The organism is Niallia sp. MER 6 (assembly GCF_023714395.1).
Lineage (GTDB): Bacteria > Bacillota > Bacilli > Bacillales > Cytobacillaceae > Niallia.
This window is the reverse complement of the sequence record NZ_JAMAUK010000004.1, coordinates 57672-115342: the sequence shown is the minus strand read 5'-3', so window position 1 is coordinate 115342 and position 57671 is coordinate 57672. Positions and strand designations below refer to the sequence as shown.

General features: G+C 38.8%; 60 protein-coding genes (2 of these 60 cut by a window edge). 30 read left to right on the top strand and 30 right to left on the bottom strand.

Annotated elements, in window-relative coordinates:
- The 6 genes from M3600_RS07385 to M3600_RS07360 form a co-directional block, all read left to right on the top strand.
- On the top strand, positions 1-387 hold the 3' portion of the coding sequence (locus tag M3600_RS07385) for an HIT family protein (protein ID WP_233317300.1). Its footprint begins 33 nt before the window's first position; 387 of the gene's 420 nt are visible here — the last part of the coding sequence; its start codon lies beyond the left edge, outside the window; the stop codon is at positions 385-387.
- 255 nt (positions 388-642) lie between these two features.
- Entirely contained in the window at positions 643-1722 is a 1080-nt protein-coding gene (gene serC / locus M3600_RS07380) for a 3-phosphoserine/phosphohydroxythreonine transaminase (protein ID WP_233317301.1), read from the top strand.
- A gap of 121 nt (positions 1723-1843) precedes the next feature.
- Positions 1844-2206, top strand: a complete 363-nt coding sequence (locus M3600_RS07375; protein WP_233317302.1) for a YtxH domain-containing protein — start codon at positions 1844-1846, stop codon at positions 2204-2206.
- Between the two features lie 526 nt (positions 2207-2732).
- A complete protein-coding gene (locus M3600_RS07370) occupies positions 2733-3302 on the top strand; it encodes an HTH-type transcriptional regulator Hpr (RefSeq protein WP_233317303.1) in 570 nt (189 codons plus the stop codon).
- A gap of 187 nt (positions 3303-3489) precedes the next feature.
- Positions 3490-4035, top strand: coding sequence for a DUF3267 domain-containing protein (locus M3600_RS07365; protein WP_233317304.1), 546 nt, complete (start codon positions 3490-3492; stop codon positions 4033-4035).
- A 157-nt stretch (positions 4036-4192) separates the two neighbouring features.
- Positions 4193-4372, top strand: a complete 180-nt coding sequence (locus tag M3600_RS07360) for a hypothetical protein (protein ID WP_233317392.1) — start codon at positions 4193-4195, stop codon at positions 4370-4372.
- Between the two features lie 101 nt (positions 4373-4473).
- Here M3600_RS07360 and M3600_RS07355 read toward each other — a convergent pair whose 3' ends face one another.
- Together M3600_RS07355 and M3600_RS07350 are read right to left on the bottom strand one after the other, a co-directional pair.
- Positions 4474-4566: a YjcZ family sporulation protein gene (locus M3600_RS07355; RefSeq protein WP_127736325.1), complete on the bottom strand. Its 93-nt coding sequence runs from the start codon at positions 4564-4566 to the stop codon at positions 4474-4476.
- Positions 4567-4618: 52 nt separating this feature from the next.
- Positions 4619-4702, bottom strand: a complete 84-nt coding sequence (locus M3600_RS07350; protein ID WP_060670486.1) for a YjcZ family sporulation protein — start codon at positions 4700-4702, stop codon at positions 4619-4621.
- Between the two features lie 358 nt (positions 4703-5060).
- Between M3600_RS07350 and M3600_RS07345 the strand changes: the two genes are divergently transcribed.
- Positions 5061-5945, top strand: coding sequence for a peptidylprolyl isomerase (locus M3600_RS07345; protein WP_233317305.1), 885 nt, complete (start codon positions 5061-5063; stop codon positions 5943-5945).
- A 39-nt stretch (positions 5946-5984) separates the two neighbouring features.
- On the opposite strand, the gene M3600_RS07340 is transcribed toward M3600_RS07345, so the two are convergent.
- From M3600_RS07340 to M3600_RS07295, 10 genes are all read right to left on the bottom strand, one after another.
- Positions 5985-6272, bottom strand: a complete 288-nt coding sequence (locus M3600_RS07340) for a sporulation YhaL family protein (RefSeq protein WP_311315889.1) — start codon at positions 6270-6272, stop codon at positions 5985-5987.
- A 44-nt stretch (positions 6273-6316) separates the two neighbouring features.
- Complete coding sequence (gene yhaM / locus M3600_RS07335) at positions 6317-7285, bottom strand: 3'-5' exoribonuclease YhaM (protein WP_237940779.1); 969 nt, start codon at positions 7283-7285, stop codon at positions 6317-6319.
- Positions 7286-7337: 52 nt separating this feature from the next.
- The gene (locus tag M3600_RS07330; protein WP_251645104.1) at positions 7338-10334 is read right to left on the bottom strand and encodes an AAA family ATPase; all 2997 of its coding nucleotides are present in this window, start codon (positions 10332-10334) and stop codon (positions 7338-7340) included.
- Positions 10335-10337: 3 nt separating this feature from the next.
- Positions 10338-11552: a metallophosphoesterase family protein gene (locus tag M3600_RS07325; protein ID WP_251645103.1), complete on the bottom strand. Its 1215-nt coding sequence runs from the start codon at positions 11550-11552 to the stop codon at positions 10338-10340.
- Positions 11553-11616: 64 nt separating this feature from the next.
- Positions 11617-12486 carry a S66 family peptidase gene (locus M3600_RS07320; RefSeq protein WP_251645102.1) on the bottom strand — a complete coding sequence of 290 codons (870 nt, stop codon included), beginning with the start codon at positions 12484-12486 and terminating at the stop codon, positions 11617-11619.
- A 120-nt stretch (positions 12487-12606) separates the two neighbouring features.
- The gene (locus M3600_RS07315) at positions 12607-13851 is read right to left on the bottom strand and encodes an ABC transporter permease (protein WP_233317310.1); all 1245 of its coding nucleotides are present in this window, start codon (positions 13849-13851) and stop codon (positions 12607-12609) included.
- On the bottom strand, positions 13844-14743 hold the full coding sequence (locus tag M3600_RS07310) for an ABC transporter ATP-binding protein (RefSeq protein ID WP_233317311.1): 900 nt from the start codon (positions 14741-14743) through the stop codon (positions 13844-13846). The genes M3600_RS07315 and M3600_RS07310 overlap by 8 nt, the downstream gene beginning before the upstream one ends.
- 124 nt (positions 14744-14867) lie before the next feature.
- Positions 14868-16166: an NCS2 family permease gene (locus M3600_RS07305; RefSeq protein ID WP_233317312.1), complete on the bottom strand. Its 1299-nt coding sequence runs from the start codon at positions 16164-16166 to the stop codon at positions 14868-14870.
- A 193-nt stretch (positions 16167-16359) separates the two neighbouring features.
- On the bottom strand, positions 16360-17856 hold the full coding sequence (locus M3600_RS07300; RefSeq protein ID WP_237940771.1) for a coproporphyrinogen III oxidase: 1497 nt from the start codon (positions 17854-17856) through the stop codon (positions 16360-16362).
- 162 nt (positions 17857-18018) lie between these two features.
- Positions 18019-18885 carry a Cof-type HAD-IIB family hydrolase gene (locus M3600_RS07295; protein WP_233317314.1) on the bottom strand — a complete coding sequence of 289 codons (867 nt, stop codon included), beginning with the start codon at positions 18883-18885 and terminating at the stop codon, positions 18019-18021.
- Between the two features lie 211 nt (positions 18886-19096).
- Between M3600_RS07295 and M3600_RS07290 the strand changes: the two genes are divergently transcribed.
- On the top strand, positions 19097-19294 hold the full coding sequence (locus M3600_RS07290) for an alpha/beta-type small acid-soluble spore protein (RefSeq protein ID WP_233317315.1): 198 nt from the start codon (positions 19097-19099) through the stop codon (positions 19292-19294).
- Positions 19295-19378: 84 nt separating this feature from the next.
- Here the strand turns inward: M3600_RS07290 and M3600_RS07285 are convergent, their stop codons facing one another.
- A complete protein-coding gene (locus M3600_RS07285) occupies positions 19379-19732 on the bottom strand; it encodes a YlbF/YmcA family competence regulator (RefSeq protein ID WP_233317316.1) in 354 nt (117 codons plus the stop codon).
- Between the two features lie 284 nt (positions 19733-20016).
- Here M3600_RS07285 and M3600_RS07280 point away from each other — a divergent pair, with 284 nt between their 5' ends.
- From M3600_RS07280 to M3600_RS07245, 8 genes are all read left to right on the top strand, one after another.
- Positions 20017-21417 (top strand): YheC/YheD family endospore coat-associated protein, encoded by a 1401-nt coding sequence (locus tag M3600_RS07280; RefSeq protein WP_233317317.1) that lies wholly within the window; start codon positions 20017-20019, stop codon positions 21415-21417.
- Complete coding sequence (locus M3600_RS07275) at positions 21410-22504, top strand: YheC/YheD family endospore coat-associated protein (protein ID WP_237940766.1); 1095 nt, start codon at positions 21410-21412, stop codon at positions 22502-22504. The genes M3600_RS07280 and M3600_RS07275 overlap by 8 nt, the downstream gene beginning before the upstream one ends.
- The gene (locus M3600_RS07270) at positions 22482-23846 is read left to right on the top strand and encodes a YheC/YheD family endospore coat-associated protein (protein ID WP_233317319.1); all 1365 of its coding nucleotides are present in this window, start codon (positions 22482-22484) and stop codon (positions 23844-23846) included. Before M3600_RS07275 ends, M3600_RS07270 begins: the two co-directional genes overlap by 23 nt.
- Positions 23843-25027 carry a YheC/YheD family endospore coat-associated protein gene (locus M3600_RS07265; RefSeq protein WP_233317320.1) on the top strand — a complete coding sequence of 395 codons (1185 nt, stop codon included), beginning with the start codon at positions 23843-23845 and terminating at the stop codon, positions 25025-25027. The genes M3600_RS07270 and M3600_RS07265 overlap by 4 nt, the downstream gene beginning before the upstream one ends.
- Positions 25028-25069: 42 nt before the next feature.
- Positions 25070-25240: a hypothetical protein gene (locus tag M3600_RS07260; RefSeq protein ID WP_233317321.1), complete on the top strand. Its 171-nt coding sequence runs from the start codon at positions 25070-25072 to the stop codon at positions 25238-25240.
- 175 nt (positions 25241-25415) lie between these two features.
- On the top strand, positions 25416-26315 hold the full coding sequence (locus M3600_RS07255; protein ID WP_251645101.1) for a PucR family transcriptional regulator: 900 nt from the start codon (positions 25416-25418) through the stop codon (positions 26313-26315).
- A gap of 122 nt (positions 26316-26437) precedes the next feature.
- On the top strand, positions 26438-27064 hold the full coding sequence (locus M3600_RS07250) for a metal-dependent hydrolase (RefSeq protein ID WP_233317323.1): 627 nt from the start codon (positions 26438-26440) through the stop codon (positions 27062-27064).
- Positions 27065-27225: 161 nt separating this feature from the next.
- Positions 27226-28323 carry an ABC transporter ATP-binding protein gene (locus tag M3600_RS07245; RefSeq protein WP_233317324.1) on the top strand — a complete coding sequence of 366 codons (1098 nt, stop codon included), beginning with the start codon at positions 27226-27228 and terminating at the stop codon, positions 28321-28323.
- Between the two features lie 38 nt (positions 28324-28361).
- Here M3600_RS07245 and M3600_RS07240 read toward each other — a convergent pair whose 3' ends face one another.
- A complete protein-coding gene (locus M3600_RS07240) occupies positions 28362-28601 on the bottom strand; it encodes a hypothetical protein (protein ID WP_233317325.1) in 240 nt (79 codons plus the stop codon).
- A 274-nt stretch (positions 28602-28875) separates the two neighbouring features.
- Between M3600_RS07240 and M3600_RS07235 the strand changes: the two genes are divergently transcribed.
- The gene (locus tag M3600_RS07235; RefSeq protein ID WP_233317326.1) at positions 28876-29079 is read left to right on the top strand and encodes an alpha/beta-type small acid-soluble spore protein; all 204 of its coding nucleotides are present in this window, start codon (positions 28876-28878) and stop codon (positions 29077-29079) included.
- 61 nt (positions 29080-29140) lie between these two features.
- On the opposite strand, the gene M3600_RS07230 is transcribed toward M3600_RS07235, so the two are convergent.
- From M3600_RS07230 to M3600_RS07220, 3 genes are all read right to left on the bottom strand, one after another.
- Positions 29141-31141 carry an ABC transporter ATP-binding protein gene (locus M3600_RS07230; RefSeq protein WP_251645100.1) on the bottom strand — a complete coding sequence of 667 codons (2001 nt, stop codon included), beginning with the start codon at positions 31139-31141 and terminating at the stop codon, positions 29141-29143.
- The gene (locus M3600_RS07225; RefSeq protein ID WP_251645099.1) at positions 31138-32904 is read right to left on the bottom strand and encodes an ABC transporter ATP-binding protein; all 1767 of its coding nucleotides are present in this window, start codon (positions 32902-32904) and stop codon (positions 31138-31140) included. Before M3600_RS07225 ends, M3600_RS07230 begins: the two co-directional genes overlap by 4 nt.
- A gap of 419 nt (positions 32905-33323) precedes the next feature.
- Positions 33324-34610 carry an MFS transporter gene (locus M3600_RS07220; RefSeq protein WP_251645098.1) on the bottom strand — a complete coding sequence of 429 codons (1287 nt, stop codon included), beginning with the start codon at positions 34608-34610 and terminating at the stop codon, positions 33324-33326.
- 235 nt (positions 34611-34845) lie between these two features.
- Here M3600_RS07220 and M3600_RS07215 point away from each other — a divergent pair, with 235 nt between their 5' ends.
- On the top strand, positions 34846-35148 hold the full coding sequence (locus tag M3600_RS07215) for a hypothetical protein (protein ID WP_233317330.1): 303 nt from the start codon (positions 34846-34848) through the stop codon (positions 35146-35148).
- 51 nt (positions 35149-35199) lie between these two features.
- Here M3600_RS07215 and M3600_RS07210 read toward each other — a convergent pair whose 3' ends face one another.
- Positions 35200-35655, bottom strand: coding sequence for a helix-turn-helix transcriptional regulator (locus M3600_RS07210; RefSeq protein WP_233317331.1), 456 nt, complete (start codon positions 35653-35655; stop codon positions 35200-35202).
- A 159-nt stretch (positions 35656-35814) separates the two neighbouring features.
- Positions 35815-37083 (bottom strand): methyl-accepting chemotaxis protein, encoded by a 1269-nt coding sequence (locus tag M3600_RS29175; protein WP_251645096.1) that lies wholly within the window; start codon positions 37081-37083, stop codon positions 35815-35817.
- A gap of 260 nt (positions 37084-37343) precedes the next feature.
- On the opposite strand from M3600_RS29175, the gene M3600_RS07200 reads away from it, so the two are divergent.
- From M3600_RS07200 to M3600_RS07190, 3 genes are all read left to right on the top strand, one after another.
- Positions 37344-37901 carry a GNAT family N-acetyltransferase gene (locus M3600_RS07200; RefSeq protein ID WP_233317394.1) on the top strand — a complete coding sequence of 186 codons (558 nt, stop codon included), beginning with the start codon at positions 37344-37346 and terminating at the stop codon, positions 37899-37901.
- 178 nt (positions 37902-38079) lie between these two features.
- On the top strand, positions 38080-39378 hold the full coding sequence (locus M3600_RS07195; RefSeq protein WP_237942237.1) for a hemolysin family protein: 1299 nt from the start codon (positions 38080-38082) through the stop codon (positions 39376-39378).
- Between the two features lie 441 nt (positions 39379-39819).
- Positions 39820-41196: a hemolysin family protein gene (locus M3600_RS07190; RefSeq protein WP_248574470.1), complete on the top strand. Its 1377-nt coding sequence runs from the start codon at positions 39820-39822 to the stop codon at positions 41194-41196.
- 38 nt (positions 41197-41234) lie between these two features.
- Here M3600_RS07190 and M3600_RS07185 read toward each other — a convergent pair whose 3' ends face one another.
- Positions 41235-41936, bottom strand: a complete 702-nt coding sequence (locus tag M3600_RS07185) for a response regulator transcription factor (RefSeq protein ID WP_233317335.1) — start codon at positions 41934-41936, stop codon at positions 41235-41237.
- Between the two features lie 159 nt (positions 41937-42095).
- Positions 42096-42722, bottom strand: a complete 627-nt coding sequence (locus M3600_RS07180) for a nitroreductase family protein (protein ID WP_251645093.1) — start codon at positions 42720-42722, stop codon at positions 42096-42098.
- A 146-nt stretch (positions 42723-42868) separates the two neighbouring features.
- On the opposite strand from M3600_RS07180, the gene corA reads away from it, so the two are divergent.
- The 5 genes from corA (at position 42869) to M3600_RS07155 (ending at position 47720) form a co-directional block, all read left to right on the top strand.
- Positions 42869-43819 carry a magnesium/cobalt transporter CorA gene (corA, locus tag M3600_RS07175; protein WP_233317337.1) on the top strand — a complete coding sequence of 317 codons (951 nt, stop codon included), beginning with the start codon at positions 42869-42871 and terminating at the stop codon, positions 43817-43819.
- Between the two features lie 191 nt (positions 43820-44010).
- Entirely contained in the window at positions 44011-44880 is an 870-nt protein-coding gene (locus tag M3600_RS07170; RefSeq protein WP_396953795.1) for a YitT family protein, read from the top strand.
- A 171-nt stretch (positions 44881-45051) separates the two neighbouring features.
- The gene (locus tag M3600_RS07165; protein WP_233317339.1) at positions 45052-45843 is read left to right on the top strand and encodes an SGNH/GDSL hydrolase family protein; all 792 of its coding nucleotides are present in this window, start codon (positions 45052-45054) and stop codon (positions 45841-45843) included.
- The gene (locus M3600_RS07160; protein ID WP_233317340.1) at positions 45836-46747 is read left to right on the top strand and encodes an ABC transporter ATP-binding protein; all 912 of its coding nucleotides are present in this window, start codon (positions 45836-45838) and stop codon (positions 46745-46747) included. The genes M3600_RS07165 and M3600_RS07160 overlap by 8 nt, the downstream gene beginning before the upstream one ends.
- Positions 46740-47720 carry an ABC transporter permease subunit gene (locus M3600_RS07155; RefSeq protein ID WP_233317341.1) on the top strand — a complete coding sequence of 327 codons (981 nt, stop codon included), beginning with the start codon at positions 46740-46742 and terminating at the stop codon, positions 47718-47720. Before M3600_RS07160 ends, M3600_RS07155 begins: the two co-directional genes overlap by 8 nt.
- Before the next feature lie 29 nt (positions 47721-47749).
- On the opposite strand, the gene M3600_RS07150 is transcribed toward M3600_RS07155, so the two are convergent.
- Together M3600_RS07150 and M3600_RS07145 are read right to left on the bottom strand one after the other, a co-directional pair.
- Positions 47750-48079, bottom strand: a complete 330-nt coding sequence (locus M3600_RS07150; protein WP_251645092.1) for a DUF3889 domain-containing protein — start codon at positions 48077-48079, stop codon at positions 47750-47752.
- A gap of 28 nt (positions 48080-48107) precedes the next feature.
- Entirely contained in the window at positions 48108-49100 is a 993-nt protein-coding gene (locus M3600_RS07145; RefSeq protein ID WP_233317343.1) for a M14 family zinc carboxypeptidase, read from the bottom strand.
- A gap of 175 nt (positions 49101-49275) precedes the next feature.
- Here M3600_RS07145 and M3600_RS07140 point away from each other — a divergent pair, with 175 nt between their 5' ends.
- A complete protein-coding gene (locus M3600_RS07140) occupies positions 49276-49521 on the top strand; it encodes a YhdB family protein (protein ID WP_233317344.1) in 246 nt (81 codons plus the stop codon).
- 53 nt (positions 49522-49574) lie between these two features.
- On the opposite strand, the gene M3600_RS07135 is transcribed toward M3600_RS07140, so the two are convergent.
- Together M3600_RS07135 and M3600_RS07130 are read right to left on the bottom strand one after the other, a co-directional pair.
- Positions 49575-51122, bottom strand: coding sequence for a bifunctional GNAT family N-acetyltransferase/carbon-nitrogen hydrolase family protein (locus tag M3600_RS07135; protein ID WP_233317345.1), 1548 nt, complete (start codon positions 51120-51122; stop codon positions 49575-49577).
- Positions 51123-51248: 126 nt separating this feature from the next.
- Complete coding sequence (locus M3600_RS07130; protein ID WP_251645091.1) at positions 51249-51635, bottom strand: DUF5365 family protein; 387 nt, start codon at positions 51633-51635, stop codon at positions 51249-51251.
- 155 nt (positions 51636-51790) lie between these two features.
- Between M3600_RS07130 and M3600_RS07125 the strand changes: the two genes are divergently transcribed.
- Positions 51791-52717: an RluA family pseudouridine synthase gene (locus tag M3600_RS07125; RefSeq protein WP_251645089.1), complete on the top strand. Its 927-nt coding sequence runs from the start codon at positions 51791-51793 to the stop codon at positions 52715-52717.
- Positions 52718-52764: 47 nt separating this feature from the next.
- Here the strand turns inward: M3600_RS07125 and M3600_RS07120 are convergent, their stop codons facing one another.
- From M3600_RS07120 to M3600_RS07105, 4 genes are all read right to left on the bottom strand, one after another.
- On the bottom strand, positions 52765-53019 hold the full coding sequence (locus M3600_RS07120; protein ID WP_233317348.1) for a GlsB/YeaQ/YmgE family stress response membrane protein: 255 nt from the start codon (positions 53017-53019) through the stop codon (positions 52765-52767).
- A gap of 198 nt (positions 53020-53217) precedes the next feature.
- Positions 53218-54042 carry an aldo/keto reductase gene (locus M3600_RS07115; protein ID WP_237940756.1) on the bottom strand — a complete coding sequence of 275 codons (825 nt, stop codon included), beginning with the start codon at positions 54040-54042 and terminating at the stop codon, positions 53218-53220.
- A gap of 82 nt (positions 54043-54124) precedes the next feature.
- Positions 54125-54967 carry an SDR family oxidoreductase gene (locus M3600_RS07110; protein ID WP_396953794.1) on the bottom strand — a complete coding sequence of 281 codons (843 nt, stop codon included), beginning with the start codon at positions 54965-54967 and terminating at the stop codon, positions 54125-54127.
- A gap of 7 nt (positions 54968-54974) precedes the next feature.
- Positions 54975-55481, bottom strand: coding sequence for a GNAT family N-acetyltransferase (locus M3600_RS07105; protein ID WP_251645087.1), 507 nt, complete (start codon positions 55479-55481; stop codon positions 54975-54977).
- Positions 55482-55762: 281 nt separating this feature from the next.
- Between M3600_RS07105 and M3600_RS07100 the strand changes: the two genes are divergently transcribed.
- Entirely contained in the window at positions 55763-56380 is a 618-nt protein-coding gene (locus M3600_RS07100) for a DUF47 domain-containing protein (protein ID WP_233317352.1), read from the top strand.
- Between the two features lie 15 nt (positions 56381-56395).
- A complete protein-coding gene (locus M3600_RS07095) occupies positions 56396-57394 on the top strand; it encodes an inorganic phosphate transporter (RefSeq protein WP_233317353.1) in 999 nt (332 codons plus the stop codon).
- Positions 57395-57422: 28 nt separating this feature from the next.
- Here the strand turns inward: M3600_RS07095 and M3600_RS07090 are convergent, their stop codons facing one another.
- A protein-coding gene (locus tag M3600_RS07090; RefSeq protein ID WP_233317354.1) for a LacI family DNA-binding transcriptional regulator crosses the window boundary here: on the bottom strand, positions 57423-57671 show its 3' end. The gene runs 723 nt beyond the window's last position; the window shows 249 of its 972 coding nt (coding positions 724-972); its start codon lies beyond the right edge, outside the window; its stop codon occupies positions 57423-57425.

Below are 57671 nucleotides of genomic sequence, written 5' to 3'. Positions count from 1 at the left end.
GGGGAAATTCCTGCCAAAAAAGTATTCGAAAACGAGCATGTTGTTGCATTTTTAGATATCAGCCAAGTAACAAAGGGCCATACTTTAGTTATTCCGAAAACGCATGTAAAAGATCTTTATGAATTAACGCCTGAAATTGCTAAAAACTTATTTGAAGTTGTCCCTTCTATCGCAAACGGATTAAAAGCAGCTTTTGAGCCGGTAGGGCTGAATACACTTAATAATAATGGTGAAAAAGCAGGTCAATCTGTATTCCATTATCATATGCACCTTATTCCCCGCTACGGAAAAGGCGATGGCTTTGGAGCCGTTTGGAAAACGAACTTCGACGCATATTCTGATGAACAGCTTTCCCAAATTGCAAATGACATTAAAGAAAAGCTGTAAACAGAAAATTTTTAAAAATTTCTACATAAAAAAGCTATTATCCAATAGCTTCATGAAATCGTTATCAATGATTTACACATTGGATTTTCGAGTATTCCAACACATATATTATTTTCGTAATGTAACAACAGCAGCTTTGAAGCAGTGAAATTCGCTTTAAGGCTGCTTTTTTTATCTGTACAAATCTTCACAATTTGATAGTATAAGGGTAAACTTCCAATCAAAATCGTAGTAAAAGCACAAGGAGGAAAAAACATGAAACGCGCGTATAACTTTAATGCTGGTCCTGCAGCATTGCCAGAATGGGTATTGCAGGAGGCACAAAAAAGCTGGATGGATTTCAACAACACAGGCATGTCCATAATGGAGCTCAGCCATCGCAGCAAAGACTATGAAGCAGTCCATAATGAAGCAAAATCTCTGCTTGCATCCCTGCTTTCTATACCGGATGATTATGAAATTCTCTTCCTCCAAGGTGGTGCAAGCCTGCAGTTTACTATGGTGCCAATGAATCTTCTGGCAGATGATAAAACAGGTTATTATGCACTTACTGGCGTCTGGGCGGAGAAAGCACTTAAAGAAGCTGCAAAAGTAGGAAAAACAGAGACTGCAGTTTCAAGCAAAGATGATAACTATACGTATATTCCTGATCCAGCAGAAATAGAAGTTCCTGAGAATGCGGCATATCTTCATATTACAACGAATAATACTATATACGGAACTCAATGGCATAAATTCCCGACTGGGTTGAAGGTTCCATTGATTGCTGATATGTCCAGCGATATTTTGAGTACACCACTTGATATCAAAAACTTCGATATCATTTATGCTGGTGCACAAAAAAATCTAGGACCATCAGGTGTTACAGTTGTTATCATAAAAAAGGAGCTCATTAAAAAGAACCCAGAGCTTCCTACGATGCTGAGCTATGAAACACATGCCAGCAGCAACTCCTTATTCAATACACCTCCAACTTTGGCTATTTATTTATTATCACTTGTGCTGAAGTGGGCGGAAAACCAAGGCGGTATTGAAGGAATCGCAGCAATTAATAACCAAAAAGCGGAAACACTTTATCATGTCATTGACAACAGCGAAGGTTTTTACAAAGGCCATGCCGTTAAAGACAGCCGCTCTAAGATGAATGTAACGTTCACGTTGCAATCTGATGAACTGACAAAAAAATTCCTGGATGAAGCTAAACTTGCTGGATTTGTGGGACTGAACGGCCATCGATCTGTTGGCGGCTGCAGAGCTTCCATTTATAACGCTGTTCCATTAGAGCATGTTGAGGCTTTAGCTCAATTTATGAAAGACTTCCAGCAAAACGCTTAAAACAAGGCTTTACACAGATAGGTTTCGCCTATCTGTTTTTTTTGCCTTTCTATGGGTAATGACATATATATGCAAACCTAACCTAAAATAGGCTATAATTAGAAAAAAAGACGAGGTGAACATGATGAGTGGAAAAACATTTCTATCAGGATTTATCATTGGCGGGCTTGCAGCTGCAGCAGCAACCTTATTCACTACCCCTGTTTCGGGTAAAGAGGCAAGAAAAGCATGTGTGGACAACAGCAAAGCATTTCTAAAGGAATTCAAAGATTTAAAAGAAGACCTTATAGAAATTAAAGACAGCATTGCTACTGCCAGCAAAGAAGGGAAAAATGTCATCGGCACCTTCGTGGAAGATATAAAAGAATCGCTCGAGCAATGGAAAACAGAAATTCAACCACATCAAGAACAGCTGAAAATCGAACTAAACCAAATTGAACAAACAGTAACTGAATTAGAAAACGACTTAAAAAAGCAACAATAACACACAAAGAGAGGAAAACTAACATAGTTTACCTCTCTTTGTGCTAAACCCCTTCATCTCCTCCTGAGTAATGTTAAATTTCCTTACATAAAAACATCTAAAATTTGGAAAAATAAATATACGCGTATAGTAAATATAAAAATTCATGTAAGAAAAGTATAACAAAGTACATATTCTGACTTTTTAAAAAACTTATTCTCTATTCATTCTTTCTCGATTTGTTTTTAGAGTATAGAAATATTTCAATATGAAACTATTTTTCAGATTTTAAAATCTGATGTTTAAAACCTTGATTTCAAGCAGTTCGGTCTTCTTAATATTTCTTTCACTCCAGAAAGTTACAGTGTATAATGCTGGTAGAAAAAGGGTGAATTTTTATTTAATTTTAGAAATAATTATACAATAAAACGTTTTCTTTCAAAAAATATGCTTATTTCTAAAAATTTCGCTTATTTTTTCTTTATTAATTTTTGTTTTATTGGCATAATGATTATAAATATAGAAAAGTAGGTGAATAGATTTGGGGATGAATGAAAAAGAATGCTCGATGAAGGAAGCTTTAATGTTTACTCAAAGAGTAGGACAACTCAGTAAAGCACTATGGAAATCAATTGAAAAGGATTGGCAAAATTGGATTAAGCCGTATGATCTTAATATCAATGAACATCATATTTTATGGATAGCTTATCAGTTAAATGGCGCTTCCATATCAGATGTGGCCAATTTTGGGGTAATGCATGTCTCAACAGCCTTTAACTTCTCTAAGAAATTAGAAGAACGAGGACTGCTGCAGTTCTCCAAAAAAGAAAATGATAAACGGAACACTTATGTTTGTCTCACAGAAAAAGGTGAGCAATTGTTCCTTAATATCATGGAGGAATACAATCCTGACAACAGCTCAGCATATTCAGCTGCATTGCCAATCAAAAACTTATATGGAAAATTTCCAGAATTGCTGGAAATGATGACAATCGTCAAGAATATTTATGGAGACAACTTCATGGAAATATTCGAAAACTCCTTCAACAATATCGAAGATTCATTCGTTGAACAAAATGGGCAGCTTAAACATAAAGAACCGGCGCCTATGAAGTAATCCACATATACTCGTAAAAATGGAATAAAGGGCAAAAAAAAGATGAGACAGAGTCTTATCTTTTTTTGTTTTAAAACACCAGTAAATAATCAAAAACAACTATTGATTTTTTGCCCTATTCGTCGTAAAGTAGCAAGGTGAGTTTTATTAAACTAGAAAATTTCTCCTTTTGGAGGGTGATTACTTTATGAACTGCTGGAAGACAATTAATTTTCATAAACAGTACGGCTTTCAACGCATACTTTTTATGTCTTCCTTAACAATGGTTTTTTCTTTTTTGTTCCTTTACACTCCGACAATTGCATTTTTTGGGTATAACAGTTTAAATGACAACTACTTTTTACCTTTTATGGCAGCATTTCTACTCGTTTATCCTGCTCATAAATTGCTGCACTTTCTGCCGGTTGTCCATTTAGGCAAAAAAATAAAAAAATCAATTGATATACACTATGGTATTTTTCCGTTAATATGTATTAGGGCAGCAGACCCAATCGGGAAAATTCAGTTTATATTTGCTTTGATTATGCCGATGCTCGTCATTAACACTGCATTGGTCATTTGCTGTTTCCTGTTTCCTCATTATGTCCATTATTTCTTAATTTTGTTTGCCTATCATTTCGGGATGTGTGTACCTGATTTTATTCGCATAAAAAGCTTATGGAAATCTCCAAGGTCATGCTATGTAGAAGAAAATGAAGATGGCATTGAAATTTTGGTCAGCAATGTCAGCTAATGCTGGAGGCAACACTTGCGGTCAGGACATAAGATAATAAAGGAAAAGGATGCATGTATTTAATTGACATATCATAGGATATAATACTATCTTTTTATCCCTTAATTTGATATTGTAAGTATCATACAATAATTCTGTTTTAAGGAGGGAATCAATGATGATCTCCATTTTTATTATCTTAGCCATATTAATATTATATAATATTAATAGAATGACAAATGCACTATGCGCACAAAAGGAAATCCCGGAAGAGAAACAGCCGAAGGTTTTCCGCACAATCAATGTCCTTATAACGATTCTTTTGATTTCTTCCTATGTTGATTTATTATTTAGTTGACATAAACGGACAATATGCTCCTAACAAGGTGCTTCATATCCCTTTATTGGAAGGAAAGCAGCGATGATTATTCATCGCTGCTTTTATTTTCTTAGAGAGTATTAGTATACCCAGCTTGCTCCGATAATGATAAGCAAGATGAATAGCACCACTAATAATGCAAATCCTCCGCCGTATGCACCTGTACCTGACATGAAGACTCCTCCTTTCTATCAGTTGAATTCATGTTCTGCATTACTTTGGCTCTTACAGCCAAGCAGCGCCAACAATAATTAAAAGAATGAAAAGTACTACGATTAACGCAAATCCTCCGCCGTATGCATGACCCATAGTAACACCTCCTTTTAAGGCTGCTACTGTATCCTTTTGATAAATGGTTTAAGTCTAATAAGACTAAAGACTTGCTTGCCAAAAGTCAGTTACATGCAGCATACTAAGCTGCCCCCATCCTGACCCTTTGCACAATTCAGCACGAATAAGCCACCGGCTAATTCTTTAAGCTGTTTTTCAAGCTCAATGTATCATATGTCTAGGACCTAAAAACGGAACAGGACATTTACCCAATTTTTAATTTGTTGCTTTTGCCTATCGTTTTTCTTTTGCATTAAAAGGGATTTTTGCTCTTTTGAAAATTTATGATATAGTAATGATGGATGTTACAGATAAAACTAACTTAGGAGTGTTTAACTTGAAAAAAAGGCTACTATCCATCTCTCTCGCTGCTGGCATCATTGGACTTAGCGCATGCAGCAATGGTGGTTCAGACGCAGTTGTAAAATCAGATGCAGGTGATATTACTAAAGATGAACTCTACGATGCGATGAAGGAAAAATACGGTACGACTGTACTGCAGTCCCTTCTATATGAGAAAGTACTTGAAGATAAGTATGACGTATCCGATGAAGAGTTAGACGAGAGAGTTGATAGCATTAAATCACAGCTTGGCGATAACTTCGAATTGGCCCTTCAGCAATATGGTTATAAGGATGAAGATGAGCTGCGTTCGATGATTAAGACTGGAATGCTTCAAGAAAAAGCCGCAGTTAAAGAAGTTGATGTAACAGAAGATGAAATTAAAGCATATTACGATGACTATAAGCCTGAAATTAAAGCTCGTCATATTCTTGTTGCTGATGAAAAAACAGCAAAAGAAGTCAAAAAGAAGCTTGATAATGGCGAAAAATTTGAAGATCTAGCGAAGGAATATTCTACAGATACTGCTTCTAAAGAAAATGGCGGTGACTTAGGCTGGTTCGGTGCTAACACAATGGTTGCTGAGTTTGAAGAGGCAGCATACAAGCTGGATGTAGACGAAATCAGTGATCCAGTCAAAACAGAAAATGGCTACCATATAATTCAAGTAACAGATAAAAAGAAAAAAGGCAAATATGAAGATGTAAAGGATGACATGGAATATGAATTAAAAGTGTCCAAGCTTACATCTGATACAATCAACAGTGCCATGGAAAAAGAACTAAAGGATGCAGATGTAAAAATCGAGGATAAGGACTTAGAGTCCTTGCTTGATGCAACGTCTACAAGCGGTTCAACAAACACAACTTCAGGCAGTTAACAAAAAAAAGGGAAACTAGAGATATACTCTAGTTTCCCTTTAATTTTCATATGCGCGTTCTTGAGTATTTCCGCTTTTCTTTTGTTTTTCCTCTTCCATCCTCTTAATATATACTTCTCCTTCCTTTTCGATATATTCATTCTCTTGCTGCTTGTCCTCTTTTCCTGTCTTAACAGCCATAAATGCACTTACAGCAATACCTCCTAATACAAACAGAACCCACATCGGAATCTCAAACATACTATTAACTCCCTTCCTCTTAATTACTACATCATATGCTAGATAAACTAGAATATTCACCTTTTCGCAGAAGCCCTCACTAAACAAAAAAAAGGCCTCCTTTATTAAAAGGAGACCATAGGATTAAATTATTATTTATGGAAAGAAGGTTTGTAAAAGGAACGGTTTTCCAATGGGAAGATTCTTTCTGAAAACTCGCCTGGCTGAACACGTTCAAGCGCTCTGTCTAGCATATTCATTTTAGCATCCAGATTATCTATATAATGAAGAATTTCTGCCTCTTTAATCAGTGGAGCTTTCGGGCTGCCCCACTCTGCTTTTCCATGATGTGAAAGCACCAGATGCTGAAGGACCATTACTTCTTCACCTTTAATACTAAGTTCATCGGCTGCTTTGCCAATTTCATTTACCATTATTGTAATATGTCCAAGTAAGTTTCCTTCCACTGTATAAGTCGTTGAAATTGGACCTGACAGTTCAAGCACCTTCCCTAAGTCATGAAGGATTACACCGCTGTACAGCAGGTCTGTATCAAGGCTCGGATAAAGAGTGGCAATAGACTTAGCTAAATCAAGCATGCTAACAACATGATAAGCAAGTCCTGAAACGAACTCATGATGATTTTTTGTTGCAGCCGGATATTCTAAAAATGCTTGCTGGTGCTTTTTCACGAGATGTCTTGTAATCCGCTGGATGTTAGGATTTTTCATATCAAAGATATACTGATTAATTTTCGCCTGCATTTCTTCTGTTTCAAGCGGTGCTGTTTCAATAAAGTCAGATAAGCGTACACTATCCTCATGGGATGCTGCCTTTATTTGGCGTATTCTTAGCTGCAGCCTGCCTCTGTAGTTTTGGAGGTCTCCATTTATTCTCACAATTGTTTGGGGCTGATAAGACTGTGCATCTTCATCAGTAGCATCCCACAGCTTTGCTTCTATTTCTCCGCTTTTATCCTGAAAAATTAATGTTAAGAAAGGTTTGCCATTGCTGGCCATTGCTCTCGCTGAACTTTTTATTAATAAATGTGAATCAAACTGGTCCCCAACCGCATAGTGTAGGATTCCTTTTTTATCCAAGGCTTTTCGCTCCTTTTTCATCTTGTACAATCTTTTATTTAATCTATTCGTTCCTAGTATAACACTATCTATATTAACGGTCTCGCTCTAAAGAGTGCAGCAGCAGAGAATGTATTTGACCATCAGGAAAATGCTCCAATAGATGGGTATGACATGTAAAAAAGAGCAGCTGATTATTTCTGCAAGTTTTTAAAAGCTCAAGCACTTTCTTCGTCCGTTTATTATCAAAATTGACGAAACTGTCATCGATAATAATCGGCAGCGGATATTTCTGATAAAATGTCTGTGTCAAGGCAAGTCGAAGCGCCACATAAAGCTGTTCTGCTGTTCCCCTGCTCAGCTCTTTTGCTTCAAAAAAGGTGTTATCCTCCCTTTCCACCAAAAAGCCGATGCCTTCTTCCTTCGGCAAAATTCTAACGTATTGATTGTCTGTTAAAATAGCAAAATACTCCTCTGCCTTATGCAGCATAACTGGGAGCTGCTTATCTTTGTAGACATTGACTGTTTGTGTCAAGAAGTGCTTGGCAGCAGCAAATTTTCCCCATATCTTTACTTCCTCTTGAAACTCATCCTGCAGCTGTTTGAAATGATGCAATTTCTCTGTGTACGTTCCGCCGCTTTCGGCTTGACTTATGGTTAGTTGATTTTCAGCACTGGCCTTCATAATCTGCTTTATTCTTTCTTTTGTTTCCGCTAACCTTTCAGTTAACAGTAACTGCTCCTGTTCCGGCTCATCGATTGTGCGAAGAAACTCGATCTCTTCCTGTGTTAGACGAAAATGCTCAAGTTTTTGCTTTAGTGTGGAAAGCTTCTGCTCTAGCTCGATTTTTTCTGCATATACCTCTCCCTTTTTCCGGTATTCCTCTTCTGTTTTCACTTCAGCAATGTCGAGCAGCGCTTCGGTTTCAGCGGAAAATACCGACAGCTCTCCTGCTAACCCATGCAACTCCTGCCTGCATTCTTCTAACGCCCGGTTGTTCTCCTGCCAATAAATCTTTCTTTCATTTTCTTCTTTCACAGCATTCATTAACTGGATAGACATTTGAGCAAGTGAGTCTGCTTTAAAGGAGAAGAATTTTTCATACTGTTTGGAGATTCGCGCTTCAATATGTTCTAACTCTGTCTCTATTGCCGTTATTTCCTCAATAACCGCCCTTTTATCCTTAAGCTTTACCTTCCATTCGTCTAACAGCAAATAAGCATCGTAAATATAATCATATGCGAGAGAAGCAGGTATCCTCAATGTATCGCCAAGTTCTGTAAGAACAGTTTGATGCTCCCTGTATTGCTGTTCCCAGCTTTCATAGCCGCTTAATATTCTCTCATACGCCTTCGTTTGCTGCTCCAGCTTTACTAGATGTAAGCTGTAGCTTTCTCTTGCTTGATTATCCTTCTCTAAGGCATGCTTGGCTGAAAATGCATCAGGCAATTCAAAACCGCCAGTTTCCTCTCTCATGCCAGCCTTATCCCGCTTTAGCTCTTTTGCTTTTCTTTGCAGCTCTGACCGTTCTTTCTTCGTTGCCTTCCTTCTATTAAAAAAGAAAAGAATGGCTGCAATACTGCCTAACAAGGCTGCAAGCATTAAGTATAGGAGCTGTTCAGCTGCACCTGCCAGCCCGATTGCAATCAGCATGATTAGAACGAACAGAAACTGCATATTAGCTGCAAGATGGACTTTCCGATTAGCCTCAAGCTGTTTTTGGACGCTTTCGATATCCCTCTGTAGAATTGCAAGCTTTTCTTTATGCCAGCTTATGTTTTCCGCTGCTTTAAGCTGCGTTTTTAGCTCTTTGCGCTTATCCTCTGAAAGCAGTCGACTTTTCAGTTCAGCGGTTTCCCTTTCCATGCTTTCGAGCTGCTGCTGTTCTTCCTTTAATCTCGCATCAAGCTCTAATCTGGAGGCCTTAAGCCTTTTTTGCAAGGCATCTGCATTTGCACATTGCTCCTTCATAAAGATGCTCGTATTAATATCAGAAATATCCTCTTCTGTTATTGGCACATGCAATTTCGCCTGCAAAACTTCCATTTCCTTCTCCAATAAGGATAACTGGTTCAACAGCTGGTTCTTTCGTTTTTGAAGCTCTTCATAGACGGGCATTTTCCCGCTAGCCTCTGTTATTTCTCCAGCAGCTGCTAACAGCTCCTCATTAGGCTGAAGTTGCCTGTCTTTGTCTTCTAATCCTTTAATCTTGTTCTGCACATGCTGAATTCGGCTTTGGACTGTTAAGATTCGGTCTTTGATTCGGTCCCATCTGTCCATACCAGCATTGGGAAACGTCAAATCAGCATACTTTTCCTCTTTACGCTCTAAAAGCTCTGTTTGTGCTACTATTGGAGCCGCTTCTAACCAGCTCTCCAGTTTATTAATGTCTTCCTTTAGACTGACAGCATTGTCTTCTTCTGCTTCCAGCTCTTGGGCCAGCTCCTCTCTTCTTTGCAGCAGCCCGCTGTATTGCTCATTTGTTTTTTCTGCATTTTTCAGCTGTTGGTGAGCATCCTTTAAAGACACCAGCAGTTCGTTTAGGACTGGCTTTTTTCCGTTTGGTCGAAAGCGGGCATCCAGCTCTTTCTGCAGCTCTGTATCTGTCCTTGCTATTAGATCAGAACCGATTACACCTGTTGAAAACAGGAATCTTCCAATCTCCTCGCTCTTTAGTCCGTGGATATTTTGCAAGCCATCAAGATTAAAAGAAAAAATCGATTGATAGAGACCTTTATCTACTCTCTGCAGTAATTCACCGAGCAAATCCTCTTGCCCTTTTCGGCCGTTTTCCAAAATGACAGTAACATCACCGGCTGCTTTTCCTTTAACACGCTCAATTGTTGCCATACCATGTTCAGGAAACCATGCTGTTAATTTACCGCCATACTTAGCTTGATTTTTCGGCTCATAGCGGAGCTCTGTCTGAACCTTTGAAGGAAACCCAAACAGAACGCTGTGGATGAAGCTCATGATCGTCGACTTGCCTGCTTCATTTTCTCCATAAAATACTTGAAGATCTGCATCCAGATTATACGTTATATTCTCTAGTTTTCCATACCCGTAAATAGTTATTGTTTTAATCCGCATATTTTACCCCCTGGCTGCTCCGTTCAGCATGTGAAGAAGCACCCGCTCCGCTTCTACTGCTAGCTCTTGCTTCTCTGTTTCCGTTAATTCTGAAAGATATCGGTAGGCACCTGGGTGACGATAAAGCGGCGCAACAGCTTCTGCGATTGAATCGTAGTCTGTAACAGCTTGAAAAAGCTCAGCAAAAAAAGCAGATTCTGTTTGCAGCTGCTCTTTATCCCAGCTGCTGCGTTCTGTTATCGATAAGCTCGACACCCACACAAAATCCGATTCCTCCAACTCGTCAGCTTGAAGGATTTCCAGCAGTTCTCCTGCGTGGAAGCTGCCAAGTTTTTCTGCGTTAACAGCATTAATGGACATGATTACAGGTACTCCATTGTCTCTTTCGATATTTTGCGTGCTTTGACATAAGCGCAAAAGCTCATCAACGTTTTTGGCTGCAGCTGCATCTATTTCAACTGATTTCCATAAACATGCCGCTGTCGGGATAAATTCTAGCTCTGCAGCCAGCTTGCTTAGTTTTACGTAGTAGCAGCCCTTCTCTCCTGTTTCCTTTTTATGCCTTCCTTGAATGTTTCCTGCATACACTACCGGCGGTTCTGCTTGCAGTATTGCTCTTTTATGTATATGACCCAATGCCCAGTAATCCATCTCCTTTGAAGCTAACTCCTGTAAGTTAAAAGGAGCATATGGACTGTGTTCGCTGTTTCCTTCCAAACTGCCATGCAGTATGCCAATATGGTAATCTGCTCCTGCCTTTTTTTCAAAGCTGTTTACTCTTCTGTCATAAAGATGTCTCGCTTCATAACTGAAGCCATATAAATGAACTGTCGCATTGTTTTTTCTGTGCTCAAAGACAGTGACCTCGGAAGGAAAGATATGTACATTGTCCGGAAAGTTAATCTCCAGCCACTTGCCGCTTAAATGGTCATGGTTTCCATGGATGATATATACCTCAATGCCAGAGGTATTCAGTCTTTCCATCTCTTTCCGGAAAAATATTTGCGCTCTCAAGCTTCTGTCTTCTCCATCATAAATATCCCCGGCAATAAGAACGAAGTCGACCTGCTTGGCAATGGCAGTATCAACAATCCTTTTGAACGACGTAAAGGTGCTTTCCCGCAGCTGTGTTCGTATAGGCGCAGGCAGATTTTTCAACCCGAGCATAGGGCTGTCCAAATGAAGGTCTGCACAATGTATAAATGTTATCTCCTCCATAATGACCACCTCCTTTTTCTTTTATATTATCATCCTTAAAATACGAATGCACGTTCTAAAAAAGTTATAACTGAAGTTTCATTCCAATCGGAAGACAGTGACTGTCGTACCCATGCCCTAACTTAGCTGTTTTTGCCACAGGAATTCCAAACTTTTCTGTGGCAGCAAGCACTAGCTCCTCTGCTGTCGGCATGCCTGCACTCTGCTCTAGCTCCGTAAAGGTACCTAACAGGATGCCATTGCATCTCTCAAGAAAACCAAGCTGGGTAAGCTGAGCAATATAAGAGGCAATCGCAGCCGGTCCACCACCGAGGCTTTCCAAGAAAAGCAGCTTATCCTCTGGATTTGGCATATAAGGAGTGCCAGCCAGTTTCAAGAAGCATCTTGCATTTCCGCCAATAACAGTACCCTCCATACTGCTTCCTCGCAGCCATGTATAAGGAAATGTTACTAATTCATTCGGATTGTGCCAGTCAGTCAAAAACACTTTCGTAAACAATTCCATTTGAAAGGCACTGTCTGGTCCCAGTAAATTGGTTGTTTGATAATGAAGATTAGGAACACCAGTTAATGTAAACAGGGCATTATTAAGGACAGACAGGTCGCTCATGCCGACAAAAGGCTTTGGATTTTCTTTAATTATTTCCATATTGATAGATGGGAGCAGCTCGTTGGCAGCATTTCCTCCTGACAAATCAAAAACGGCCTTTATTTCCTTATCTTGGTATAATTCCGCTAATTCTGCTGCTCTTTCCTCTGGTGTACCGCTGAATGGCGTGTTACCGACAGCATAAAAGGTTTTCGCGTAAACGGCATGAACACTAAACTGTGCCAATATATTTTCTAATGTTAAATATATGTTTGATTTGGAGCGGTCTCTGCCGTCAGAGCACGCAATAAATCCGACTTTATCACCTTTATGTAAAATACTCATCCTGACATTCCTTCTTTCTAAAAGACTACTGTTAATTGTACGGAATTGACTCTGAAATCGCCAAATATTTTTCCTGCTATTAATAAAAAAAGACTCACGAATTTCGTGAGCCTTGTGATGTTATTCTTTTTTCGTCAGTTGCAGTGCTTTTTTAATGTCTTTAAAGGAATTCGATTTGCCGTACATCAGCACTCCACCTTTATAAACTCTGCCGCCAAAGACTGCTAAGAGGATGATAGAAACGGCCAATATAAGCATTCCTAAGATCGGTTCCCATACCGGAAGGCTCAGCATGCCTGCACGCATAAACATCAGCATTGGCGTAAAGAACGGAATATACGATGTAATCGTAATGAATGTCGTATCGGGATTACCTAAGCCGAACATTGCAATCATAAAACCTGCCACGACAACTAAAGTCATTGGGGTAATCATCTGCTGAACATCTTCGATTCGGCTGACAAGAGAACCGAGGAATGCTGCAAGTGTGGCATATAAAAAGTAACCAAGCACAAAAAACAAAACAGCATAAATAATGGTGGCTGCAGGTATGCCGCTGAAGCCTAGAAAGCCATCAAGTGTGCTCATATCTTCATTATTTGTAACCGAAAAATAGCCAACCACTAGAAGCACCACTAATTGTGTTATACTCACCAAGCCAATACCAAGTATTTTTGCGAACATATGCTTAATCGGTGACACACTGGAAATTAAAATTTCCATAACCCGAGATGATTTTTCTGTCGCTACTTCCATCGCTATCATATTAGCATAAAGGATGACTGCAAAATAAATAAGGAATAATAAGACATAGACAAGCCCTCTTGCCTGGTTCAGCTCTTCTTCTGATTTTGCATTTTGTTCAAGAGCAATATGTTCAAATTCAACAGGCTCATTAAGCTTTTCAAGCTGTTCACTGCTGAGATTTAACTGTGCTGCAGCAAGCTGGCTCTTTACAGCCTGAACCAATGTCTCAATACCGGTTGCTGTCGAGGAGTCTGTAATATCCATGCTGTAGAAGGATCCCTGCGGCAGATTTTCCTTATCATAATCAAGAATTAACAATCCTTGATACGTACCGTCCTCCACCTTTTGTTTCGCTTCCGCTTCACCGTCTACATAATCCTCTAGCACAATATCTTCGTTAAGGGTTTCTGACATTGCGGCAACAGATGAATATAGTTCTTTTGTGTTGTCGATGACTGCAATCTTGTCTATATCATCATCGTTAAACACTTGGATGATGGACTGGAGATTTGTTAAGCCTAAAATAAGCAGCAATGTAATAACCGTTGTGAAGATGAAGGATTTTGTCTTTACCTTTGTCCAATACGTATGCAATAAAATAATCCAGAAACTATTCAAGTGAAGCACCTACCTTTTCGATAAAAATATCATTTAAAGTCGGCTCCTCTAACGCAAATTTCCGGACGAAGCCTTTTCCTACGATATCCTTTAATATATTTTCCGCGATTTCCTCGCCTTCAATCTGGAGAGCAGCGCCTTCTGTCGTTTGCTTCAGCTTGACAACACCAGGAAACTTTATTAAATAGGCCAAATCGAAATCAGCATGAATAACAACATTTTTCTTCCCAAAGCTGCGTTTAATTTCCTTTAAGCCCCCATGGACGACTGGCTTTCCTTTATGCATAATACAAAGATTTTCACACATTTCTTCCACATGCTCCATCCGGTGGCTAGAGAATACAATTGTCGTTCCCGAATTTTTTAAGTCAATGACGGCGGTCTTCAGCTGCTCCACATTAACCGGATCCAAACCGCTGAACGGCTCATCCAAAATCAGCAGCTTCGGCTTATGAAGCACAGCGCTGATGAATTGAATTTTTTGCTGATTACCCTTTGACAGTTCTTCCACCTTTTTTTCTAAATAATCGGATATTTTAAAGCGTTCCAGCCATCCTTTCAATTCTGTCAACGCTTCCTTTTTATCCATTCCTCGCAATCTTGCTAAGTAAATAAGCTGGTCCTTTACTTTTAATTTCGGATAAAGTCCCCTTTCTTCAGGCAGATAACCGATTTCTGGACTTGTCGAATAGTTGATGCTTTTCCCGTTCCAAGTAATGGTCCCTTCACTAATATCTAATATGCCTAGCAGCATGCGAAAGGTTGTCGTTTTGCCAGCACCGTTTCCTCCTAAAAATCCAAACATTTCATTTTCTGGAATTGATAAGGATATATTATCGACTGCAACAAATGAACCGAATCTTTTTGTAACATTTTTTATTTCTAATGACATTCCGATCTCCTCCTTCTTTAATTCATACGAAAAGATATGCTGAAGGTTTCACAAATAACTGTAAAGATTGGACAAAAATAAAAAAAATCCCATGAAGAATAAACTTCATGGGACTTTTTATGCTCTAGTGAGATAAAAAGACGAGCTGGTATAAAAATAATACGGCGAATATATAAACGAGTGGGTGTACAGATTTACCCTTGCCTGTCACTAATTTCAGCAACGGATGAGATATGAATCCTAGTGCAATTCCTGTTGCAATACTTGAAGTAAGCGGCATGCTCAAAATCACAAGAAAAGCTGGGAAAGCTTCATCAAATTCAGACCAGCGCACCTGTGCAATTGCTCCCATCATTAAGCTTCCGACAATAATGAGGGCAGGAGCTGTGATAGCAGACAAGCCAGAAACAGCGCTGACAAGCGGTGCAAAGAAAGCAGCAATAATAAACAATACAGAAACCGTGACACCAGTCAGTCCTGTTCTTCCTCCTGCTGCAACACCAGAAGTCGACTCAATAAATGCAGTCGTCGGGCTTGTCCCGAACATAGCACCAACAGAAGTTCCGATAGAATCTGCAAGCAGAGCCTGTCTAGCTTTAGGAAGACGGTTATTCTTCATTAATCCTGCTTGTTCAGCAACACCGACCATCGTACCAGTCGTATCAAAGATTGTCACAAGCAAGAAGGAGAACACAACTGCATATAAGCTATGCTGGAAAACATCACCGATTGCTGAGAAAGGATTTGTGATAATTAGTCCTTCTGGCAAATGAGGAACAGCTGCAAAACCATCAAATGACAGCTGGCCTGTAAAGAAAGCAATAATGCCTGTTGCGATCATTCCAAAGAACAACGCTCCCTTTACGTTCATAGCAAATAATATAATGGTAATCGCAAGACCTACTAATGAAAGAATGACTGAAGGTGACTGAAAATCACCAAGTCCAACAAGATTTTCTTTATTATCGACTATTATTTGTGTCTGTCTTAAACCAATAAAAGCGATAAACAAACCGATACCAGCAGTGATACCATGCTTTAAGTTTTCTGGAATAGCTTCTATCAGCTTTTCCCTGAAAGTTGTTAAAGAAAGAATTAAGAAGATTATTCCTGCAACAAATACAGCAGATAAGGCAATTGTATAATCAATTCCTCCATGGCTTCCGACAACTGAAGAGGCAAAGTAAGCATTCAAGCCCATACCTGGAGCTATAGCAATTGGATAATTAGCAAATACCGCCATCCACAGTGTACCAACGACAGCAGAAATTATTGTTGCCATAAATACTTGGTCAAAAGGAATGCCTGCACTAGATAAGATTGCAGGGTTAACGATAACGATATAGACCATTGTCAAAAAAGTAGTGAAGCCGGCTGTTATTTCCGTTTTCACATTTGTATTGTTCTCTTTAAGTTTAAACATGTATACCTCCGAAAAAACGAACATTTTTACACAACTCTTTTATATTATTCGTTTTCTAACAAAAACGCAATCTTTTTCTTCGCCTTTTATTTAGAAGTTGCTGGCGTTTTCTTTAGTCTACGAAAAAAGGAAGACAGTAAAAGCAGTGTCCTGCTCTTTCTATCTTCCTTCAATAACGCTAATTTTATTTGTATTAAATCGATTTTTCTGCTGAAAAATGTTCTTCTAACAGCGCTAATTTTCTGTCTGTATATTCTTCAAAGCTGTCATTATATGTTTTAGGGTCCTTCGGATTAGAGAACTGAGTGATTTTTCCTGTTACTGGATGGATAAATTTGCTTGAAGCACCGCAGCCAAGACCAATTACTGTCTGCAGTTCTTCCATCATCATGATGTTATAAATGCTTTCCTGGCCAACCTTGGAGTATCCTACATTCTCCAGATTGCCAAGAATATTTTTTTGTCTGTACAGATAATATGGCACATAATCATATTTGTCTGTCCAAACTTCAGCCATTCTCATCATTTCTTGGATTTCATCTCTGTCAGCAACTTTATATTTCGCTTTATTTCTCGTCATTTCAGAAGCCCGTTTAAATGACAATGTATGAACAGTCAGTGATTCCGGCAATAGTTCTTCCGTTTTATCAAGGCTGTGCTGGAACTCTTCCACACCTTCTCCAGGAAGGCCAATAATTAAGTCCATATTGATATTATTCATTCCATGCTGTCTGGCTAGATGATACTTGTCAATCGTTTCTTCAACAGTGTGATGCCTTCCGATTGCTTTTAATGTTTGTTGTGTATACGATTGTGGGTTAATGCTGATGCGGTCAATATTCCATTTATTCAGTACTTCCAGCTTTTCAGGAGAAATGGTGTCTGGCCGGCCAGCTTCTACCGTTATTTCTCTGATGTTTTGCACATCCGGGAAGGATTCATTCATTTGCTCATAAAGCATGTCCATTTCCTCAGCAGTTATGCTTGTAGGAGTTCCTCCACCATAGTAGACGGTCGTTATCTTAATATTTTTAGATTTCAGCCATTCTCCAGTCTTCTTTATTTCATGATGAAGACCTCCTAAGAAGGAAAATACGGAACCTTGTCTGCCGTTTATAGCATAAGCCGGAAACGTACAGTACGCACATTTAGTTGGGCAAAATGGAATCCCGATATAAATGCTTACTTCTCTTTTCAAATCATATAAATCTGGAATAACCGCAAGCTGTCTGTTTATAATGCGCTGCATGAGATCGATTTTCTCATCCGACATTAAATACTCATCCTTTAATGCCTGATGCGCCTCTTCGATTGGCGTTTGGTTTTGCATATGCTTATGAAGAAGCTTTGTCGGGCGAATTCCCGTCAAAATTCCCCATTTTTGAATCATGCCAGTATAATCTTGTAATACCTTTAGGAAAACTTGTGAAATGGCATTCTTTTGTTCCTTAAATCTTTCCTTTTCATCAAGACCGGCTACAGCTTTTTCGCAATCGAATGCTGACTTGCCGTCTATTTTTCCTTCAACAAAAAACCGGTCGTCTGTTTCTGAAACATCAAAACGTATTAAAATATCTGCTTCGTCTTCAGCGAAAGCAACCTTAGTATCTTCAAAAAACAAGTTGCCGATATGCTCTAATGGTCTGATTAGTCGGTCGTCATGTAACCCGCTTATCGAAATTGATTTCATTTTTATATTCACCTTTAATTATCATAGTTAATAGCTTCTAAAATTCCATTATACTTCAGTCTACAAAAAGTGACCAGCCAGGTCAAAATATTGGCTAGAAAAGCAAAAAATTCCTTACGCTCTAAGGAATTTTTTGGTTTATTAAGATGAGTATAATAATTGCTATTTAATAATGTTCATTTTGCGCAGAAACTCAATAGGCTGCTGTTTACGAAAATGCTCCTTTACCATGTAAGCAACTCCGTCCTGGTTATTGGATCTTGTCACCCAATCGGCTGCAAATTTCAGCTCACTTGGCGCATTTCCCATAGCTACTCCAAGGCCGGCTGCTTCTATCATATCTTTATCATCAAGACTGTCGCCAATTACTACTACTTCCCTTCTGTTAATACCGAGATGCTCTGCCAAGTACAGCAGCCCGTTGAGCTTATTAACACCTTCAGGCAGCACTTCTAAGCGAAGGTCATTCATTTGGACAATATTGATTTCATCAAACATCTTGTCTAAAACCTCTTTAGCATCTAAACAATCTTTCTTGTCTTCGAAATACACCTCAATTTTCGGAGCGCTGACAGGTTCTTCCAGCAAAACTTCACTAAGAACTTCTACAAATTGATGGGAATAAAACACAGGATCGCCAGAGTTAAACACTGTTTTAGCAAGCATATTATGGTTAAGCCTTGACTTATTCGCTAAAGAAAATTTCTCATGCACGATTCTAATCTGACAAATAAACCCTTCTAGGAAACGGACAATTTCATATGTAAGTTCATCAGTCAGCCTGTTTACGTACAATGTTTGGTCGGCATTGTCTGAAATAAGTGCACCTTGATGTGTCACAATATAATTATTCAGCTTTAATGCTTTGGCAACCTTTCTTGCGGAAGGCAAACTTCTTGATGTGACTAATGTTACATATATTCCTTTTTGCTGAACGTATTCAATTGCATCCTTCGTGGATTTGCTCAGACGTCCATTTGATTGGATAAGAGTCCCATCAATATTTAAAGCTAATAAGCGATAAATCATCTTGTTCCCCCATTTCAGGTTGTTTTGTCTTTATAAACATGTATGAAAAAACCACCTGTATTAGAACCGGCTTTCACGAATTATCCGTTTTAACCAATGCAATCTATGCTTGTTGCTGGAAACATTTACAGACTCGTAAACTGCATAGATATCTCTGTCTGTTACAAACTATTGACTGTAACACCGACAATCACTAAAGGAGGAAACAACAATGTCAAACAATTCAAATCAACTACTAGTACCTGGAGTCTCTCAAGCATTAGATCAAATGAAATATGAAATTGCGACTGAGTTTGGAGTAAACCTTGGTGCTGAAACAACTGCTCGTGCCAACGGTTCTGTTGGTGGAGAAATCACGAAGCGTTTAGTGCAAATGGCTCAGCAGCAGCTGTCTGGTACTCAGTTTTAATGTAAGCTAGTTTAAATAAGCAACATTATAATATGGAAAAAGTGCCCAAAGCATAGCTTTGGGCACTTATGTATTTCTGCTATTTTATTGCTGTGGAGCTCCATAAAGCTCTTCAAGTGGCTTCATAATAATTTGGTTAAGCTCAGTAATAGCAATGCTCATACGCTGTTCTGCGTCCATCAGTTTGGAGATAGACTCATGCTGCTGAACCAATGCCACTGTCTTTTGGGCTTGTTCCACTTCTTCCTGTGTAATTTCAATCCCTGACATTTGTTTTTGCTGCAGCTGCATTTGAATGTTGCGGAAGTTTTCAAACATGGCCTTTGCAGATGGGTCAGCATTAACCAAGTCATACATTTTTTTTAAGTTTGTATATTCATCACTTTGACGAATAGCTTTTTCTAGTTCATAAGCAGAATCATGAAGGTTTACTGCCATTATTAACAACTCCTTTTTAACAATTGTCTCCACTATATCAAACTATGCTTCATATTGCCAATAAGACCCTTTATTTCATTTAAGACTGGACAAGTGTTCGCTGTTAAGACCGGACAATTATATAAATTCACATGCAATTCACCAATGCCCACAAAAAGTCTGCAGTACCCTTCATCCCTTTAGATACATGCACAAATCATTCCATTTAACATACGATACCATATCAGCTTTAGCCTATAAGAAAAATTAAACTAAAAAATTCACCTTACAAATGAGGAATTGCGATGAAACTAAATTTGCTTCCCCTGTATATGAAAGAAAATTCCTCCTTCCCAGCAAACAAGGAGACGGTACTACGTTTGAGCCACTCCTTAGTTCATCATTGGGAAATAGATCGCAATAATCCTGTTCTGCTCAACTTAGGTAGCACGGCAGTTCCTGTCCTAGTTGAACCTGTACATGAGGATAAGCAAGCGATATTTTTCTGTGACAGCTTGCTTCAGTCATTAGCAGTGCCAAATCAAGATTTAACACTGCTCAGTCATTTCAATAAACAGAGCCAGACATTAACACTTGGGCCGGTAATAGCCATTTTGACAGATGCTCCTGCACATGATTCTGCGGAAGATGGACCTTCTTTCCGTTCCATTCATCAGTTTTGCGAGGAATTTCAGCAAGAGCTGTCACGCCTTGGCGGAATTCTTTATGTATGCAGCCTTTATGATTGGAAAGAAGGATATGTCGAAGGCTATTCTTACCAGCAGGACAGCTGGAAAAAGACGGCCCTGCCATATCCCAATGTTGTTTATAATCGCATTCATATACGCAAGGCAGAAGCATCAACGCAATTTAACGACCTAAAAAAGGATTTGCAAAAACGAAATATTCCTATCTTTAATGCACAATTCTTTTCTAAATATGATACCTCCTTAATCTTAAACAAACTTCCTGCATTAAAAAAATATATTCCAGAAACGAACCTGCTCTCTAAAGAGGTACTGGAAGCAATGTTAAATCTATTCAGCACTTTATATGTAAAGCCGATTCATGGCAGTCAAGGCCGGCAAATTATCCAGATACGCCGCGAGGAACATGCATGGAAAACGAGCGTTTCTTCTGGTAAAGAAAAAGGAAAAATCCGCTTCTTTTCTTCATTTAATAAATTATGGAGATGGCTTTCGCAATTGACTAAAAAACGCGCTTATATTTGTCAGGAAGGCATTAACTTTCAACAATATCATAATCGTTCCCTTGATTTTAGAATTCTCTGCCATAAGGATATACGGCACCAATGGAAGATAACCTCTATTGTCGCCAGATGTGCCCAGCCAGAAGCATTTGTCGCTAATTTGTATCAAGGTGCAGAAATGATCTCATCAAAATCTGTGCTTCAAGCATTAGTTGGTGAAGCTTCTGCTAAGCAGGTGGAGCAACAGTTTAAAGAGATATCTCTTCAGACAGCTGAGGCCCTGTCGTCGCAAATGACCGGAGACTTAGGCGAGCTCGGAATTGATATGGGCATTGACATACATGGCGGGCTTTGGATTATCGAGGTCAATTCTAAACCGTCTAAAAATCTTGATTCGGCAACAAATAAAGGAAGGCCTTCTACAAAGGCATTACTGGAATATTGTTTGAGCCTTTCTTTTCCACATATAAAAAAAGGAGAACAACAAGATGTCTAGTTTTGGAATCATGTCACTCTCATTAGAAAATGAAAAAAGCTATATCACGGAAATTGCTAAACTGGGAAAATCGCTGGCCTTTGATGTTTATCATTTCGTACCTTCAAGCTACAATCCTCTCACAGAAAAGGTATCTGGCAAGATTTTCGATAGTGAGCAGAACTGCTGGCTCACACAAGACTTTCCCGTCCCTTCCTTTTTATATGACCGCTGCTATTACCAAGAAAATTCTCATTCTAGACAATGCAAAAACATCGTTGAGTGGCTGAAACAGAAAAAGGATATTGTCTTTATTGGCAATGGGCTCCCAAACAAACTGAAGCTGTATGATGTATTGAAAGCTTCTAAGCTGGCCCCTTATATTCCTAAGTCAAAACAAGTAATTTCAGCTGATGAAGTATTAGAAGATTTGCGATTTGTTAATCCGATTATCTTAAAACCAATTAACGGCTCACAGGGAAACGGCATTTATTTTATTAAAGAACAACATAAGCGCATTTTTGTCAGAACAGATAAAAAAGAGCGACATGTGGAACATATCTTTAAAGATAAAGAAAAATTCTCACGCTGGCTGACTACTCTGCTTCAGAAAAATGATTATTTTAGCCAAAGCTATTTACCTTTATGCAATCAGGATAAACAGCCGTTTGATATTAGAGCACTGCTGCAAAAAAATGGGCAAAACAAATGGGAAATCATTGAAAAGGGGATAAGACTTGGCGCCAAAGACAGAATCATCTCCAATCTTAGTGCAGGAGCAGAAGTAATTCCTTTTAAACAATGGCTTGATACAGCTCCCTATAAAATGAAGAGTTTTATTGAGAATGAAATAAACGACATTCTTTCTAGCCTCCCACCTATATTAGAACAATCCTTTCCTGCCCTCTTCGAGTTAGGAGTTGATATAGGTATTACCGAAAATGGCTCGTTATGGATACTCGACGTCAACAGCAAGCCTGGCAGAAAAGTCATTCTCCTGGCATACCCAGACTTGAGTGAAAGGCTGTATAAAGCACCGCTAGCCTATGCAGCCATGCTGCGAGATGGACAGAGGAGGAACAGCAATGAAAAAACTTTACTCTATTGAAGTGATAAATGATTGCACTAATACAATCTACCTTCCTGCAGATGCATCAATACCAAGTAATCTTAAGCGGGCTGCCTTCGGAACAATGAAGGTAGAAGCTTTCATTGCTGTCCAAAAATTCGGAGGCAATGTAATTAGAATAAGTGAAGATTTAATACAAGCCTTAAAGATACCGCCAACTCTTCCTATCTTACATGTTTTTTACGATAAAGATGTCTTGTATATCGGTCCGCTTGTTGGAATATTCACCTCTGGCTTCAGCTCAGTCGAGGTCAAACCAATCGGTGAACGCACTATTATCTTTTCAAAGCTGTTAGCTGTCCAAAACACAGCAGGTGTCACCGCCTTTTTATTTGGAGCCCAGCATATTGATTGGGATAAAGGCACAATTAACGGACTGTTTTATCATGATGGCTGGAAACGGTTTGAAGTTCCGTTTCCAGATGTTATTTATGATCGTATCCCTAATCGCCGTACAGAGAGTTTGCCAAAAATAAAGAAGGTAAAGTACCGTCTTCAACAGGAATATATGATTCCGTGGTATAATCCAGGCTTCTTTAACAAGCTTGATATATATGAACGTCTGCTTCAAGAAAACAGCATTGCCGATTTTTTGCCTGAAACGCTTCCCTTCACTTCTTTTTCTGTCGTAGAACGAATGCTGAGCAACTATGGGCATATTTACATTAAACCGAAGAATGGCAGCCTGGGAAAAGGAATCTATCAAGTCATCTATAATAAGAAAGACGAAAACTACTATACACGTTTTAAAGAACCGAGCGGAGAAAAACGACTGCTTAAATTCGATACATTAGAAAAGCTGATACAGCATATTACAGCAAAAACAAATATTAATAATCTTCTCGTCCAACAAGGCATTCATCTTATGCGCTCAGAGAAAAAACCGATTGATTTTCGAGTTCATACTAATAAGAATAAACAAGGTAAATGGGAAGTCACCGCAATTGCCGCCAAAATTGCCGGTGCAGGCAGTGCAACTACACATATGAATAGCGGCGGTATTGTTAAATCGATTGACGAGCTCTTAGATGTTGACAAGGATAAGGAACAGCTTAAAGAGAAGCTTATCAATTCTGCATTAAGAATATCTAAGACACTTGAGAAGTACACGGAGGGAACAATCGGAGAGATTGGCTTTGATATCGGAGTAGACCGTAAAGGAAGAGTTTGGCTTTTTGAAGCAAATTCTAAGCCTGGAAGAAGCATCTTTAAACACAGTTCACTTAAAAAAGACGACTTACTGACAAGAAGAATGTCGCTAGAATATGCCATCTACTTGTATGAGCAGAGCATTAAAAAGCCTGAGGATATATTTAAATGAATATTTACTATGATGGCAATGCAAAGAGTTGGCATTCTAATCAGCCTGGATTAACCTTCGGAAGCAATCAGCTTCCGTTGCTGCCTTTATTCCCTTTCCTTAAAGAGTTCCAGCCATTTAAAATGATCTACAAGGCAAACAATGCAGGCCCAATTGTCGGCATACTGACTTCCTACAATTCCAAAAACAAGCTAATCGGCAACCGGTCTTTATTTGAAAAGCTGCAAAGAGAACTAGATTCTTTTGGGGGAATGATTGTCGTCTTTCCTCCTGAAAGACTGACAAATACTAAAATTGACGGTTTTACGTATATCACAGCTAAAGATAAATGGCTTCCTATAACAACCCCTCTTCCCCATGTTATATATAATCGTGTGCCTTTCCGCAAAACAGAGGATGGCGATCATTTCGCAGCAGCTATTTCTATCATCAAAAGCTTTGACATACCATTTTTCAATCCGCATTTCATTCATAAATTTGCATTATATCAAGCATTAAAGCAACAGGAAATATTAGCAAAGTTTCTCCCTGAAACCGCACTGCTTCAATCTGAACAAGAACTGATTGATTTCCTCCAAAGACATGGTTCCATTTATGTTAAATCTGCTTCAGGCTCTAAAGGCAAGGATTTATACAGGCTAACTAGAAATCCTGATAATTCCTTCCTCCTCGGAGACATTCAAGGGACAAGAAGCTTTCATACATTACAGGAAATTATCGAGGATTATTTACCACAATGGACTTCTAAGGAATATATTGTTCAGGAAGAAATAGATGTGGATGTTTTCGATGGACAACGCTTTGATTTTCGAATACTGGCTACTTATCTCGACGGTAATTACCGCTTAACGGGAGTTGGTATAAGACAGTCCTCCCTTCAAGATGTCACAACACATGTGCCTGCAGGTGGAAAAATCATTCCATATGAAGCTGTGCGAACAAAAAAACATGATCACTTTATTAAGCTTGCTATTGAACATTGCGGAGCATTATTATCAAGCCAGCATGGATTTTTCGGAGAATTTTCCATTGACGCTTGTGTGGATAAACAAGGCAATTATTATATTTTTGAAGTAAACTCTAAACCGATGTTATTTGATGAGCCAGAAATTGAAACGAACCGCTGCAGACAGCTAGCCCAGCTTTTTTATGAGCTTGCTGGCTTTAAACAGCAAGAATGAAATACACCTTCCTGACACATTCTAACGGCAGGAGGGATATTTATGGGAAATAAAAACGATGACCTGCAATATGAAGGTAAAAAAGAAGCTTATTTAGACATCGACAGAATGATAAACGAAGGGATGTCTGGCGGAAAAGTCTTTCGTCACGATACTAGCACAAATATTGAAGAAGCAAGGGAACTTGGAGAAGAAGCTCCTCCTAATAAATGAGCTTTCATTCGACACAGTCATTATTAGACTGTGTTTTTTTGTTTGCCGTTTTTCTGTAACTATAATAAGATAATGGTAACGATTACACTTTACTCAGGCCAGTTTTTAGGTAAAAAGAAGCAATCGTACTTGCTTACTTTTTCAAACGCTTTCATCTCTAAATGGAGGAATGACGATGAAACAAAAATTATTAACCTATTTTCCAGGTGCGGTAGAGCAGTCTGCACCTCCTTCTCAACCACAGCTAATTGACTACCATTGGTTTCACATTGAAGGGGAAAATGGGTGGTTTGGCTTTCAAAAAAATGAGATGAACGATTCTCAACTTGATTTATTAAAAACGCTTTTTCAGCATTATTTACCGGAAAACAACAAGGAAAATACAGAGGACTTTAAATGGAGCCAATTCTTATTTTTCGGCGGTAGCATGCCAGAAAAAGTATGTAAAAATTTCCGGGTTATACAATTTCAAATAAATAACACTCCTATTGATAAAGAAGCTGTAGAAACTGTATTCAAAGGATTTATTCACAGCAGCAGCATCATTATTTGGAATGGTGCTAATAGAGGAAGTATTTTAGAGCGAGACGGGCACTTTCTTGAGGATGAGGAATATTCCTCTTTTGCTGAAGCCCTGCAGTCCGATTTTTATTTTACGATAACCTTTTATATTGGAAAAATCCTGCCCTTCACAATGGAAAGTCCTACCGTCTTTACTCAGGAACGGGATTTTTTCACAGCCGGCTTATCTGTGATTTCTTCTGAAAGAGTATTATCCTTTGAAACAATCCTTCCTCATCTATTAATAAGCAGGCTTGATCAGCATGAGCTGGAGCCATTTAAAAACTGGTTCTCTATCTTAGGGGAAGATAAGGAATTGCTGTTAACAATTAAAACATTCATTGAAAACAACGGACATAATACAAATACAGCAAAAAAACTATTTATCCACCGCAATACATTGCAATACAGATTAGACAAATTCACTGAAAAAACCGGATTGCCTTTAAAAAATTATCATAACTTCTTTACCGCCTATTTAGCCTGCCTATATTTCAGCCAAAAAAAGGCTTAGAAGAAACAAATCTTTCACAAGAACGTATGTTTCCATTTATTAACTGGTAAACTCTTTTTTCTTGGCATATAATAGAGCACTAGAATGCTAGTTTATATGCTAGAAAGAAATGAGGATTATAGTTGAAAGGTACAGCACATTCTTGTATTGGCGCAGGGGTTGGATTCGCAGCGGCGAATTATTTTGATGCCTCCCCTTCCACTACATTGCTTTTAGTCGGGATTGGCGGTATTTCGGCACTGATGCCTGATATGGACATTGACGGCAAGCTAAGCAACAAAATTACGATTTCCCATAAGGTGTTTCGATCCATTGCCCAAGCAGTTGGAGCATTGATGATTTTATACAGTATTTATGCCGGAAGCGCGTCAGAGCTGTTATTCAGCATTGGTGCAGGGATTGCCATCATACTCGTTTCTAGTTTAATTAAGCAGCGGCATATGTTAACAATCACTGGCGCTGGTGTTTTGTTTGGCGGGGTTTCCCTTCAGGAATACTGGCTTATCCTTTTGGCTGTCTTTATATTGATTGCTTCATTCGTACCGCATAGAAGCTATACACATTCCATCATTGGAACCGTTTATTTTGCCTACATATCGTTTCATTTTGCACAATCTCTGCAAATTGATGGTGTGTTTTGGACATGTGTATTAGCTTATATCAGCCATCTTGTAGCAGATATGTCGATTTTCCCATTTAACAGAAGAGGAGTTAAATTATTTCTTCCCTTCTCATCGAAGGAATTTTGACAAGGAGAGGACAAACAGTTCCTCTCTTTTTTTATAAAAAGAAAGCGCTTTAGTGCAACTTGCTCAAAACAACACTGGTTTTTTTCATGCAAACCGCCAATTTGAAAACGTTCCCAAACATGTTACATTATATATATCAAATCGCAGGGGGTATGAAAAAGATGGCAGAGTTAGTCTTAAAAAATATCTATAAAATTTATGATGAAAAAGTAGAAGCGGTTCGCGACTTTAATTTACATATTGAAGATAAGGAATTTATCGTATTTGTTGGGCCTTCAGGCTGTGGTAAATCTACGACATTGCGTATGATTGCAGGCTTGGAGGATATCTCAAAAGGAGATTTCTTTATTGATGAACAGCGTGTTAACGATGTTGCTCCAAAAGACCGCGATATTGCCATGGTATTCCAAAACTATGCCTTGTATCCACATATGACTGTTTATGATAATATGGCATTCGGATTAAAGCTAAGAAAATTTCCAAAAGCAGAAATTGAACAACGTGTGAATAATGCTGCAAAAATTCTTGGCTTGGAGCAGTACCTGAAAAGAAAACCAAAAGCATTATCAGGCGGTCAGCGCCAAAGGGTAGCCCTTGGCCGTGCCATTGTCCGTGATGCAAAAGTGTTCTTGATGGATGAGCCTCTTTCCAACCTTGATGCAAAACTTCGTGTACAGATGCGTGCTGAAATTTCCAAGCTGCATCAACGACTGCAAACTACTACTATTTATGTTACGCATGACCAGACAGAAGCGATGACAATGGCTTCAAGACTTGTTGTTATGAAGGACGGCGTTATCCAGCAGGTTGGTGCTCCGAAAGAAGTTTATGAAAAACCTGAAAATGTTTTCGTTGGCGGATTTATCGGATCTCCAGCAATGAACTTCTTTACTGGAAAAATCGTGGACAATAAATTAGTCATTGGCGATGCATCCTTTGTCATCCCTGAAGGCAAATTGAAAATCCTTCGTGAGCAAAACTATATCGGCAAAGAAGTAATCTTCGGCATCAGACCAGAAGATATTCACGATGAGCTATTATTCTTGAGCAGCTCTGAAAATACAAGCTTTGATGCAAGAGTTGACGTATTTGAATTGACTGGTGCGGAAAGCTTAGTATACTCAACGCTTGCTGGGAAAGAGTTCGTTGCTCGCCTTGATTCAAGAGCTAACTTGGCAGCAGGAGTTACTGTTCAACTAGGCTTTGATATGAACAAAGGCCACTTCTTTGACAAAGACTCAGAAAACCGTATCCGCTAATATCAAAGATTAGGAAGGGGAATTCCCCTTCCTTTTTTCTATTCCTGAATAAAAACTAAATCCTCACGTTCACATGACGGGCATAGGACAAGATGGGGACATAAATGCTGTTCCAAATCGGGATAGCCGTTCTCCAGCTTCATTTGGTCAATTGGCATATACGCACTATAGTCATCATAATAATCCATAATTCTTCCCTTGTCCTCTACCTGCTGTCCGCAATCGGCACAGACTTTGTTCAGTTGTTCAAAGCCATTGCATAAAGGGCAAATATTCATTCCTTCACCTCATTAAAACCTTTCATATTTCCGTTTATTTTTTGTTGGTCAAGAAGAAACTATTCTTTAGGAATTATTTTAAACAAGCAGAAAAATTGGAATAAATTTCATCTAAAAACAAATGCATAGAAACACAGCCACAGACCATAATAAGATTACAAGCAGCGACAAAGCATTGGGCCATACCAAGCGGTAGTAAGATTCTCTTACTTGCTGGTGCAAATCCAGCTGGTCCAACCAAAAAAAAACTAATTTACAAGGAGCTGGAAACACAATGGCAAACAACAATTCATCTAACAACCTTTTAGTACCAGGAGTATCTGAAGCTCTAGATCAAATGAAATACGAAATCGCATCAGAGTTCGGTGTTAACTTAGGTGCAGAAACTACTTCTCGTGCTAACGGATCAGTTGGTGGAGAAATCACTAAACGCTTAGTTCAAATGGCTGAACGTCAACTTGGCGGTTCTCAATTCTAATTTGCACAACTTAATATAAAATGGCCAAAGCCCCCATTTTTTAAAATGGGGGCTTACCTAATTAACCTGCTTTCGTACCTTGCTGGAGTTGGTACATTTGATAATATCTTCCTTTTAGGTTCATTAATTCTTCGTGATTCCCTTTTTCAACTATTTCCCCATGATCTAGGACAATAATTTGATCCGCATTACGGATAGTCGAAAGGCGATGTGCAATGATAAAGGTGGTTCTGCCTTTTTTGAGCACTTCCATCGCGTGCTGAATAATTTGTTCTGTTTCTGTATCAATACTGCTGGTTGCCTCATCCAATATGAGTATCGCCGGATTAAAGGCAAGAGCGCGGGCAAAGGAGATAAGCTGACGCTGTCCGCTTGACAATGTGCTTCCCTTTTCAATAACAGGCTCATCGTATCCATTTTCAAGATTTTTCAGAACCCTGTCTGCACCGACATCCTTTAATGCTTTCTCAACCATTTCTCTCGTGATGGCAGGATTATTTAATGTCACATTGGAGGCAATCGTTCCTTTAAACAAAAATGGATCTTGCAGAACGATTCCCATATGCTTCCGTAAATCTTGCCGCGGCATTTTGGAGATATCCTTGCCGTCTATTGTTATCGTTCCTGATTGAATATCATAAAATCGAAACAATAAGTTCATGATAGAGCTTTTACCTGAACCGGTATGACCGACAAGTGCAACAGTGTCTCCATGCTTTGCCTCAAAGGAAATGTCTTTTAAAACATATTCTTCTTTCTTGTATGCAAAGTTAACATGATCAAACTTAACATTGCCTTTGTACCTCTCCGTGCTAGGCTCTGCCACATCAATGCCATCTTCACGAAGCAGTTCAAATACTCTGTCCCCGGCAACAAGTGCTTGCTCAAGATTTGCCAGTTGATTGACAATTCCCTGCATAGGCTGGAACAAGCGGTTAATGTAATCAACAAACGCATAAAGAACACCTAATGATATCGCAGAAGACACGCTTAATGACTGACCTGCAACAAACCAGATAAATGCTACGAAGATTAGGTTTCTCAATACTGCTACAAGATTATGGGAAGTCAAGCTGTTTAAATTCAGCATCTTGTTCTGGTAACGGAAATGTTCTTCATTCAACGTCTCAAACTCACCCATTGTGTGCTTTTCTTTACCAAAAGCCTGAATGATGTTCATCCCCTGAATCGATTCATTTACCATACCGTTAATGTCGCTTATTCTTGCTCTTATCACATGATTATATTTAGCCGCAAAGCGTCTGTATCCAATCATCCATACATAAAGGATCGGCAATAGGATGAGGCAGATTGCCGCAAGCGTAGGATTAAGAATAAATAAGGCAACATAAATGCCAATAATATAAATTCCGCTTGAGAAAAAGTTGGAAAGAACGGTCACATACAGCTCTCTTATTGCTTCTGTATCATTTGTAACCCTTGCTACAACCTTGCCTGCAGGCAAATTATCAAAGTACCTAATTGGCAGGCGCTGGATTTGCGCAAACACATCTTCCCGCATTTTTTGAATAATTCTGTTTGCAGATTTCTGCAGAAATAAATGCTGTCCATACTGAAACACAGAAGCAACGATAACAAGCCCGAAATAAAAGGCAAGCAGCTTAATAATCGATGGAACTTCCGGTTTGTAAAAGGCAAAAACCTGTTCAACTCTGAGACGGTCAGCCTCGTACTTGGCCACTTCATTTCCTGATGAGATAGTCAAGATCCCATCGGCATAGCTTCTCTCTCCGTCAAAGGAAATTTCCTCCTCTATAAACAAAAAATCCTTTCCGGCCTGCAATACTCTTGCATCAGCATCATCGGCTGCCTGTGGTTTCTCTTTCGTATAATATTTGCCTTTATACTGCACGGCCCCTTCACCTGAAGACGTTTCATACCAGCTGTTTTCGATTCCCATAATATGATCATCAATTATTTTTTTTGCGATAAAAGGTCCTGCTAAATCTGCTATAACTGCAATTGTCAGCATAATTAAGGCAAAGATAATTATTTTTTTAAACTGTAAGGCATACTGCACTAATCTTTTGCCAGTACTCATGCTTGCACCTCCTGTCCTGCAGACTGTGCGGTTTTTGTTTGCTGGACTTCAAACTGTTCTTTGTACCAGCCATTTTTTTGCATAAGCTGTTCGTGTGAGCCGCGCTCGACGATTTTTCCATCCTCAAGGACAATAATCTGATCAGCATGCTGAACGGCTGTCATGCGATGGGTGGTAATAATTGTTGTTTTTCCTGCACGTTCTTTTTTGATGTTTTGGATAATACTCTGCTCTGTTTTCGCATCGACTGCTGACAACGAATCATCCAAAATAAGAATCCCAGGATTTCTAATTAACGCCCGCGCAATGGATATTCGCTGCTTTTGACCGCCTGATAATGCAACACCCTTCTCTCCTACAAGCGTTTCCAATCCTTCAGGAAGCATTTCAATATCCAGCTGAAACGATGCCAACTGAATCGCATCTTTTAGCTGACTTTCCGATGCGTTTTCCTTGTTGCCAAACAGAATATTTTCTCTCACTGTTTTTGAAAATAAGACGTGATCTTGTGGCACATATCCAATCCAGCCGCGAAGTTTATCCAAGCTGATATCATCAATGCTTATTCCATTGACAGAAAGCTCCCCTTTTCCTTTTGGATACTCTCTGAGCAGCTGCTTAATAAGCGTTGTCTTTCCGCTTCCTGTTTTCCCAACAACACCAATTGTTTCTCCCCTTGTGATTTTCAAATCGATATCATCGAGATTTTTTACAGCCGAAGATGGGTATTGAAATTGGACAGAATCAAACACGATCGTATCAGGAACAGCAACTGCTTTACTGTCACCATGGTTTAAGACATCAGGCTTATAATCTAATGTTTCCTGCACCCGGTCTAATGAAGCATTTCCCCGTTGCATAACATTCATCAGCTCACCGATTGCAAACATCGGCCACACAATCATACCGAGGTAAACATTAAAGCTCACAAGCTGCCCAATCGTTATTTGCTGCTGAAAGACGAGATAAGATCCATAGCCTAAACCGATAATATAGCTTAGCCCTACAAGAATACGGATTGTCGGTTCGAACAGTGAATCCACTTTCGCAACTCGAATGTTTTTATTGTAAACATCCTCTGTCATGTGGTGAAATTCTTTTTCGTCATCCTTTTCTAATACATATGCCCGAATAACTCGGACCCCAGCAATGGATTGGAGCACGCGGTCATTTAAATCACCAAAAGCATCCTGAGCCTCCATAAATCGTTTATGAATTCTATCTCCATATATTTGCATCATAATTGCCATAATCGGCAGTGGCAAAATGGCAGCAAGTGTGAGCTTCCAGCTTACTAAAAGACACATTGTGATAAGAATTGTAATCATAAACGCTGTTGAATCAATGAGTGTCAATATACCAAATCCTGCTGTAATGCTGATTGCCTTCAAGTCATTTGTCGCTCTTGCCATTAAGTCGCCTGTACGGTTCTTCTCAAAAAATGTCGGAGTCATCTTCAATAAATGTCCCATGAAGTTGCTCCGCAGCTTCCGCTCAAGCACTATAGCCCCTCCAAACAGCTTATACATCCAAAAATAAGTTATCACATAAGAGCTGATTGTAATTGCCGCAATACCCAGCAAATACTGGGCTGTCTTTGCTTTTGTCAGAGTCCCGACATTTATTTCATCAATAAACATCCCGAGCAATTGCGGCGGTAAAATATCAATTACACCAACAATGATTAACAGGACAATAGCAACCGTATATCTTTTCCAATGTTCTTTAAAAAACCACTTCAATTTTAATAATATGGAAAACATGCTGTTCTCTCCTCTTCTAAGCTAAACTTTACTAGCCGCTTTCTATATCCTTTCTATTTGCTCCATGACTTCTGTTCATTACAATCATTAACATCTTCCTCCTTAAATTTTCAAGTATCTATAGAAAAGAGGTTTTCCTCTATTTCTCGCCACGAAAAAAGAGACAGACCCGCTACATGCGTTTCTGTCTCTTTTTGATGCTCATAAAACGGCCGTAACAGCCACAAAATGGCAATTATGGTTAATGCATCAATTATTTAACAGAAGCGAAGGCCACTGACATATGAAATTTATTACGATTTAGATTGATTTTGTTTCTCATGTCAGTCGCCTCCCTTCATTTCATTAATTTTCCAATATAATATAATAGAAGATTAACATGCTCCTATACTAAAGTCAATTGCCAATATTTCGACAAATTACCCTTCATGGGCAGCCACAACCGCTTCCCTCTTTGCAGTTTCTCCCGAGGTTTTCGCAAGCTTTGGGAGCACTAGACTGTAATAGATGCCAACGACAATAAAGCAGGCTCCCACTAACCAGAATATAGCTTCAATAGAAATTACACCAGGAAAGCCGATCGTAATAACACCTAATGTAATTGACTGTGCAAGCATCATAAGCGGGTTTATCCAGCCCTGTACTCTGCCCATCATTTCAGGCGCAATAATGGTAGGCATCCACCCTCCGATTGCAATATTAATCAGTGGCAATGCTAAAGCAATAAAGAAATAGAACACCATAAATACTGCTGTGGTAGCGGCGAAAGATGCTGCGATAGTAAATATCGCTACAAACAGTACACCAGTAATGATGAGCTTATGAAGCTTGACCTTTTGAGCAAGCAATGATGCTGCCAGACTTCCAATCAAGATGCCGCTGCCAAAGACAATTCCTAAATATATCGACATTTCCTCATAGTTTAATGGAGAAAGCTTATATTTTAAAATGAACACCTGCATTACACTAAAACCGCCATTAACAACTCCAAATGCAATAAACCCGTAAATAAGCGCAAGCAGCAGCTTGTTATTTAGAATGTACGTAAAACCTCGTTTAAAATCCTGCCAGACAATCTTTAAGTTTAAATCCTGAATGCGGTGCTCTCCATTTGGCATTCTAATATTTTCACTAAGAGGCGTCAGCTTGATCAGCAGGCTGCCAATCAACAGAGCTCCTGCATCTATCAGTATTGCTCCATATATCCCTAATGTCCAATAAACAAAGATTCCTAAAGCATTGCCAAAGAGCATGAAAATACTGTTCACGAATTGATTAAGCCCTGCTGCTATTGTATATTCATCCTTCTTTAAAATCCCCTGCATAAGCCCTTGCTCAGCCGGAAAAAAGAACTTAAGAACAGCGCTTCTCAGGAACAGAATAAAAAAGATGAGCGGCATCCATCCGATGGCAACTGCCACAAGCAGGCATAGTGAAGAAAAAGCTGCTACCCAATTGCATGTATAAGCAATTTTTTGTCTGTCCAGCCTGTCTGCAGCTACACCGACAAACAAAAACACAGCCAGTGTAGGCACAGAATACATCAGCTCTGTTACAGATGCATATGCAGGCTGGCTCGTAAACCGGTCCAGAATATAGTACATAAACGCAGTCAGCCCAACTAAACCGCCTAATTGCGAAGTAATGTTGGCCATAAATAACTTCCTGAAATCCTTATTGCTGAATACCTCTGAAAATTGCTTCACTTTGCATCCCTCATCTTCTTATGTGATAAGGTCCATTTTACCTTTTTCTGGTAGTTTCGATAATAGCCAGTAGATGGTTTTGATTTCAGACTTAAGTCGGAGTTCGTTTAGTATTTAAGTCGTGTTTTCCCATCTGAACGTTTAATTCGAGCAGATGCGGGTACTTGTTGTTACATAACAAAAAAATAATGGACGATACTTCAAATATAAAATTCTAAAAAAAGGAGCAAGGATAATGGAGACATTTTTGAAAAAGGTTACACTTCATGAAAATATGACGGTGAAAGATATTTTATCTTTCTACGAGGCAACAAAGAAATTTAATGTGAAATGTCAGCTGCTCTGCAAAAAACACGTCGTGGAGACGACCAGCCTTCCAAAGCTTGTTTCTTTTTTCTTAACGGCAGGCGCAAGACAAGATATCCAAATTAAGCTGGAGGGAACTCAAGCAAACACCTTTTGGAAGAGTCTGCTTTCCAATGGTGAAAATCCCTTCGTAAAGTCATATAACAGAAACAATCTAACAGAAGAATATTAAAAGAACAAAAAGCTTGAAATGATTGATCATTTCAAGCTTTTTGTTGGCAAATTATTGTGCTGTCGATAATTCTTGAAATCTTTCCATTGATTCCTTTTCATCAAAGCTTGAAAAGATGCGAAAATGATCTTCATCAATAATTCTGTAATGCTGGCTAATGATGTTTTGCTGAAAAATAAAGCCGTTTTTCCGGTCGACTTCACGCCACCATACTTTGCCTCCGAGCGTCTTTTCTTTCCGATAATCCATGCCGTCGCGCGCAACTGTCTCTAGCACTTCCAATGGCTCATTCCCAAAAAGGAAACGCACTGTTTCTGTTTCCCTAAAAAGCGCACACACAGCAACAACAGTCGACCAGCCTGCATATAGTCGTCCTTTTTCAATCTGAACTAATGTCTTTTTAGACAAGCCAATAACCTCTGCCATCTTATCCTGGGTATAACCTGCTTCCGTTCGTATTAACCGCATTTTTTCCGATACATTAAAAATAATCTCTTCTCTTGTCAAAATGCATTCATTCCCTTATTAGTTATGTGTAATTTTACACCGATATCTATATTATAAGCTTATATAAGTCAAATTTCAATTTTTAGCCTAATCATTTATAAACCTTGCTTGACTAACCTAGAATAGGCCTGCTGCACATTTTGCAGCAGGCCAGTATATTTAATGCTGTTTGTAATTTTTTAAGATATCCTTCAGCTGCTCGCCGCGACTGATCATTGCTTCTGCTGCCTTTGTCACATTACTGATTGCAGCAATTTGTTCATCTGTTGATGAGGATACCTCTTCAACTGCAGCTGCTGCACTTTCAGAAACAGCAGATATTGCAGTAACAGATTCTAAAATATGATTATTTTGATCTACCACGGATGCAAGCTCATTTCCCAGATCCTTAACAGCATGGATTGTTTCATTAACAGCAGCCGATATGTTTGTGAATTCATTTTCTGTCCCATTGACGGCATTATTCAGCTCTTCTGATTGAGAGGTTGTTTCAAATAATGCTTGAACCGTTTTTTCAGTTTCCTTTTCTATCGCTTGAATCATTTCCTGAATTTGCTTTGTCGCCAGATTCGTTCCTTCTGCCAGCTTTCTTACTTCACTGGCAACAACAGAGAATCCTTTGCCATGCTCTCCGGCACGAGCCGCTTCAATGCTGGCATTTAATGCAAGCAGATTTGTCTGTTCGGATATCTGGTCAATTGTGACCGTGATTTTTGAAATATCAAGGATTTTTGTATAAAGGCTTGAAATTCCGACACTTACCTCATCTGTCGCTTTCTTTGCCAATTCATTTGATTTTTTCAGTTGGTTTATCATTTCTTGCCCTTTTTTAGTTGCCGTTTCTGAGCTATGAGCGGCATTATCAATTTGGTCATTCTTTTCATTCATTTTGTTAATAGAATTATTCAGTCTGCCCATTTCCTTATTTACATCCTCTAATGCTGCAGCCTGTTCTCCTGCACCATGGGCGATTTCTCCCATCGCTCTGCCTATCTCCTCTGAGCTTGCAGATGTTTGCTCAGCAACAGCTGATAGTTCAGCAGATGATTCTAAAATTAAATTACTAATATTGCTGCTTTCATTCAGTAAATATTCAAGCTGATCTTTTAAATTCTCCATCGCATTGCAAAGTATCCCTACCTCATCCTTTGATGAATGAGCTTGCATATTGATATTCATATTGCCCTCAGACAGCCTCATGAAGGATTCGCTTACATTTGCTAATACAACAAACTTCCTTCTCCAGACTATGTAGAATACAGCAGAAAGTACGACAGCAAGAATTAATGCAACAGCTCCAATCAAGAGAACAGACTGTTCAAACCCGCTGTTTAACAAATATACTGCCGTTCCACTTGCAGCTGCACCAACTAGGACAGCTAGGGATACAAGTGCCACCATTTTAGCTAATAAACTTTTCTTTTTCACAACAATCTATCTCCCTTCACAGCAAACTAGTTCGCTTTATAAAAGCGCTAACAACATAGGATAAAATAACTACTCATTTACTATGTCTATCGGCGTATATAGGAGAATATTAAGCTATTTTTTATATTTTTTGCAATATTCCTTTTCTAGTCAAAACGCCTATTCTCGTTGGAATTTAAAGCATTTCTGATAACAAGAAACGTTAGTTTGGCATAAGCTAAAGGGAATTAATTATCATTCATAGAAGGGAATGATTCTATATATTTCATTTAGCTGTCGATCATGAAATCCACATCCGCATGCTTCATATGCAGGATAGCAATGAGCTCTTTCAGCTTGTTGACCAGAATCGTGCCTATTTAAAGGAATGGCTTCCTTGGATTGATCATATTATCTCTCCTTATCAATACCAGTCGATCATTCCAGACTGGCATAAACAGCTTGCAGATAACAATGGCTTCCAGGCCGGAATTTTTTACAGAGACAAACTTATCGGTATGATATCTCTTCAGCAGCTGGACTGGATGAGCCGCCAAGCAAGCATCGGCTATTATTTAGGAGAAGCTGTCCAAGGAAAAGGAATCATGACTAAATGTGTCGTTGCTGTTTTAAATCACGCTTTTTATTATTTAAACCTCAACAGAATTGAAATACGCTGTGGAGTTAACAATTTCAAAAGTCAAGCAATACCTGAGAAGCTTCACTTCAAAAAGGAAGGTATCCTTAGGGACGGAGAATGGCTTTATGATCATTACCATGATTTATATTTGTACAGCATGCTAGAGCGAGATTGGACAGCATTAAATCGCCGTACCTAATCCCCTCCTTTTCCCCTTTTGAATTCTTCTAAAAACACTAAAATGTTTAAAATTATTGGAAATGCGCTATTTAAAAAATAATGCTATTTAAATTCTTACTAAGAATTCTGCATTTAGTGCAGACTAACAATTAGTTTAGGAGTAGCAGCAAAGACAATAACGAATGGTGTTGAGCGCAGTGATTATTTCCAATCTTCTTCTCATACTTGTACTAATAGCCTTTTCTGCCTTTTTTGTTGCAATCGAATTTGCCATGGTCAGAGTGCGACCAAGCCGGTTGAATTCTTTGGAGGCAGCTGGACATAAGAACGTAGCTTCTGCCAAAACAATCACGACCCATTTGGATAGCTACCTATCTGCTTGCCAGCTCGGAATCACCATAACCTCATTGGGTTTAGGCTGGCTCGGTGAACCGACTGTGCTGAAAATTATGGCGCCGGTTGTAGCAAAATTACAGCTGCCAGATTCTGCAGCACATATTATTTCCTTTGTGCTGGCGTTTTCTGTTGTCACTTATATTAATGTTGTCATTGGGGAGCTCTTTCCTAAATCTATCGCTATCCGTTATGCGGAAAGAGTCACCTTGTCTTTATCGAAACCTCTCATTTTGTTTTATAAAATCACCTTCCCTTTTATATGGGTATTGAATCATGCAGCTAGACTAGTAGCCCGCTTATATGGGGTCAAAAGCACTGATACGAATGACAACGCACTGTCAGAAGAAGAGCTTCAGCTTATTTTGAAGGAAAGCTATCAAAATGGAGAAATAAACAGGACGGAATATCGTTATGTCCAACGAATCTTTGAGTTTGATAACAGACTTGCTCATGAAGTGATGGTGCCGCGAACAGAAATGGTAGCATTATCAGAGGACATGCCATTAAATGAGGCCATTACAGCAATCAGCTCTAATCGCTACACAAGATTTCCGATTATGAAAGACGGGAATAAGGATATGATTGTCGGCTTTATCCATGCAAAACAAATATTGACTGATTGTATTAGAGACAGCTGCATGGATAATTCTCCATTAAAAACGTATATTCAACCGATTATTCATGTGATGGAAACAATACCAATCCAACTGCTCTTAATAAGAATGCAGAAGGAACGGACTTCCATTGCCATTCTTCATGATGAGTTTGGCGGGACAGCAGGGCTTGTTACTGTCGAAGATATTTTAGAAGAAATAGTCGGAGATATTATGGACGAATTCGATGTAGACGAAAAGCCTTCCATCGAGAAAATCGGCGAAAACCATTATCGAATGGATTCTAAACTTCATATAAATGATGTGAGCCAACTTCTCTCCATTTCCATTGAAAATGACGAAATGCACACGATTGGCGGCTGGCTGTTTTCTGTCAGCTCTGAGTTAAGCTTAGGAGATTCTATTGAATATGAAGGCTATATATTCAAAGTAGCCGAAGTACAAAACGATCACATTTCTTCTATAGAAGTGGTAAAGGCAAAATAACTACATAAGAGTGCGGTCAAAGCTTAAAGACCGCACTAAATATTGAGCAAAAAGACAAACAATGCTTAAACATATTTTTTTCTCTTTCACATAAAATGATAAATAAGAGCTTTAGCCATCATTCAATAAACTGAAAATTGAAAAATTGCATCGTTTGACTGCGCAGTTTGGCTTAAAGTATAATTATTATTATATCTAACGGAAAGATTGAGGTGGTACGATGGGATCGTAAATCTAAAAAGAACTTCTGATTCTTTTCCTAAAATGATTGATCATATCCTAGAACCTACAATCAGCTTCATACAAACTAAGACTAGATCACATTCATTTTAAAAAAGGATCCAGAAATATAGACATGTCAATTAGCCATTTGAAAATTTAATATCATGTATTAATCAGGAGGTGACTCCTTACTCGCCTATTGCGGGATAAGGAAACTTATTGGACATATTTAACTTGGTTATTATAGCCATTTTGATTGCTTTTACTGCATTTTTTGTAGCTTCAGAGTTTGCTATTATCAGAGTGCGCAGTTCTAAAATTGACCAGTTAATGGAGGAAGGCAACAAAAATGCCATTGCCGCAAAAAAAATCATCACAAACCTTGATGAATATTTATCGGCATGTCAATTGGGTATCACCATTACAGCACTTGGCATCGGGTGGCTTGGTGAGGAAACAATTCATGACATTCTGTTACCTTTATTCCATTTTATTCACATTCCGGAAGCAGCTGTGACAATCTTGTCCTTTTCCATATCATTTGCCATTATTACGTTTCTTCATGTAGTAGTGGGAGAATTGGCTCCAAAAACATTCGCTATTCATAAAGCAGAATTAATTACCTTAATGGCAGCAAGACCATTGATTGCTTTTTATAAGGTGCTGTACCCATTCATTTGGGTCTTAAACGGATCTGCAAGAATCATTACTCGCATGTTTGGATTAAAGCCTGTTTCTGAAAATGATTTAGCCCATTCGGAGGAAGAACTTCGCATTATTGTCTCTGAAAGTTTTAAAAGCGGCGAAATAAACCAATCAGAGTTTAAGTATGTAAACAAGATTTTCGATTTTGATGATCGCATCGCAAAGGAAATTATGGTTCCGCGTACAGAGATCATCTCATTGGAACAAGAAAGCAACCTTGATGACCTAATGGACGTCATTCAAGGTGAACAGTTTACAAGATACCCTATTACAGATGGTGACAAGGATCATATTGTCGGCATGATTAACGTCAAGGAAATTATGACCGCATTGATTCGTTCAAAAGATTTAAGCGCGAAAAAGCTAGATTCCTATATTCGTCCAGTTATCCGAGTCATTGAAACCGTTCCAATCCATGATTTGCTCGTTAAAATGCAGAAGGAACGAATTCATATGGCGATATTAATGGACGAATACGGCGGAACCTCAGGTTTAGTAACAGTTGAGGACATCATTGAAGAGATTGTCGGTGATATTCGCGATGAATTTGATATGGATGAGATTCCAAGCATTCAAAAGGTGAAGGAAAACCACTTTATCCTCGATGCAAAGCTGTTGATAACACAAGTCAACTCCCTGCTGTCCATTGAGATGGATGATGAGGATATTGATACATTAGGTGGCTGGATTTTGACTTCTGATTATGATGCAACAGAAGGAGATATCCTGACATTCGATTCCTACAGCTTTAAAATAATTGAAATGGAAGACCACCATATTAAATATGTGGAAGTAATGAAGATGCGCGAGCTTGAGGAGCTTCCTGAAAGCTCCAGCCAAAGGCAGATAGCTCAGCCAGCTGTTTCCCCATCAGAAGCAGAAATCGTATAAAAAGAGGAGGGACAAATCCCTCCTCTTTTATTTTTCTTTTATTCTCCATTGCCGGCACTTTCGTCAAACTTATATCCTACTCCCCAGATTGTATGAATAAACGGCTGTTCTTTTGTGCCAATCTTATTGCGGAGCCTTTTAATATGAACATCCACTGTTCTTTCATCTCCATAGAACTGATAACCCCATACTCTGTCAAGCAGCTGCTCTCGAGTGAACACCTGTTTCGGATTGCTTATCAAATAATAAAGCAGATCAAATTCCTTCGGAGTCAAGTTGGAAAGTGTCTTGCCATTATAGATTACTTCTCTCGTTTCTTTGCTGATTTTAAAATGTTCGCTTGTCAGGAAATTAGAATCCACTTTGCTGACAGCATCCTTCTGATAACGGCGGGTAACAGCTTTAATTCTCGCCATCAGTGTCAATGGGCTGAAAGGTTTCGTCACATAATCATCTGCACCCATCTCCAGTCCGAGCACCTGATCTGACTCACTGTCTTTTGCAGTCAGCATGATAATTGGAACAGAGCTGACCTCTCTTATTTTCCTGCAGATTGTCACGCCCTCCATTCCAGGCAGCATCCAGTCGACAATGATGATATCCCACTCCTGATTTTCCATAAAATAATCTAGCGCTTCTTTACCATTATGTATAAATACGCCTTCATAGTTTTCCTTTAGAAAAAACATCTCCAGCATGGAGCATACACTTTCATTATCCTCTATAACAAGTATTTTCATATCCATTCATCCTCACAGGCATTAACATGCGATTTAATTATCACTATTATAGCAAAAAAAGCATTTAAGCATTACTTCTGATGCAAAAAATCGTTATGTATAGCCTCATAAAAGAATGGGCATATAGACAAAAAACCGGACATCTGTCCGGTTTTTTCCTTAAATCCAAGTAGTTGTTTTTTCTAATGCCAAGCGGTCTGTTTCTCTACCAGGAGCAGCTGCCTTTCCGACTGTGATAAGCATTATCGGCAAATAGCGCTCAGAGATTTGGAACTCTTCCACAAACTTCCCGCGGTTGAAACCGCCGATAGCACATGTATCCAGTCCTTTGCCTTTTGCTGCAATCATTAACTGCATAGCAGCCAAGGAAGCATTAGAGTTAGCTGCATCTCTAGGATATACGTCGTTAGAGTATGCTCCTTTAATCTGGCCTTTAATAACATCAGCAAGCTCTTCTTTTATTCTGCCTTTTTCCATATCTTTCCCGAATACTTCTTCTGCGTTTTTATCTGCTTCTAAATCACCTAGCACAGCGATAACACAAGATGACTGTGTTATCTGTTGTTGGTTGAAAGCAATCGGAAGAAGTTTTTCTTGTGCTTCATTTCCATGAAAAACAACAAAATGCCAATGCTGCAGATTCCAAGCAGACGGCGCTCTACCTGCTAACTCAAGAAGCTCTTCAATTTCTTCCTTTGATAATTGATAGCTCTCGTCGTAAACTTTCACGGCTCTGCGTGCTTTTAATATATCCATAAACTGTTCACTGCTAATTTCTGTAGTCATTGGTACCCTCCATTTTACTTACTTTTTGTAACTAACTAATGAAATAATAACCTTGAAAAGTTTTTTCGTCAAGAATATGATAATATATACACTATTATTATTATGGACATAAGGTATATCCTTGCTCCCAGTATTAAGGAGAAAACATGATTGACATTATCGCATTAACAAAACAGAATACGTTAGAAACTGGCCTGACTATGGAGGACTTGCAGGAAGGCAATTATGAGTGGTATTGGATTGATTTCAATAGCCCTGTGGATAGTGAAATTGAATATTTACGGGAGCCTCTTCAATTCCATCCCCTATCTATTGAAGATTGCCTCCATAATCTGCAGCGTCCTAAAATAGACTATTTTGACGAGTATACTTTTTTGGTTACCCACAGTCTTGAAGCTAAAACATATGCGAAAGAAGAACTTAATCTTTTTATAGGTGATAATTATATCGTCAGCTTTCATAAGGAACCTTCCATCGAAGTCCAATTTGTGGCCAAAAAGCTCTTAGGTGAAAAAAAGCCAGCTAAGTGGAGTCAATTCACTGTACTTTATGAATTATTAGACCGACTTGTTGACAACTATATACCCATTATTTATGAAATTGAAGATTTTCTGAATGAAATTGACGAAAACCCTGAAAACAAATCAATGGAAGTATTATTAGACGACCTTTATGAAACAAGGCATCGATTATTATCTGTGCGCCATACAGTTGTGCCGATGAGAGATCTCCTCTATACATTGTTAAACACAAAAAGATTAACAGCTGTTTCTAATAAACGGGAATACTACTCAGATATTTACGACCATTTATTGAAGCTGGCAGAAGTAATTGAATCTAACAGAGAAATGACTGCTGATATTAGAGACAGCTACCTGTCTTATAATGCCCACCAGTCCAACCGCATTATGCAAATCCTGACAGTGATTACAACCATATTCATGCCACTGAGCTTTCTTGCTGGCCTTTACGGCATGAATTTCCGGTATATGCCTGAGTTAAACTGGAAATATGGTTACTTTAGTTTATTAGGAACAATGGTTCTGATAGCTTGCTGCATGTTCTTATACTTCAAACGAAAAGGCTGGTTTAAATAAAGCCAGCCTAGCTTCTTCTTTAAGCTTTAGAATATGCCAACTAAACATCTGTATGATAAAATAATACTAACCCCTCTATTTAGAGTATCCCCTTTATATTTGCCCTTTTTAAATTTTAATAATTCTTAAAATTCACTATATTGATTGGAGGAAACTGAATGGAATCACCACAGCTTGAAACATCTATAAATATGGAAAAACCGCAGCATAAAGTGCTGCCTAAAAGCGTTCTATTGAAAAGAGCACTTTTTATTATCTTAGGAAGTGTCATGATGGGAATTGGCATTGAAGAATTTCTTGTTCCTAATCAAATCCTTGATGGCGGAATTGTCGGTATTTCCATTATCCTTTCCCACTTGCTATCCGTTAAGCTAGGCTTCTTTATCTTCCTTTTGAATATTCCGTTTTTTTACATCGGTTATAAACAAATTGGGAAGACATTCGCCCTTTCCACATTATTAGGAATAACGGTTCTTTCCATAACAACCATTCTGCTTCATGATGTACCTGTATTTACAGAAGATTTACTGCTTGCAACTGTTTTCGGCGGAATTATTCTTGGTGTTGGCGTTGGCATCGTTCTTCGTTTCGGAGGCTCATTGGATGGCACCGAAATACTCGCACTTCTTTTCAGTAAGAAACTTCCCTTTTCTGTCGGAGAAATTATTATGTTTTTTAACTTTTTTATTTTTATTACGGCAGGTTTTGTTTTCACTTGGGATCGTGCAATGTATTCCATCATCGCTTACTTTATTGCCTTTAAAGTGATCGATATTGTCATAGCTGGACTCGATGAATCAAAGTCAGCCTGGATTATCAGCGACAATGCTGAAGTGATTGGTGAGACAATTATCGCAAGATTAGGACGGGGGGTAACTTATCTGAAAGGTGAAGGTGCCTATACTGGAGATAATAAGAAAGTCATCTTCTGTGTCATCAACAGATTGGAAGAAGCGAAGCTGAAGCTGATTGTAGAGGAGCTGGACCCAACTGCTTTCCTTGCAGTAGCTAATATTGCAGAGGTTCGAGGCGGACGCTTTAAGAAAAAGGACATTCATTAACATAGAAATAGAGTCTTGCGCTTTTGCCTGACTCTTTTTTTGCTTTAACATCGATAACGTCTATTTAATCTTTTACTTGTCAACACTTAAAACTAGCTATTGTTTGCTTCCGCTTACAAGCATCGATAAAATATGACATAAGAACTTAAAAAAGAAAAAGGGGGAGACATATTGAAAAAGAAGGCAACCATCTATATTACTTCGCTTTCTTTGCTCGTCTGTTTGATGTGGATGTTTGGTCTCGGCTGGGTGCTTGTCGATTATGCCCAAGGCTCTAAGAAGGAATTAGACACATCCAATAAACCTGCAGAAGCAGCACCATCTGGAGGGGTACAGCTTTTAGCTCTAGGAGATTCTCTTACAAGGGGAACTGGCGATGAGGCAGGAAAAGGCTATATCGGCTATCTGAAAGACAAGCTGTCTGATAAAACAGATGAAGACATTACACTAAAAAACTATGGTATTAAAGGCCAAACCTCTACAGAGCTCTCGGCCCAGGTCAAGCAGCAGGAAATACAGCGGCAAATTAAAAATGCCGACATCATTTTTATTACGATAGGCGGAAATGATTTATTCCAGGGTGGAGAAACACTATCCCATTTTGATGATGGTACTGTTTCCAAATTATCCGCAACCTATAATCAGAATTTAGAGGATATTTTGACAACAATTAGAGCGACAAATGAGAAGACACCAATTTACCTGATTGGTCTCTATAATCCTTTCAGTGATTTGGAAGATAGTGAGCTTACCTCTAAAATTGTCCGGGACTGGAATTATGAAAGTGCGGAAACGAGTGCAGCTTTTGCGAAGACAATCTTTGTTCCTACATATGATATTTTCCAGCAGAATGTCCAAACCTATCTTTATTCAGACCATTTCCATCCGAACAAACAAGGATACGAATTGATGGCAGACAGAGTCGCTTCCTTAATTTCCTGGGAGGTAGAAGAAAATGAGTGAAACAACACTGGCAGTTAAAAACCTGACGAAAACGATTGGGAAAAGAAAGATTATTAAAGATATCAGCTTTGAACTGAAAAGCGGAGAAGTATTTGGTTTTCTTGGACCAAACGGAGCCGGAAAAACAACAACAATTCGAATGCTTGTCGGTTTGATTAAGCCAACCTCTGGTTCCATCCAAATTTGCGGCTATGATGTTAAAAAGGATTTTTCTAAAGCAATGGAAAGGCTTGGTTGCATTGTAGAAAATCCAGAACTATATCCTTACTTAACCGGCTGGGAAAACCTGCAATTTTTTGCGCGCATGTTAAAGGGGGTTGATGATAAACGGATTGAAGATATCATCGAGCTTGTCGGTTTGAAAGACAGAATTCATGATAAGGTAAAAACCTACTCACTCGGGATGAGACAGAGACTTGGCATCGGGCAGGCACTTTTAAGCAGACCTAAAGTTTTAATACTTGATGAGCCGACAAATGGTTTAGATCCATCCGGCATAAGAGAAATGAGACAATTTATCCGCTTTTTGGCGGAAAAGGAAGGCTTAAGTGTTTTAGTTTCAAGCCACCTCCTCAGTGAAATCCAGCTGCTTTGTGACAGAGTCTCAATCATCTTGAATGGCAAGATTATTCATACAGAATCTGTTCAATCCTTGCTTACTGCACAAGAAAGAATTATTTGGCGCTTTACTCCTATGGATGTTGGTATTGATCTATTAAAGAGCGTCTCTCCTTCTGTCAAAATTGACGGCGAAAACGTCATTACGCCTTTTTTAGAAGAAGAGGCAAGCAAGTGGAGCAAAATGTTGTTTGAGGCGAATGTTAATATAATTGAAATGAATAGACAAATTCCTTCTTTAGAGCATCTCTTCCTTGAACTGACAGGAGGTGGCACGATTGAGTAATCTTGTCTATAACGAAATGCTTAAGCTTGTTAAGAGCAAAAGGCTGTATATTGTTACCTTAATTATTGCCGTGATGATTGCTATGTTCACATATGCACAGTTTCGCGAAATGGAAAACTTAAAGAAACGATTAGGAGATGTGGATTGGCGGACAACCTTGCAGCAATCCATTATCGACACTCAAAACAGAATAGGCTCAAGCGGGATTTCTGACGAATGGCGGAATCAGCTAAAAGTCCGAATCAGTCAATCCCAATATTATCTTGATCATGATATTAATCCGCAGGAGCCTGGGGCGCCAACATTTCTGCGAGTGTTTCTTGATAACTCTATGCAGCTTTTGCTGCCGTTAATGGTGATGATTGTCGCAGCCGACCTAGTTTCATCTGAAAGGAGCATCGGCACCATAAAGCTGCTCTTAACAAGGCCGGTCCGCCGCTGGAAAATATTGCTCAGCAAATACATCACATTGGTGCTGTCCATCTCGTTCATCTTGTTTATGTTCGGTTTATTTTCTTATCTTATCAGCGGACTGTTCTTTGGCTATGTAGGCTGGACTGCTCCAATCTTGACTGGATTTACGGTCCAAGCTGGAGAGCTTAATACTGCAGGAGTCCATCTCGTTCCTCAATGGCAGTATATATTGATGGTGTTTGGTTTAGCCTGGTTTGTCTCCCTTGTTGTCGGGACCCTTTCCTTTATGCTGTCTATTCTTGTCAGGAGTACAGCTGCTGGCATGGGAGTGATGCTTGCCTTTTTAATTTCTGGGACCATCATCTCTAATATTGCATCATCATGGGAAGCTGCCAAATATTTATTTATGGTGAACTTGAGGCTAACCGATTATTTGCAAGGAAATATCCCGCCTATTGAAGGCATGTCCTTGCCGTTTTCGTTAACAGTATTGGCAGTTTGGGGAATCGCGGCATTAGCTGTTTCCTTTTTCACTTTTACAAAAAAGGATGTCTATTAAAAAAAATCTGGGTTCCCCCCAGATTTTTTTTATGGCTGCTCAGGTTCGCTTACCGTTAAAGAAATAAACTTATCATTCTTTATATCATGTTTAATTGTCACTTGAACTGTTTTCTCTTTGCTATTTTCCTTCACTATGAACTGAAAGCTGTCTTCCACTTCCATTGTCGATATTTTCTTTCGGCCCATGTATTTATAGTCTGTAACAGCTTTTTCAGGATAATCTGCTTTGACTACAGCAATGGCAATGCTCCCATACTTTTCATAATCCACTTTCTGGACTGCTATATTATGGGACGGAAACAAAAATCCCATAATAAGAATAGAAGCAACTAAAATAGGAAAAGCCCGATTTTTCATAGTAATCCTCCGTTTGGTTTTTTTCCTATTATCTGTAGTCTAGATTCTTTTTATGTACATTTTCCAATTGTTTTGCTTCCTCGAGCAAAACAGACGTAACATGAACATTCCGCTTCCATTCTTCACCGAATGTGTCCATTGGCGGATTTGTCTCTTCAACAGAAGGACAAATTTCAATGGTGAATGCAGGCAAATGATAGGTGCTGATAAACCAGTCTGTATAACCTGAGCCAATTGCGTCCACATCAGGAGTGCCGAGGTCATAGCCTGTTGTTTCTGCCAATTTTGCAGCAATAGCTCGGTCTCTTTCTGTGTTTTCCTTATTGTTGTATTCCCAATAAATCTCTTGGCCAGAGGAATGATAAGCGACAGCAATTGTCGGCTTGATTTTTTCCGTCAAGCTTACGATCGCTTGAACCTCTTTTGCTTCAAGCGGTTTTTTGCCTTTATAATTCTTATAAGAAGGCTTCGGACTTTCACCCTTCAACTCATCCCAGCCTGCCGGATATTGACGGTTTAAATCAATTCCTCTTCCATTGCTTTTCCAGCGGGTGAAGTCTTTCGATCCTTCATTCATCCTTTTTAAAGAAATACGTGAAAACAGCGGAAACTTCTGCAGGTCTCCCTGCTGGATGGTAACACCATCTGGATTGAGCATCGGCACAAACCAGATAGAATACTCTCCCATACGGTTATACAAATCCTCCTGCTGCACTTGATTTTCAATCATTTTCATCATTAAAAGAGCAGTGATCCACTCTCTGCCATGATGCGCTCCGCTAATCAGAATGGATTTTTCACCTTTTCCAACTTTTATTCCGTACAGCTTTCTCCCATATTCTGAATAGCCAATTGTATGTACTTCCAATTGCCTTTTGTATCTGCTTTTCATTTTCCATATATCTCGCTGATATTCATCATATGTGTATTGCTCCTCCCTGCTTAGCTCCTTTCCTAAAACTTTAGCTGAAGATGGAAGGAAAAGTGCAAGGCAAAGCATAAAAATGGTTATTTTCTTCATATTGCCCTCCTTTTCCCTTTTATTTTTTATCAATTACAGATTTTTATTCAGCTTTTTTATACAGGTAAAAAAAGAAAACCCTGATAATTCAACATAGCCAAGTTTTAGAATGAGATTTTGTTCAGATCAGCTATATACTATAAGTATCTCCTTCAAACAAAAGGAGGCGGACAGCTTGAATAAAGTCGATTATGATCGTGCACTGTACTACACCCATCGTTCAGAATGGGATAATCTTTTAATATTAATGGTGCGCACTAAGGATCATTTTCTTTCAAAAAAAATTGAACATTTCCTGCACGCCTATAATTTCGAACATGATTATACTGTAATCGAGAATCATTTATATTCTTTGCTCCGCTACATTGACCATGCCAACGACAATGTAAGCGGATATGACATTCACACAACAATGATGTAAAAAAGAATTCCACCAAAAAAAACCGCGGTTAGGGTTCCGCGGTTTTTACTTCATTAAAATCTTTTATGTTTATAATTAATTTCATAAAGATCGTCTCTTCTGTCCTTCAAATGTCTTACTGTACCATTTTGCCGTTTACGGCGAAGCACTTCTAAATCTACATCGCCAATCATGACCATTTCAATATTTGAATTCGTCTCACCGACAATTCCATCTCTTGCAAATTCAAAATCAGATGGTGAAAAGATCGCAGACTGGGCATATTGAATATCCATGTTTTCGGTCTGCGGTAAATTACCGACAGTCCCTGCGATAACAGTGTAAATTTGGTTTTCCACAGCTCTTGCTTGAGCACAATAGCGGACACGTAAATATCCTTGGCGGTCTTCTGTACAGAATGGTGTAAAGATGATTTTTGCGCCCATATCTGTCGCAATCCTTGCAAGCTCCGGAAACTCAATATCATAACAAATCAGAATCGCAATTTTACCACAGTCTGTGTCAAATACACGAACTTGATCACCTTGGCTGATTCCCCACCATTTCTGCTCATTCGGAGTAATATGAAGCTTATATTGCTTCTCAATGCTTCCATCTCGTCTAAATAAATACGAGATATTATAAATCTCTTCATCGTCTTCTTGCACAAAATGGGAGCCCCCGATAATGTTAATATTGTATCGGATCGCAAGACTGGAGAACAGCTCTATATACTGCTCTGTATATTGCGTCACTTTACGGATAGCATTTATCGGTATCTTCTCGTCAAGGAAAGACATAAGCTGTGTTGTAAAAATTTCAGGAAATACAACAAAATCAGATGAGGCATCTGATGCAACATCTGTATAATACTCAACTTGGTTAGCAAAGTCCTCAAAGCTGTCAATTTGCCGCATCATATACTGAACTACACAGATTCTGACAGGATAACTGCTTTTGAAAAAACGCTTTGACTGCGGCAAATATTCAACATTATTCCACTCCATTAACGTCGCATATTTGCTGGACTGCTTATCATCCGGCAGATAATTAGGGTTTATGCGCATCATCGTAAAACCGTTAATCAGCTGGAAGGATAATACAGGATCGTAAATCCGGTGATGGATAACTTCTTCCACATACTCTCTCGCAGACATTTCATTTTCATATTTATAAAAGTTCGGGATTCTGCCTCCAATAATGATGCTTTTCAAATTTAGGCGGCGTACCAGTTCTTTGCGCGCTTCATAGAGGCGATGACCTATTTTCATTCTTCTATACTTTGGATCAACCATAACTTCAATACCATATAAATTATAGCCGTCTGGATTATGATTCGTTATGTACCCTTTGTCTGTAACATCATCCCATGTATGTCTGTCATCATACTCATCAAAATTGATAATCAGGCTAGAACATGACCCAATAATTTCTCCATTATATTCAGCAACAAATTGCCCCTCCTGAAATAAATCCAAATGGCTTTTTAGCTGGGCTTTCGTCCACGGTTCCATGCCAGGAAAGCACTCTGCCTGAAGCTGCATAATTTTGTCTATATCTTTATATTCTGTATTTCTGATAATCAACCGCTTTTCAAACTTGGATAAATCTAGTTTTGTCATTTAAGCTGCTCCCTTTTTCCACTTTTTAATTCTACATTTCCCTATTTCCCTGTAAGATAATCTTGTTATGAACATAATATTATGTATATGCAAAAAAAAGAGCCGCAGGCTTATCCTGCGGCATCTTTATATTAAATGTTCATTGGCTGCCTCTGCATAAATACTTAGGCTTTTATCTTTTTTTGTGAAATTATCCAGACGGAAAGGGAAAAATAACTCGAACTCATCTAAAATCTCGACATTCTTTTCGAATAATGAATCATATTGGTCACTTTCTTCCGCATTCTCGACGATTGAAATAATGGTCTGCAATGCTGCTATAACTTGGTAGGAGTTTTTTAGGGTGCTAAGCATATAGGCTTGCTCTTGTGTTAGACGCAGTACATTCAAACGTGAGAACTTGTTAATTTCATCGTCAGAAAAAAAGTCGGGGAAAATGGACGTATAAAAAGTTTGTATAAGTTCGTTTATTTGCTCTTCCTGTGCAGGTGTTGAAGCATAAGCTACCTTCATTGGATTTTACCACCCTCTTTAAAAATATACATAAAGTATTATCAATAGAATAACATAGACCACATCCAGTTTTCCGTGGTAATTAAAACCATGATATGATGGGTTATGCAAGATTATTAATAATTGCCAAAACCAGCACTAATGGAGGTTTAATTATGCATTTCGAAAGAAAAGGCGAATGGATGCAGCTGGCTATACCTGCTAAATGGAATAATATGTCTCTTGAGGACTTATTCCGCACGGTAATGCTTGCATCTAAAAAACAAGTGCATCTTTTCAAGATGCAAAAAAAAGTAATGCTGAACAATAAAATAATCACAAATTGGCTCACACCATTAACTACTGGTGATACGTTATCCATTAAGATGTTTGATTCGCAGCCTGCTAATATAGAACCTACCTATATGGAGCTAAACATTGTGTATGAAGATGACTTCTTATTAATCATAAATAAACCTGCAGAGATAGATACCCATCCTAATTCCTTAGAAGATGTTTCCTCCCTTACAAACGGGGCAGCATTTCATTTGTTAATGAATGGAGAGGAACGACAGCTTAAACATATTCATCGACTAGATCGGAATACAACAGGCTGTATATTATTTGCCAAGCATGAACTAATTGGAAATATGTTAGATTATGCTTTGCGGGAACGGAAAATAAAAAGAACCTATTTAGCTCTTGTTCACGGATATGTTAAAGGAAAAAAAGGCAAGATTGACAAGCCAATTGGTAAAGACCGTCATCATGCTACAAGAAGAAGGATCTCAGAAAATGGACAAGCCGCTGTCACCAACTACAGAAAGCTTGCTTATTTTCCTGAAAAAGATTTATCATTAGTTTCCTGCAGTCTGGATACTGGCAGAACGCATCAAATCCGCGTCCACTTAAGTTCCATCGGCCATCCTCTTGCAGGAGATATTCTGTACGGCGGAACACCTGTGTATAGCAGGCAGGCTTTGCATGCAGCAAGGCTTGAGCTGACACATCCGATTACAGGGGAAAGCTTAACAGTATATGCTCCTTTCCTTGATGATCCGCCAGTATTTCCTGAAAATGCACTTACGCTGCTCGGAGAATAAAAAACGGGATAAAGGCACTCTGCCTTTATCCCGTTTTTTAGTTATATTTACGCTGTTTTGCGCATCTTTCTCAAAATAAAGCTTAAAACAAACACTAGAATTACTGCTCCAATGATACTTGGAATGATAGCGAAGTCAGCAAGTGTTGGACCCCAATCTCCTAGAATTAATGACCCTAACCATGCACCGACAAATCCGGCGATAATGTTACCGATAATTCCTCCTGGAATATCCTTCCCGACAATCAGCCCTGCAAGCCAACCGATAATACCACCTATAATTAAAGACCAAATAAAGCCCATCTTAAACACTCCTTTTAGTTCCATTTTGTTAAGTAAAAATTGCGATAGCAAGGTAACATTAGCTGCAGCTTGTTTGTAATTCTTTTATGCTATCTGCTTGTACTCTATATTTACCACATGTTTTTATTTTTAAACCTAGCAGTATAACAAGAAGGTGCAAGCCGTCAAAACAGCTTGCACCTTCTTATATACTTTAGATTAAAAAATCATTTTATCTGGATCTTGGCCAATTCGTTCATTCATATTTAGGCTGTCAATTAAATTCATTTCTTCCATGCTTAAGCGAAAATCAAAAATATTTCCGTTTTCTGCAAGGCGCTTTATCGAGGATGTTTTTGGTATGACTATGATGTCATTTTGAACATGCCATCTTAATATAATTTGCGCTGGTGTCCTGCCATGTTTTTTGGCAATATAATTGATTGTCGGTTCGTTCAGCAGCCTGCCGTTCGCCAGTGGTGACCAAGCTTCCACTTTAATATTTAGCTTCTTGCAGTATTCTCTTAATTTCTCCTGAGTAAGGCGGGGATGCAATTCTATTTGATTTACAGCCGGCTTTTCATTACAGGTGGAGAAAAGCTTGCTTAGATGATGTTCTTGAAAATTACTGACGCCAATCGCCTTAACAACCCCTTCTCCATACAAACGCTCAAAGGCTTTCCAAGTCTCGATATATTTATCCTTGCCAGGCCAATGTATTAAATATAAATCTACATAGTCCATATCCAGTCTTCGCAAACTAGCTTCAAAAGCTCTTAACGCAGCATCATAACCATGCTCATCATTCCAGAGCTTCGTTGTTACAAAAACGTCCTTCCTAAAGACAGCGCTTTCTTTTATTCCTTCACCAACCTCTAGTTCATTATTATAGAAGGAAGCAGTGTCAATTGACCGAAACCCAAGATCAAGTGCTGCCTTGACCGTTTCCACTGTCGGCCTGCCACCTCCAAGATTATAAGTGCCAAGACCGATAAGAGGCATTTCTATCCCATTATGCAGTTTCAAATTATGATGGATATTCATAGACACCTCCAAAAGAATGAAGACATAAAAATGGTTGCAGCAATTATGATTGCTGCATTAAGTTAGTTACTACCTATATGTATTATTTTCGCAACATATATAGAACTGTTTTTTCCCACCATTTCCAAGGCAGATGCTCTTTTAGGAAGATAGTCATTCCCACACCTTTTCCAAGACGATACCTCAGCTTCGGCTTTTTCGTTTCTGCTATCACAACGATTTTACGGGCAACCTCCAGTGGATCTCCATACTTATGTTCTCCCTGTTTTAAATAAGCCTCAACACTTTCCAGCTGACTGGCGTACGGGGAGCTTGCAAGCTGCGATTTTTCTGTAATTTTTTTCCCCTCAGTCCAAATATTTGTTTTATAAGAACCAGGCTCTACTAATGTGACATATATCGAAAAAGGAAGGAGTTCTAGTCTAAGCGACTCACTCCAGCCTTCCAGGGCAAACTTTGAGGATACATACGGACTTAAGCCAGGGAAACCAATTTTGCCGCTTATGCTGCTCATCATGATTATTTTACCGTATCTGTTGCTTCTCATCATTGGAAGAAAAGCTTGCGTTACAGCAATAGCACCAAAAAAGTTTGTTTCCATTTGTTCCTTGTACTCTTGCAGCGAAATTTCCTCTGCGAAGCCTGCCCCCGCAAAACCAGCATTATTAACAAGAATATCAAGCTTCCCCTGTGCTTCGACCTTTTCCTTCAATGCTGTAATGGATTCTGTGCACGTAACGTCAAGTATTTCCAAGGCAATTCGTTCATGCACCTCCAATTTCTTCGCTACTTCTATTAGCTTGGCCCCTTTTTGCCTATTACGAACTGCTGCAATGACTTCATAACCCTCTTTAGCAAACTCTAATGCGGTGATGAATCCGAAACCGCTGCTCGCTCCTGTTACTAGAACTGTCTTTGCCATTATATCCCCCTTATAAGCCGTTATCATATTCTTCCTTCAAAATAGACATTAAATAAATGGACTCATACCGCCCCCTAATTTTGACGGCTTCCCGCTGCAGCCCCTCTACGTGAAATCCTGCTGATTTATATAAATCCTTGGCCCTTTTGTTATGTTCCACCACATCAAGCCACAGTCTGTTCGCATTTTGCTGAGTAAATGCCCAACTTTTAATTAACAGCAGCATTTGTCTTCCATAACCTCTCCCTTTATGAGAAAAAGCGGTTCTTTTCAATTCTATGCTGTTGTTTTCGTTTAGTAAGCCATTGACTAATAAATAACCGACAGGCACCTCTAAATCTTTACTAATAACAGTTAAATGAAGAAGGTTTTGATCCTGCACGATTGCATCTATATGCTCATCGACTGTCCATTGCTGGATAAACGGAGAGTTTTCCGAATCACTTTCTGTTCTCAAAATATACGGTAAATCCTCTTCAGTTGTTTTCCTAATAAATATCATATCATTTTCCAACATATCACTCACTCCAATGGCAAATATTAAATCATATATTCTATTCCATATCAGAGGTATTGTGACAAGCTTAATGTTTAACAATAACAGTAAAACAAAGAAAAGATTTGTAAATACAGTATAAAGAATGTAAATAACATAAGGTTCCAATTTATATTTTTTGTAAACCAATTATTAAGTTTTTGTAAATTTTTCGTCTAAATACTTTAAGATTCGACAATTTTCCTATAAACTATGTAAGGCTTGACTATTTTGGGGTCTAAATTAAATCGGGGGTAACAATTATGGTTTTCAAAAAACAAGATAAATTCGCTGTACTTTTAAATAATATTGCAACGAACTTAAAGGAAGGCGCTGACTATTTCGCAGATTACAAAATCACTAACGTAAGCGACTTAAAAACGTTTTCCGAAACCATGAAAGAAATTGAAACAAAAGGTGATACATACATCCATGATGTAATTACTGAGTTAAATAAAGCTTTCATCACTCCTATTGAAAGGGAAGATATTCTTGCACTTTCTATGAGCATGGATGATGTTCTTGACGGACTTGAGCATTGTGCTGCTTTGTTTGAGATGTACAATATCACAACAGCTGACGAATTCATGATTCGTTTTGTTGAAGCAATTAAAAGCTGTGGAGTAGAAATTCAAAAATCAGTTGAACTTCTATCAACGAAAAAACTTCCAAAAATCAGAGAATATGCAATTCGTATTAAAGATACAGAATCAAAATGTGACGGCATCCTTCGCCAATCAATTAAGCATTTGTTCTCAGTAGAAAAAGATCCAATTCGCATCATTCAATACAAAGAAATCTACGAAAACTTAGAAGACATTGCTGACTACTGCCAAAATGTTGCCAACACACTTGAAAGCATCATTATGAAGAATGCGTAAGGAGTCCTAACAAAAATGGATATGATTTTATTTATAACAATTTTGATTGTCTTTTTTGCATTGGCTTTTGATTTTATCAATGGCTTCCATGATACAGCAAACGCAATTGCGACTTCTGTATCGACAAAAGCGTTAAAGCCAAAGCATGCCATCATCATGGCGGCAATAATGAACTTCGTTGGTGCGATGACATTCACTGGTGTAGCAAAGACTATCACGAAGGATATTGTAGATCCTTTCCAATTAGAAAATGGTTCGACTGTAATATTGGCAGCTTTAATCGCTGCGATTTTCTGGAATCTATTGACATGGTACTTCGGAATACCAAGCAGTTCCTCCCATGCAATTATCGGTTCCATCGCTGGTGCAGCGATTGCCGCATCTGGCTTTGAAGCCCTTAACTATAATGGATTTATGAAAATTATTCAAGCCCTGATTCTTTCGCCAATTATCGCTTTTGTAATGGGTTATATCGTCTATACATTATTCAAGATCTTCTTTAAGGATCTTAACTTAACAAAAACGAACCGCAGATTTAGGATTTTCCAAATCTTCACTGCGGCATTGCAATCATATACACATGGTACGAACGATGCCCAAAAAGCAATGGGTATCATCACAATGGCTCTTATTGCTAACGGCTATTTAACAACAAGCGATATCCCACATTGGGTTCAATTCGCCTGTGCGGCAGCAATGGGTCTAGGAACATCTGTCGGCGGATGGAGAATCATCAAAACTGTCGGCGGAAACATTATGAAAATCCGTCCTGTAAACGGGGTTGCAGCAGACATTACTGGTGCGATGATCATCTTTGGAGCGACATACATCCACCTGCCAGTCAGCACAACACATGTTATCTCCTCTTCTATTCTTGGGGTAGGTGCATCACACCGTCTTAAAGGGGTAAAATGGGGTACAGCTCAAAGAATGCTGATCACTTGGGTAATCACTCTTCCGATTTCCGCAACTGTTGCAGCATTATGTTATTATGTTTTGAATCTGTTCCTATAAAAAAGAGGTCCGATATGGACCTCTTTTTCTATACAGTTGAACGAACGACAAGCTTGGCCTTCAGTTCAATTGGCATTTCCTGTTTCTTGTCTTGCAGCTGCTGAAAAAGCTGAAAGGAACGCCTGCCCATTTCGACAATAGGCAAATCCATTGTCGTAAGCTCGAGGGCTTCAGATATTGGATGGTTATCATAGCTTAATAATGCCAAATCCTCTGGAATGTTCATCTGCTGCTTTCTTGCTTCTGTCATGATGCCTGCTGCTACTTGGTCGCTCGA

Excerpts from the sequence above, each read along its gene's own strand:
- M3600_RS07095 (WP_233317353.1), top strand. The coding sequence starts at position 56,396 with ATGGATATGATTTTATTTATAACAATTTTGATTGTCTTTTTTGCATTG.
- M3600_RS07280 (WP_233317317.1), top strand. The coding sequence starts at position 20,017 with ATGAAACTAAATTTGCTTCCCCTGTATATGAAAGAAAATTCCTCCTTC.
- M3600_RS07100 (WP_233317352.1), top strand. The coding sequence starts at position 55,763 with ATGGTTTTCAAAAAACAAGATAAATTCGCTGTACTTTTAAATAATATT.
- M3600_RS07160 (WP_233317340.1), top strand. The coding sequence starts at position 45,836 with ATGAGTGAAACAACACTGGCAGTTAAAAACCTGACGAAAACGATTGGG.
- M3600_RS07180 (WP_251645093.1), bottom strand. The coding sequence starts at position 42,722 with ATGACTACAGAAATTAGCAGTGAACAGTTTATGGATATATTAAAAGCA.
- M3600_RS07225 (WP_251645099.1), bottom strand. The coding sequence starts at position 32,904 with ATGTTTTCCATATTATTAAAATTGAAGTGGTTTTTTAAAGAACATTGG.
- M3600_RS07270 (WP_233317319.1), top strand. The coding sequence starts at position 22,482 with ATGAAAAAACTTTACTCTATTGAAGTGATAAATGATTGCACTAATACA.
- M3600_RS07260 (WP_233317321.1), top strand. The coding sequence starts at position 25,070 with ATGGGAAATAAAAACGATGACCTGCAATATGAAGGTAAAAAAGAAGCT.
- M3600_RS07245 (WP_233317324.1), top strand. The coding sequence starts at position 27,226 with ATGGCAGAGTTAGTCTTAAAAAATATCTATAAAATTTATGATGAAAAA.
- serC (WP_233317301.1), top strand. The coding sequence starts at position 643 with ATGAAACGCGCGTATAACTTTAATGCTGGTCCTGCAGCATTGCCAGAA.
- M3600_RS07240 (WP_233317325.1), bottom strand. The coding sequence starts at position 28,601 with ATGAATATTTGCCCTTTATGCAATGGCTTTGAACAACTGAACAAAGTC.
- M3600_RS07355 (WP_127736325.1), bottom strand. The coding sequence starts at position 4,566 with ATGTCAGGTACAGGTGCATACGGCGGAGGATTTGCATTATTAGTGGTG.
- M3600_RS07230 (WP_251645100.1), bottom strand. The coding sequence starts at position 31,141 with ATGAGTACTGGCAAAAGATTAGTGCAGTATGCCTTACAGTTTAAAAAA.
- M3600_RS07135 (WP_233317345.1), bottom strand. The coding sequence starts at position 51,122 with ATGACAAAACTAGATTTATCCAAGTTTGAAAAGCGGTTGATTATCAGA.
- M3600_RS07295 (WP_233317314.1), bottom strand. The coding sequence starts at position 18,885 with ATGATTTATCGCTTATTAGCTTTAAATATTGATGGGACTCTTATCCAA.
- M3600_RS07300 (WP_237940771.1), bottom strand. The coding sequence starts at position 17,856 with ATGAAATCAATTTCGATAAGCGGGTTACATGACGACCGACTAATCAGA.
- M3600_RS07330 (WP_251645104.1), bottom strand. The coding sequence starts at position 10,334 with ATGCGGATTAAAACAATAACTATTTACGGGTATGGAAAACTAGAGAAT.
- M3600_RS07305 (WP_233317312.1), bottom strand. The coding sequence starts at position 16,166 with ATGTTTAAACTTAAAGAGAACAATACAAATGTGAAAACGGAAATAACA.
- M3600_RS07115 (WP_237940756.1), bottom strand. The coding sequence starts at position 54,042 with ATGAATATCCATCATAATTTGAAACTGCATAATGGGATAGAAATGCCT.
- M3600_RS07320 (WP_251645102.1), bottom strand. The coding sequence starts at position 12,486 with ATGAGTATTTTACATAAAGGTGATAAAGTCGGATTTATTGCGTGCTCT.
- M3600_RS07285 (WP_233317316.1), bottom strand. The coding sequence starts at position 19,732 with ATGGCAGTAAACCTTCATGATTCTGCTTATGAACTAGAAAAAGCTATT.
- M3600_RS07145 (WP_233317343.1), bottom strand. The coding sequence starts at position 49,100 with ATGAAGAAAATAACCATTTTTATGCTTTGCCTTGCACTTTTCCTTCCA.
- M3600_RS07125 (WP_251645089.1), top strand. The coding sequence starts at position 51,791 with ATGCATTTCGAAAGAAAAGGCGAATGGATGCAGCTGGCTATACCTGCT.
- M3600_RS07350 (WP_060670486.1), bottom strand. The coding sequence starts at position 4,702 with ATGGGTCATGCATACGGCGGAGGATTTGCGTTAATCGTAGTACTTTTC.
- corA (WP_233317337.1), top strand. The coding sequence starts at position 42,869 with ATGATTGACATTATCGCATTAACAAAACAGAATACGTTAGAAACTGGC.
- M3600_RS07265 (WP_233317320.1), top strand. The coding sequence starts at position 23,843 with ATGAATATTTACTATGATGGCAATGCAAAGAGTTGGCATTCTAATCAG.
- M3600_RS07185 (WP_233317335.1), bottom strand. The coding sequence starts at position 41,936 with ATGAAAATACTTGTTATAGAGGATAATGAAAGTGTATGCTCCATGCTG.
- M3600_RS07310 (WP_233317311.1), bottom strand. The coding sequence starts at position 14,743 with ATGTCATTAGAAATAAAAAATGTTACAAAAAGATTCGGTTCATTTGTT.
- M3600_RS07325 (WP_251645103.1), bottom strand. The coding sequence starts at position 11,552 with ATGGAGGAGATAACATTTATACATTGTGCAGACCTTCATTTGGACAGC.
- M3600_RS07235 (WP_233317326.1), top strand. The coding sequence starts at position 28,876 with ATGGCAAACAACAATTCATCTAACAACCTTTTAGTACCAGGAGTATCT.
- M3600_RS07275 (WP_237940766.1), top strand. The coding sequence starts at position 21,410 with ATGTCTAGTTTTGGAATCATGTCACTCTCATTAGAAAATGAAAAAAGC.
- M3600_RS07360 (WP_233317392.1), top strand. The coding sequence starts at position 4,193 with ATGATCTCCATTTTTATTATCTTAGCCATATTAATATTATATAATATT.
- M3600_RS07370 (WP_233317303.1), top strand. The coding sequence starts at position 2,733 with ATGAATGAAAAAGAATGCTCGATGAAGGAAGCTTTAATGTTTACTCAA.
- M3600_RS07365 (WP_233317304.1), top strand. The coding sequence starts at position 3,490 with ATGAACTGCTGGAAGACAATTAATTTTCATAAACAGTACGGCTTTCAA.
- M3600_RS07130 (WP_251645091.1), bottom strand. The coding sequence starts at position 51,635 with ATGAAGGTAGCTTATGCTTCAACACCTGCACAGGAAGAGCAAATAAAC.
- yhaM (WP_237940779.1), bottom strand. The coding sequence starts at position 7,285 with ATGAAAAAGGAGCGAAAAGCCTTGGATAAAAAAGGAATCCTACACTAT.
- M3600_RS07255 (WP_251645101.1), top strand. The coding sequence starts at position 25,416 with ATGAAACAAAAATTATTAACCTATTTTCCAGGTGCGGTAGAGCAGTCT.
- M3600_RS07170 (WP_396953795.1), top strand. The coding sequence starts at position 44,011 with ATGGAAAAACCGCAGCATAAAGTGCTGCCTAAAAGCGTTCTATTGAAA.
- M3600_RS07215 (WP_233317330.1), top strand. The coding sequence starts at position 34,846 with ATGGAGACATTTTTGAAAAAGGTTACACTTCATGAAAATATGACGGTG.
- M3600_RS07150 (WP_251645092.1), bottom strand. The coding sequence starts at position 48,079 with ATGAAAAATCGGGCTTTTCCTATTTTAGTTGCTTCTATTCTTATTATG.
- M3600_RS07290 (WP_233317315.1), top strand. The coding sequence starts at position 19,097 with ATGTCAAACAATTCAAATCAACTACTAGTACCTGGAGTCTCTCAAGCA.
- M3600_RS07375 (WP_233317302.1), top strand. The coding sequence starts at position 1,844 with ATGATGAGTGGAAAAACATTTCTATCAGGATTTATCATTGGCGGGCTT.
- M3600_RS07120 (WP_233317348.1), bottom strand. The coding sequence starts at position 53,019 with ATGGGCTTTATTTGGTCTTTAATTATAGGTGGTATTATCGGTTGGCTT.
- M3600_RS07105 (WP_251645087.1), bottom strand. The coding sequence starts at position 55,481 with ATGTTGGAAAATGATATGATATTTATTAGGAAAACAACTGAAGAGGAT.